A 57,671-nucleotide genomic window follows, 5' to 3' on the forward strand; every position below is an offset into this window, starting at 1 on the left:
CGTCCGGTCCCTCGGGATCACCCTCAACTCGCTCGTGCAGGGCGCCTGGGGTGTGCTGCTGGGCCGCCTGACCGGCCGCACCGACATCGTCTTCGGCCAGACGGTGACGGTGCGTCCGCCGGAACTGCCGAACATCGCCTCCATGGTCGGCTTCTGCATCAACACCGTGCCCACCCACGTCCGTTGGGACGAGGACGGCACCGTAACCGACCTCCTCGGCACGCTCCACGAGCGGCAGGCTGCCCTGCTGCCGCACCAGCACCTCGGACTCGCCGACATCCGGCGCGTCGCGGGCGGCAGCGGCGAACTCTTCGACACCCTGCTGGCCTTCGAGAACCACCCGGCCGCAACCGGCCCCGGAGCGTCCAGGATCACCCAGCTCACCGGCCGCGACGCCACCCACTACCCCCTCACCCTCGCCGTCCTGCCCGGCCGCCGCCTCGCCCTGCGCCTGTCCTACCGGCCCGACCTCTACGACGAGCCGGGCGCCCGACAGCTCGTGGACCGGTTCGCCGCCGTACTGGAGGCCTTCGTGGCGAATCCGGCGCGTCGCGTGCGTGAGGTCGGGATTCTGCTGCCGGGGGAGCGGGAGCGGCTGCTGGGCGGGGCCGTCGGCACGGCCGTATCGTCTTCGGCCACCCTGCCTGAACTGTTCGCGGACCAGGCGGCCCGCACCCCCGACGCCACGGCCGTGGTGCACGAGGGCACCCGTCTCACGTACGCCGAACTGGACGCGCGGGCCAACCGCCTGGCGCACCTGCTGGCGGCGCGCGGCGCGGGCCCGGAGCGGCTGGTGGCCCTCGCGCTGCCGCGTTCGCCGGAGCTGGTGGTGGCCGTGCTGGCGGTCCTGAAGACCGGCGCCGCGTATGTGCCGCTGGACCCTGAGTACCCGACGGACCGGCTGGCGTTCATGCTGGCCGACGCCGATCCGGTGCTGCTGGTCACGGCGGCGGACATGGCGCCGGACCTGCCCGCGTGCGAGGTCCCCGTGGTCACGCCGGACGAGTCGCTGACATATCCCGGCACGGCACCCGAGACGCCGTTCCTGACCGGCGACCACATCGCCTACGTCATCTACACCTCGGGCTCCACGGGACGGCCGAAGGGCGTCGCGGTCCCGCACCGGAACGTCGTGCGGCTCTTCTCGGCCACCCGGCACTGGTTCGACTTCGGCCCGGACGACGTCTGGACGCTGTTCCACTCCTACGCGTTCGACTTCTCGGTGTGGGAGCTGTGGGGCGCGCTGCTGCACGGCGGCACGCTCGTGGTCGTCCCGTACACCGTGAGCCGTGAACCGGAGGAGTTCCTGCGGCTGCTGGCGCGCGAGCGCGTCACCGTGCTGAACCAGACCCCCTCGGCCTTCGGTGAACTCCTGCGCGCGGACGCCGTCCTGCCGGACGTCGGGCGCGAACTGGCCCTGCGGTACGTGGTCTTCGGCGGTGAGGCGCTCGACTTCACGCGGGTCGCCGAGTGGTACACCCGGCACCCGCAGGACGCGCCCGTTCTGGTCAACATGTACGGCATCACCGAGACGACGGTCCATGTCACCGGCCTGCCGCTGACCGAGGCCGCGGTATGCGACCGGCCGCAGTCCAGCGGCATCGGACACGCCATCCCGGACCTGCGCGCATACGTCCTGGACGCGGGCCTGCGGCTGGTGCCGCCGGGCGCGACCGGCGAGTTGTACGTGGCGGGAGCGGGCCTGGCGCGCGGGTATCTGGGGCGGCCGGGCCTGACGGCGGGGCGCTTCGTCGCCGACCCGTTCGCCGCCCTTCCCGGTGAACTCATGTACCGCACGGGCGACTTGGTGCGGCAGGCGGCCGACGGGGAGCTGGAGTACCTGGGCCGGGCGGACGACCAGGTCAAGGTCCGTGGCTTCCGCATCGAACTCGGCGAGGTGGAGGCCGCGCTTGCCGGCCACCCCGACGTGGCGCAGGCGGTCGTCCTCGTACGGGACGGGCGGCTGGTCGGCTACGCCGTCGGACGAGACCTCGACGCGGACGCGCTGCGCCGTCACGCGGGGCGGACGCTGCCGGACCACATGGTCCCCTCCGCCGTGGTCGTCCTCGACCGGCTGCCTTTGACCGCCAACGGCAAGCTGGACCGCGCCGCCCTGCCGGAGCCTTCCGTGGACGGCGGGGGCCGACCCCCGCGTACCCCGCAGGAGGAGATCCTGTGCGGGCTCTTCGCCGACGTCCTCGGCCTGGATCCGCACCGGGTCGGCGCGGACGACGGCTTCTTCGACCTGGGCGGCGACTCCCTGCTCGCCATGCGGCTCACCGACCGCATCAGGAGCGCGCTGGGTACCGCACTGCCCGTACGGGCAGTGTTCGAGGCGGCGACCCCAGCCGGGCTGGCCGTGCGGATCGGCGAAACCGAGGGCGGCTCCCGGCGTCCCGAACTCACGGTGCGGGAACGCGGACACGCTCCGATCCCGCTGTCGTACGCCCAGCAGCGGCTGTGGTTCATGGGCCGCCTCGACGGCAGCAACACCTACACCGTTCCCTGCGCCCTGCGCCTCACCGGCCCCCTCGACCGTCCGGCGCTGGAGGCGGCGCTCGCCGACCTCGCGACCCGCCACGAACCGCTACGGACCCTCCACCCCGACTTCCAGGGCACTCCGTACCAGCGGATCCTGGACCCGGCGGCGGGCCGTCCGAGCCTCACCGTCGTGCCGGTCACCGAGGCGGCACTTCCCGCGCTGCTCACCGCCGCCGCCGGGCACCGCTTCGACCTGTCCGCCGAAACGCCGCTTCGGGCCACCCTGTTCACGCTCGACGACGACACGCACGTCCTGCTGCTGCTCGCCCACCACATCGCCGTCGACGGCTGGTCCATGGCACCGCTGATGCGCGACCTGGAGACGGCGTACACGGCCCGGCTCACCGGATGTGCCCCGACGTGGCGGCCACTGCCCGTCCAGTACGCCGACTTCGCACACTGGCAGCGCGAACTGTTCGGCGCGACGGCAGGTGAAACGGGGAGTCTGCTGGAACGGCAGACAGCTTTCTGGCGCGAGGCGTTGGCGGGCGCTCCGGAAGAGCTGCCGCTGCCCGCCGACCGGCCCAGGCCCGCCGAGCCCACCGGACGCGGCGACCGAGCCGGCCTCACCGTCGACGCGGAACTGCACGCCGCACTCGCCGACCTCGCCTCGGCCTCCCGGGCCACCCTGTTCATGGTGCTCCAGGCCGGGCTCGCCGCGACGCTGACAAGGCTCGGTTCGGGCACCGACATCACCATGGGCACGCCGGTCGCCGGACGTGCCGACGGCAGGCTGGACGACCTGGTCGGCTTCTTCGTCAACAGCCTCACCCTGCGCACCGACACCTCGGGCAACCCCACCTTCCGTGAACTCCTGGACCGCGTACGGGACTTCGACCTCGCCGCCTACGCCCACCAGGACATACCGTTCGACCTCCTCGTGGACGCCCTCAGCCCACGGCGCACCTTCGCCCGCCATCCGCTGTTCCAGGTCATGCTGGCCTTCACCGGTCACGCCGCGGACGTCGCCCTGTCCCTGCCCGGCCTGGGCGTCGTACGCGAGCCCGTCGAGACCGGCGCGGCACGCTTCGACCTCTGCCTCTACCTGAACGAGCGCCGTCACGACGACGGCACCCCGGCGGGCATCGACGGCGTCGCCGAGTACAGCACCGACCTGTTCGACCCGGCCACGGCCCAGTGGCTCACCCGGCAGCTCGTCCATTTCCTGGCCGCCGTCGCAGCCGACCCCGGCCTGCGCATGGAGGACGTGGACCTCCCGGCGGACGACGAACGCCGGCGACGCGGTCGGTGGAACGCGGCCTCCGAAGAAGCCGGCCAGGCATCGCCCGCGCTCGCACAGGAGCCCGGGCCCGCTGCCGGACAGGAACCGGCGACCCCGGCCGAGCGCATCCTCGCCGGGCTCTTCCGCGAGCTGCTCAAGCTGTCCGAAGTCCCCCTCGACCAGGATTTCTTCGCCCTCGGCGGCGACAGCATCACCTCGATCCGGCTGGTGAGCCGGGCAGCCGAGGCCGGAGTCGTGATCAGCGCCCGGGACGTCTTCAAGCACCAGACGGTCAAGGAGCTGGCGGCGGTGGCTCGTGGGCCGGCCGGCGGTTGCGTCGACGGTGTCGGCGCGGCCGGCGTCCACGACGCCGACGGTGTGGGCCCGGTCCCGCTCACTCCCATCATGCGGTGGCTGCTCGAACGCGGCGGCCCGATCGGCCGGTTCAGCCAGTCCGTCCTGCTGACGGTCCCGGAGGGCGCCGGTCTGCCGCGGCTGACCGACGCCCTGCAGGCGGTGCTCGACCACCACGACATGCTGCGCTCCCGGCTCACCCCGAGCCTGGAACTCGACGTCAGCCCGGTCGGCCGCGTCCACGCCGCGGACCTGCTCGACCGCCGGGACGTCTCCGGCAGGTCCGGCACGGACGACCTTTACGCATGCGTGGCCGAGGAGTTCGACCGGGCTGTGGGACGGCTCGACCCGGCGGCCGGGGCGATGGTCCGGGCCGTGTGGTTCGACGCCGGAGCGGACCGGGCCGGGCGGCTGCTGCTGGTCGTCCACCATCTGGCCGTGGACGGCGTGTCCTGGCGCATCCTCGTACCCGATCTGAAAGCCGCCTGGGAGGCCGTCGCCGCAGGACGCAGTCCCCAACTGCCGCCCGTCGCAACGTCGTTCCGCCGCTGGTCCATGGCGCTGGGCCGGCAGGCGCGTACGCCGTCGCGGGTCGCCGAGGCCGAACTGTGGCGCCGTATCGCCGACGCCCCGCGCGCCCCGCTGGGCCTGCGCCCGCTCGACCCCGACCGGGACACCGCCGCCACCACACGCTCGCTGCGGCTGACCCTGCCGCCCGAGACCACGGGACCACTGCTCACCGGCGTCCCGGCCGGCTTCGCCGTCGGTGCCCAGGACGTCCTGCTCACCGGCCTGGCGCTGGCGGTCGCCGACCGGCAGGGCTCCCCGCACGTCGTGCTCGACGTCGAGGGCCACGGCCGGGAGGAGCTGGCGCCCGGGCTCGAACTGTCGGGCACCATCGGCTGGTTCACCTCGCTCTACCCGGTCCACCTGGATCTGGAAGGCGTGGACGTGCGCGACGCCCTGGCGGCTGGGCCCGCCGCCGGCCTCGCCGTCGCCCGGGTCGCCGAGCGCCTGCGTGAACTGCCCGACCAGGGCGCCGGACACGGCCTCCTGCGCCACCTCAACCCGGACACGGCAGCCGAGTTGGCCAAGGCGCCCACACCGGCGATCGGCTTCAACTACCTCGGCCGGTTCAGCGCTCCCGGCACCGCTGCCGGCGAGCCGTGGGCCTTCGCCCCCGAGTCGTCCGCACTCGGCGCCGGCTGCGACCCCGGCCTCGCCGCCGCCCACGCCCTCGACATCAACGCGGTCGTCCACGACACGGCCGCCGGACCGCGGCTGGTGGCCGACTGGGCCTGGCCCGAGGGCGTGCTGACCGAGCCCGAGGTGCGGGCGCTGGCCGAGTCCTGGTTCACCGTGCTCACCGCACTCGTGTCCCGGGCCGGCAGCGGCGCCGGCATGTCGGTCGCGGGCCTGTCCCGGGACGAGCTGGACGAGCTGACCGAGGGCCTCGACTAGCCGGCCGTCCGAGAAGACCCAGCAGCCCCAGCAGAGCCAGAACACAGCGAGACGAGACGACATGACACAGCCCGGGCCGGCCGACGTGCTCCCCCTGACCCCGCTCCAGGAGGGCCTGCTCTTCCACGCTCTGTACGAGCACGAACGGGACGCCCCCGACGTGTACGTCGTGCAGCTGGTCTTCGAACTCGAAGGCCCGGTGGATGCCGAGCGCCTCCGCGCCGCCGCTCAGGCACTGCTGGACCGCCACCCGAACCTGCGGGCGGCCTTCCGGCGGCGCCGCGGCGGCCAGCCGGTGCAGGTCGTCCCGCACCGGGCGACGCTGCCGTGGGCGGCAGCCGATCTGAGCGAGGGAGCCACCGACACCGAGAAGGCGTGGACCGAGCTGCTGGACGAGGACCGGGCCCTCGGGTTCGACCCTGCCACCCCTCCGCTCCTGCGCTGCACCCTGGTCCGCACCGGCGAGCAGCGCCACCGGCTGCTCGTCACCCACCACCACATCCTGCTGGACGGCTGGTCGGTCTCCGTGCTCCTACGGGAACTGCTGGCCCTGTACGCCGCCGACGGCGACCCGGCCGTGCTCGCGCCCGTCCCGCCGTACCGCACCTTCCTGGAGTGGCTGGACCACAGGGACCGTACTGCCGCGGTGGCCGCCTGGCGGGACGCGCTCGCCGACGTGACGGAACCGACCCGACTGGCTCCGGCCAGCACGCCGGGCGCCACCGAACCGGCACAGGCCCGGACCGAACTGTCGCTGGAGACCGGAGCCGCCCTCACGGCCCGTGCCCGGAGCCTCGGCGTGACCGTGAACACTCTCGTCCAGAGCGCCTGGGCGATCCTGCTCGGCCGTCTGACCGGCCGCGACGACATCGTCTTCGGCGCCACCGTCTCCGGCCGCCCGCCCGAACTCCCCGGTGTGGAGTCGATGGTCGGCCTCTTCATCAACACCATCCCGACGCGGGTCCGGCTGCGGCCGGAGGACAGCCTGGGCGCTCTGCTCCGACAGGTCCGGGACGGCTACGTCCGCCTCCTCGACCACCACCATCTCGGCCTGGCCGACATCCAACGGGCCGTGGGTGTCCCGGAGCTCTTCGACAGCCTCGTCATCTTCGAGAACTATCCGGTGGATCCGGAGGCGACGGGCGACGGCCGTGACTGCGGCAGCGGGCTCCGCGTCGTCGGTTCGAGCGGTCGCGACGCCACCCACTACCCCGTGACTCTCGTGGCCCTCCCCGGCCCCCGGCCCCGCTTCCGGCTGGCCTACCACCCGGGACTGTTCGACGCCGTTTGGGCCGACGCCACGCTCGCCCGCCTGGTGCGCATCCTTGAGGCCATCGTGGCCGACCCGGAACTCCCGCAGGGCCGCCTGGGGCTCCTGGCGCCCGGGGAACTCCCGCGGCGGACCGGGCTCACGCCGCCCGCGACCCGCACCCTCACCGACCTCTGGGCGGCCCAGGCCGCGGCCACCCCGAACGCCGACGCCGTACTGGACCGCGGCACCCGGCTCACGTACCGCGAACTGGACGCCCGGGCCGAGCAGTTGGCCGGTCGCCTCACCGCCCACGGAGCAGGCCCCGAGCGGGTCGTCGGCATCGCACTGCCCCGTACGGCGGAGCTGGTCGTCGCCGTCCTCGCCGTACTGAAGACCGGTGCCGCCTATCTTCCGCTCGACCCTGCCTACCCTGCCGACCGCCTGGCGTACATCGTCGCCGACGCCCGCCCGGTCGTCGTCCTCGCCACCGCCCAGACGGCGGGGTCGCTGCCGAAGGACACACCGCTGCTCAACTCCGAAGTCGGGATGACGGACCATCAATACCTCGTCCCCTCAAGGAGCTTGACGCCGGACAACCTCGCCTACATCACCTACACCTCCGGCTCCACCGGCCGCCCCAAGGGTGTTCTCGCCACACACCGCAACGCCGTCGAGTTCGTCGAGTGGACCCATGCAGAGTTCGGTGCCGAGCGGCTGGCCGAGGTGCTCTTCTCGACCTCGCTCAACTTCGACGTGTCCGTGTTCGAGATCTTCTCGCCGCTGCTGTGCGGCGGCCGTATCGAGATCGTCGAGAACCTCCTCGCACTCACCGAGGGCACCCCCCGGGACGCCGGCCTGATCAGCGGCGTACCCACGGTCATCGCCGGCGTGCTCGCCGAGCGGCCGGCCGTCTCACCGCACACGGTCGCCCTCGGCGGCGAACCGATCCCCGAACACCTCCGCGCCGGCATCGAGGCGGCCTTCCCCGGGGCACGGCTCGTCAACTTCTACGGGCCCACCGAGGCGACCATCTATGCCACCGCCTGGCAGTCCGGCGCCGACCCGGACGACAAGGCCGCGCCACCCATCGGCCGCCCCCTTGCCCGCAACCTCGTCCACCTCCTCGACCCGGCGCTGCATCCCGTGCCCGACGGCGCCGTCGGCGAGCTGTACGTGGCGGGCGGCGGCCCCGCCCGCGGCTACCTCGGCAGGCCGGGTCTGACGGCCGAGCGGTTCGTCGCCGACCCCTTCGGCGGACCGGGGGAACGCATGTACCGCACAGGCGACCTGGCGGTGCGCGGCTCCGACGGGCAACTGCGCTTCCTGGGCCGGGCCGACCACCAGGTGAAGCTCCGCGGCTTCCGGATCGAACTGGGCGAGATCGAAGCCGTACTCGCCGCACATCCGGCCGTCGCCGAGGCGGCGGCCACGGTGGGGGAGGGCCGGCGCGGCGGGAAACAACTGGTCGCCTACGTCGTGCCCGCCGAGGCGGCGACGCCGAACGCGAGCGCCGACGACCTCCGCGACCACCTCGCCCGCACCCTCCCCGCCCACATGATCCCCTCGGCGTTCGTCACGCTCGCAGCACTCCCGCACACAGCCAGCGGCAAGCTGGACCGCAAGGCGCTGCCCGCCCCCGACGCGCCGCTCGCCGCGAAGACGGCCCCGCGTACCGAGCAGGAGGAGACCCTGCGCGGAATCTTCGCCGAGGTCCTCGGCCTCGCCCCCGCCCAGGTCGGCGTCCACGACGGCTTCCTCGATCTCGGCGGCCACTCCCTGCTGGCCCCCCGCCTGACCTCGCGCATCCGTGCCGAACTCGGCGTCGAACTGCCCCTGCGCGCCCTCTTCCACACACCGACCGTGGCGGCGCTGGCCAGGCTGCTGGCCGAAGGCCACCACCCTGGAGGGCCGGACCGTTCCGGAGAGGCCGACCGTTCCGGAGAGCTCGACCGTCCCGGAGGGTCCGACCGGACCGGCCAGTCGGGTACGGCCCCGGTCGGCCCCCTGCTCCCGCTGCGCACCCGAGGCGACCGTGAACCCCTGTTCTGCCTTCCTCCGGCCTCCGGTCTGTCCTGGGGCTTCGCCGGGCTGGCCCGTCACATCGACCCCGGCCGCCCGCTGTACGGTCTGCAGTCCCGTGGCCTGATCCCGGGCCAGGACCGGGCCGGCAGCCTGGCCGAGGCGGTCGCCGAGCACATCGCGCTCATCCGCGAGACACAGCCGCACGGCCCGTACCATCTGCTCGGCTACTCCATGGGCGGCCTCGTCGCGTACGACGTCGCCGTAGCCCTGCAGGCGGCCGGAGAGCAGGTCGCACTCCTCGCGCTGCTCGACGCCTTCCCCGGGGCCTGGATCCGACAGGGCCCCGCCCGGTCCGACCGCCCGGCCCTGCTGCGCAGCCTCCTCGCCATCCTCGGCCGCCAGGTGCCCGAAGACGAGACGGAACCGCTGTCCGAGAGCCGGTTCGCCGAGCTGGTGCGCCGCGTACCCGACATGCCCGGCGCCCTCGACGACGCCGAACTGGCGGCCCTGGTCGACGTGACGGCGAACAACCGGCGTCTGCTGGGCGAGTTCGCCCCCGCGTCGTACCGCGGGGATCTGCTGTTCTTCACCGCCGCCCAGGATCCGGACGCGATCCCCGACCGGCACCGCTCCTGGCAGCCGTACGTCGAAGGCCGCATCGACCACCACGACATCCCCTGCACGCACGGAGAGATGACCCGGCCCACGTCACTGGACCGCATCGGCCCGGTGCTGGACAGCCGGCTCCGAAAGTAGTCCGAACGCATCGGACGCAACCGCCCACAACTTTTCACCACAGGAGGAATCGCCATGACCACCAACCCCTTCGACGACGACAGCATCGAGCACCTGGTCCTGGTGAACGACGAGGGCCAGCACTCCCTGTGGCCCGCCTTCGCCGAGATCCCGGCCGGCTGGACCGTCGTCCACGGACGTGCCGGCCGCCAGTCCTGCGTGGACTACGTCGACGAGCACTGGACCGACATGCGTCCCAAGAGCCTGATCAAGGCCATGGGCGAGTAGACACCCGCCCGTTCAGCCCCCCCAACGACCGCCCTTCCCAAGGAGAGACCGGCAACCATGCCCACGGACGACCCGACCGACACGACCCACACGACCAAGCTGGTGTGCCTTCCGTACGCCGGAGCGGGCGCCTCGTTCTACCGCCCCTGGGCTGCCCTGGCCGGGGACGCCCTGGAGATCCTGCCGCTCCAACTGCCCGGCCGGGAAAGGCTGATCGACGAGGAGCCCCACCGGGACGTGCACCGGGCCGTCGACGGACTCGTGCCCCAGCTGCGGGAACGGCTCGGCGACGGCGACCACAGGGTGGCCCTCTTCGGGCACAGCCTCGGTGCCGTGCTCGCCTACGAGCTGGCACACCGTCTGGTCGCCGAGCCCGGCGTCGAGCTGGTCCACCTGTTCGTCAGCGGGTCGCCGCACCCCGGCCAGGGCCGTGAACAGCGGGCCACCGGCCTGTCCGACGACGACTTCCTCGCCCGCGTCGGCGAGTTCGCGGGCTACAGCCATCCCGCGCTCGACGACCCGGAGATGCGCGAGATGCTCCTGCCCACCCTGCGCGCCGACGTCGAGATGCACGAGACCTACGTACCGAGCACCCCCCTGCCTCTGGACGCGCCCCTCACGGTCGTCCGGGGCGAGGACGACGCACTGGTCGGCCACGACGACGCCGCGTCCTGGAACAAGGCGTCCGGCCGTGAGTTCGAGCATGTCGAGATCCCCGGCGGCCACATGTATCTGACCGAGTCCGCATCCGCCCTGGTCCGCGTGATCGTCTCGAAGGTGCTCTAGTCGTCCCCCCCTCGCCCCCCTTCCTCCTTTACGACGTCCAGTTACGACTTTCAGTTACGACTTCCAGGGAGTACCCGATGCGTCTGCACGGCAAGTCGGTCCTCATCACCGGCGCCGCCCGCGGACTCGGCAGAGCAGCCGCGGTCGCCTGCGCGGCCGAGGGCGCCGATCTGACCCTGCTGGACATCTGCGCCGACCTGCCGGGCGTGCCCTACCCGCTGGGCACCGTGGGGCAGTTGGAGCACACCGCCGCACTGTGCCGGGACGCCGGCGCGGCCGTCCTCACCGCGGCGGCCGACATCCGCGACACCCGCGGGATGCGGGAGGCGGTGACGCGCGCCGAGGACCGGTTCGGCCGGATCGACGTCGCCGTCAACAACGCGGGCATCGCCGCGCCCTCGGGCAAACCGGTGCACGAGATCGAAGAGGACGAATGGTCCCTGATGATCGACGTGGACCTCTCCGGGGCCTGGCGGCTGATCCGCGAGGTCGGCGGAGCCATGAGCGCCCGGCGCGCCGGCAGCATCGTCAACGTCGCCTCCACCGCCGGGCTCGTCGGCTACCGGCACTTCGCCGGCTATGTCGCCGCCAAGCACGCCGTCGTCGGCCTCACCAAAGCCGCCGCGCTCGACTTCGCACCGACGAAGGTGCGCGTGAACGCGGTCTGCCCGGGGTCGGTGCGCGACGACGCATGGGCCGAGGGCAGGATGCTCGCCGAGATCGCCAGGGCGCTGGAGGTGCCGGTCCACGAGCACGAGAAGACCTTCGTCGAGGCGCAGCCCATGAACGCGCTGATCGAACCCGAGGACGTCGCCGCCGCGATCGTCTTCCTGGCCTCGGACGAGTCCCGGCAGATCACCGGGTCGGTCCTGACCGTGGACGGCGGGTTCAGCATCCGCTGAGCCCTCCCGGACGACGAGAACAACGAGAACAACAAGGAGTACGGCCGTGTCCGCGTTGCTGTCCGATCCCCTCCTCCACGCGACCCACTGCCACGCGCTGCGCGTCCGGTCGGGCCACTCCCCGGACCCCGCGGGCCGGCCTGGGCTGTGGATCGAGGACGTCTCCGTGCCGGCGAGGGACCCTCTCGCGGAGCGCCGACGCGCCATCGAACTGGCCCGGCCGAGCCGCGATCCGCGCAGAGTCCTTCTGCGTTACGCCGACGGCCTGTCGGACCTGATCGTCGTCGCCCCGCGCGGGCGCTGGGACCGTACGGCCCTCGACCGGCTGGCAGCAGGGGAGTCCGTGGCGCCGAACGACGCCCCGCCCGCCACCGGGACGTCGCCGGCCGCGCCCGCTCCCGCCTGGGGCCTGGGCGACGACGGCCCCGCCGCACCCCATGTCGTCGCCCTGGACCATGCAGGCGACGAGGAGAGCTGGCTCACGGCACTCGCCGTCACCCTGCGCCGCTACGACCCCGACACCCAGCCGGTCATCGGCACCGACCACGGCAGCTTCACCGTCGAACCGGCCGCCACCCTCGGCGAGTCGAAGCCCTCCTCCGCGGCGGGCCCCACGCTCACAGGCCTGCTCTTCGACGCCGCCGCCCTTCCCGGCGAGGGCGAGGGCGAGACCGAGTACCGGCCCTGCCTCGCGCCCCCGTTCCCGCTCACCGTCTCCGTCCTCCGGGACTCGGGCGGCCTGCGGCTGCGCTGCGACCACCTGAGCGGTCACTTCTCCGCGGAGATCGCTGCCCGGTTCGTACGGCACCTCGTGCACGTGCACCAGCAGGTCCTGCACCGCCCGCAGACTCCGCCGGACGACGTCGAACTCCTCGACGAGGCGGAGCGGGCCCGCACGGCGGCGCTCGGCCGCCCGCCCCGTGCCCTGACCACCAAGCCGGTGAGTGTGCCCGGGGCGCTCGCCCGGATCGTGGCCGCGACGCCGGACCGCATCGCCGTGACCGACGGCGGAACAGACCTGACCTACCGCGAACTGGACGAGCGGGCCGCCCGGTCGGCACACGGCCTGCGCGCACGCGGAGTCGGCACCGGCGACCGGGTGGGCGTATGTCTGGAACGCTCCGCCGAACTCGTCGTCACCCTGCTCGCCGTGCTGAAGGCCGGCGCGACCTACGTACCCGTCGACCCCGCCCACCCCGCGGACCGGCTCGCCCACACGGCACGGGACGCGGGTCTGGGCGTGGTGATCACCCGGCTGCCGGAGTTCCCGGCCGTGGCGGACTGCGTGCAGGTGACCCCGGACGAGCTGAAGGACGAGCCGCGAGGCGGGTGGCCGGCGCCGGCGGAGAACACGAGCCCTCCGACCCCGTCACCCGATGGCGCCGCCTACGTCATCTACACCTCCGGCTCCACCGGCCGGCCCAAGGGCGTCGTCGTACCCCACCGCAACGTGATCGCTTTGGTCGACGCGACCCGCGACGAGTACGGGCTCTCGGAAGCGGACGTGTGGACCTGGTTCCACTCCAGTGCCTTCGACTTCTCGGTGTGGGAGATCTGGGGCTGCCTGCTGACCGGCGGGCGGCTGGTCGTGGTGCCGTACTTCGTCTCCCGTGAACCGGACCACTTCCGCGACCTGCTCGTCGCCGAGAAGGTCACCGTGCTCAGCCAGACCCCGTCGGCCTTCGCCCAGCTCCTGGACGTCGACCACACCGACGTGTCCGCCCGGCTCGTCGTCTTCGGCGGTGAACCGCTGGACACACGGATGCTGTTGCCCTGGTTCGACCGGCACCCCGAGCGCTCCTGCCGGGTGGTGAACATGTTCGGCATCACGGAGACCACCGTCCACGTCACCGAGCAGACCCTCACCCGGAAGCTGGCGCTCGCCGCCACCCGCTCCGTCGGGCGCGCCCTGCCCGGCTGGCACCTGTACGTGGTGGACCCGGCCGGACGGCTGCTGCCGCCGGGGGTCGCGGGCGAGATATGCGTCGGCGGTGCCGGCGTGGCGCTCGGCTACCTGGGCCAGGAGGAGCTGACCGGCCGGCGGTTCGTACCGGACCCGTTCACCGGCGGCACGATGTACCGCAGCGGCGACCTCGGACGCCTGCGCCCCGACGGGCGGCTCGACCACCTCGGGCGGATCGACAGCCAGGTGAAGATCCGCGGCTTCCGCGTCGAGCTCGACGAGATCCGGTCCGTTCTGCTGGAGGACCCCGACGTGCGCACCGCGGCCGTCCTGGTACGCCGTGACGGCCCGGCGGGCGCCGCCACGGCCAGGATCGACGCCTACGTGACCCTGTCGGCCGGGGGCAACCCCGCCGGGGTCCGCGAGCGGGCAGCCGGCATCCTGCCCGAGTACATGCTCCCTGCCACCGTCACCGCGCTGGATGCACTTCCGCTGACGGCCAACGGCAAACTCGACGCGGCGAAGCTCCCCGCGCCCGCCGTGCTCCGGCCACCGAGGCGGGACACGGCCCCTGCTGCTCCCGCCGCCGACGACCTCACCGTAAGCCTGACGGAGATCTGGAGCGACGTGCTGGGCGTGCCCGTGGACCCGGACGACGACTTCTTCGAGCTCGGCGGCAACTCCCTGTTCGCCGTCCGTATCGGTGCCGCCCTGCGCGCCCGCGGTCTGCCGTCCCTGCGGCTGCGGGAGCTGTACCGGCACCCGACCGTCCGGGAAACGGTGGCGAGTCTCAGGGCCGGTCAGGATCCGTCCATGTGAGCCCGTCCTCCGATGCCACCAGCCCGCCGGGCCGCACCGGCGTCTCCTCCTCCAACGGACCGCCGAAGATGCCCCGTTCCTGCAGGACCGCGCCCTCCTGGAACACCTGGCGGATGGTGGCGGACTCGAAGAGCGGGTTGCGCAGGCCGTCGGAGTCCGGCAGTCGGCCCACCGCAGTGTCGAGCTCCGAGGAGGCCGTCGTCAGCCGGGCGCCCGCCTCCCCGAGCCCGCCGAAGGTCGCGTCGCCGGAGGCCAGGCCGCCCACCAGTTCCACGAACGCCTCCAGTTCCGTGGCGCCCACGTTGGTGACCTTGCGCGCCTTCCAGAAGTACGAGCGCTCGTCCTGGTGCATGTCGTAGAAGGAGACCAGGAACTCGTAGAACAGTCGGTACTCCTGCCGGTAGCGGGCCTCGAACTCGTCGAACAGGCGCCCCTCGTCCAGGGCCCCGGCCAGACCGCTGTTGATGGAGCGGGCCGCGAGCAGCGCACCGTAGGTGGCGAGGTGCACGCCGGAGGAGAGCACCGGGTCGACGAAGCACGCCGCGTCACCGGCCAGCACCATGCCGGGCCGCCACAGCCGGGACTTCCAGTACGACCAGTCCTTGCGGACGCGGACCTGGTCGTACGGCACCTCGGTGGCCTGCGGAACACCGTCGAGGAGGTCGCGGACCTCGGGGCAGGAGTCGATCAGCCGGCGCCAGGCCGCCGCCGGATCCTGCTGGATCCCGGCGGCGTTCTCCCGGCTCACCACCGCTCCCACACTGGTGAGGTCGTCGCGGAGTGGGATGTACCAGAGCCAGCCCTCGTCGAAGGCGGCGCAGAAGATGTTGCCGTCGTTCGGCTTCGGGAGCCGCTTGCCGCCGGCGAAGTAGCCGAACACCGCGATGTTGCGGAAGAAGTCCGAGTACGTGCGGCTGCCGCCGACCTCGGTGTGGATGCGGCTGCCGTTGCCGGAGGCGTCCACGACATAGCGGGCTCGGGCCTCGCGGAGCTCGCCGCCGGGGCCGCTCCAGCTGACGCCCCGCACCCGCTCCTCGTCGGCGAGCACGCCTTTGACACGGCAGTTCTCCCGTACGTCGACGCCGACGCGGCGGGCGTTGTCCAGCAGGATCGCGTCGAACCGGGACCGCTCGACCTGGTAGGCGAACGAGGTCGGGTCGGCCAGCCGGGGAGAGAGCGCGAAGGAGAACTGCCATGGGTCCCGGTTGCGGCCCCACCGGAAGGTCCCGCCGCGCTTCACCTTGAAGCCCGCCCGCGCGACCTCGTCCTCGACGCCCAGGATGCGGCACACACCGTGCACGGTGGAGGGCAGCAGCGACTCGCCGATCTGGTAGCGGGGGAACGTCTGCTGTTCCAGCACCAGGACGCGGTGGCCGCGCAGCGCGACGGCGGTGGCGGCGGTCGCCCCGGCCGGGCCGCCGCCCACGACGATCACGTCGAACTCCTCAACTGCCCCGCGATCACCGGCGGGTTGTACAACGGTCACTGCTGCCCTCCGAGGGAGTCGAGCCATGCGCGGACGGCCGCCACGGTGGTCGGGGCGTGCTCCTGCATGAACGAGAAGTGGTCGCCCGGGACGTCGACCCGGGTGTGCGGCAGCGGCCAGGACGTCGGCCACTCGTCCGGGCCCGCGCTCGCCGCCATCCCTGGCGTGGGCCGGGCTGCCCCCACCAGCAGGGTCGGGGTGCCGACCGGTTCCGGGTCCCAGCCGAGGAACATGCGGGTGTACGCCCCCAGCGCGGCAACGCCTGCGTCCTCGTCCCCGGCGAACTCGTTGCCGCCCAGACGCGGCGCGATGACCGCGGGCAGGGACAGCAGCCAGTCCTTGTCGCTGTTGCCGTCGCCCACGAGGTAGGTGTCCAGCAGCACCTGCCCGACGGGAGGGGCCCCCATCGCTTCGAGCCGCCGGGTCACCGCGTGCGCCACCGCGCCCCCGGTGCTGACGCCGACGACCGCGAAGGGTCTGCCGCCCACGTGCCGCAGCACCGACTCGGCGTGGGTGAGGGCCAGAGTCTCCCGGTCGGCAGGCACCGCGCTGCCCGCACCGATGCCCGGGTGCGGGAACTCGAGCACGTCCGACTCGCCCTGAAAACAACCGTGGAAGCGGGCGAACTCCCCGCCCGGCGCGGCGAACGCCGGATGGGTGCCGGTGAAGAAGACGAGCACCGGGCCGCCGTCCCGGCCACCGGTGGCGCGCCGCAATGGCGGGAGCGCGTGTCGCCGGCTTTCGGTGGCGTCGAACGTCGGGACCGCCCAGGACGCCGTGACCAGCATCTGCATTGCGGCGACCACCTGACCGGCCTCACAGACGCGCCGGTAGAGCGAGGAAAGGGTCTGCGCCGGCCGGGGATCCGGTGCCCCCTTGGCGTCGGGCGCCGTCTCCGGCAGCTCGTCCTCCAGCTCGTCTGCGAGCAGGCCGAGGATGTGCCGGGCCAGCCCCTGAGTCGTCGGGTGCTCGAACACCACGGCGGCCGAGAGCCGCAGCCGCAGAGCCATGCTCAGCCGGTTGCGGACCTGCACCGCCATCAGGGAGTCGAAGCCCAGCTCGGCGAAGGACTTGCCGGCCGGAAGCGCATCGGCGTCCGGGTGGCCGAGCACCGCCGCGACATCGGCGTTCATCAACTCCGTGAGCCTGCCTTCCCGTTCAGCGGCGGGAAGAACGGCCAGCACCTGACGCCATGCCCCCGGCTCCCACGGCCGCTCCGGGCCGGGTCGCACCTTCTCGACGGCGGGTGTACGAGGGCGCACCAGCCCGTGCAGGAGCGGCGGCAACGGCCCCTGGGCGGAACGGAGGTCGGCCCGGTCCAGCAGGACGGGCGCGAGTACGGGTTCGCCCTCGCGGAGTGCCGCGTCGAACAGGGCCAGGCCCTGCGCCGTGGACATGGGCCGGAGTGCGTCGCCTTGCCGTTGCTGCGGGCCCGCCATGCCCGCTGCGGCCTCCCACGGGCCCCACGCCAAGGACAAGGCGGGCAGCCCGAGGTGGGAGCGGTGGTGGGCCAGGGCGTCCAGGAAGGAGTTCGCCGCCGCGTAGTTGCCCTGGCCGGCGCGGCCCAGCAGGCCGGACACCGAGGAGAACAGGACGAACGCCGACAGCTCCAGGTCCCGCGTCAGCTCGTGCAGATGCCAGGCCGCGTCCGCCTTCGGCCGCAGCACCGCGGCCATCCGCTCGGGGGTCAGCGAGGCCAGTACCCCGTCGTCCAGCACCCCGGCGGCATGCACCACGGCGGTCAGTGCGGGCTCACAGCCGGCGATCACCTCGGCCAGCGCGGCACGGTCGGCCGCGTCGCAGGCCACGATCCGCACCTCGGCACCCAACTCCTCCAGGGCGCCCCGCAGTTGCCCGGCACCCGGCGCCTGCGGCCCCTGACGCCCGGTGAGCAGCAGATGCCGTACGCCATACGCGGTGACGAGATGGCGGGCGAGCGCCGCACCCAGAGCACCGGTACCGCCGGTGATCAGGACGGTGCCGTCCGGGCGGAAGGCGGAGCCCGGCCCTGCCGCGGTCGCTGCGGCCAACCGGGGAACCGTCAACTGCCCGCGTCGGATCGCGAGTTGGGGCTCTCCGGTGGCCACCGCTGCGGGCAGCTGCCGTAGTGACTCGGGCCGTTCTTCCACGTCGACCAGGACGATCCGCCCGGGCAGCTCCGCCTGGGCCGCGCGCACCAGCCCCCACACCGCGGCTCCGGCCAGATCCGGCTCCGGCGAAGTGACGTCCCGGGTGACGACCACCAGGCGCGAGCCCGCCGTCCGCGGGTCGTCCTGCCAGTCCTGCAGCGTGCGGAGCACCCTCCCGGTCAGCAGATGTACGGCGGCCAGGGGGTCGGTTTGCGGCTCCGGACCGACGGCCGTGACGACGACGGTGTCCGGCTCGGGCGGGGCAGAGTCGGCCAGGCCGGGTATCGAGTCGCTCAGGGCCAGTTCGTCGTCGAGGAGGACCCAGCGTGCGGTGACCGCGGCGGCGTCGCCTTCCACTGCGGTCCACTCGGGGCGGAACAGGGCACGCCCCGCCAAGTCCTCGGCTGTGGTGGGAAGTTCGCGCATGGTCAGGGAATCCACCCGGGCCACCGGGCGTCCCGCCGGGTCTTCGAGCAGCACCGCGACCGTGTCCGTCTTGCCCGCGGTGACCCGTACCCGCAACTCCGTGGCGCCCGCCGCGTGCAGACGGAACCCGTTCCATGCGAACGGCACCCGGACCGCGTCCGCCCCCGGTGCGGAGCCCGCCAGCAGCGGAGCGTGCAGGGCCGCGTCGAGCAGGGCCGGATGGATCCCGAAGCGGTCGGCGCGGGCCAACTCCGATTCGGGCAGCCGGACTTCGGCGAACAGTTCGTCGCCGCGCCGCCACAGCGCCCGTACGCACCTGAAGGCCGGCCCGTAGGCGAGACCGGCGTCGGCGAGGCTGTCGTAGGCGGCGGTGAGATCGATCTCGGCTGCGCCCTGCGGCGGCCACACCGTTTCCTGCGGTGAGGGTCCGGCGGGCGCCGGCCCGAGCAGGCCTGTGGCATGCCGGGTCCAGGCGGGGTCATGCGTGTCCGGGCCGTCGGGCCGCGCGTGGATGTCGACCGGGCGCCGGCCCGACTCGTCCGCCGCGCCCACGACGACCCGGATGTGCACCTCGGTCGCCGCGGGCAGGGTGAGCGGGGCCAGGACCAGCAGCTCGTCGAGCGCCCCGCAGCCGATCTCGCCGCCCGCCCGAACGGCCAGCTCAACGAACGCTGTTGCCGGTACGAGGACCGTCCCGGCGACCGTGTGGTCGCGGAGCCACGGCTGGGCCGTGGGGGACAGGACACCGGAGAAGACGGTGCGGTCGGTGTCCGGCACGGCGAACCCGGGGCCGAGCAGCGGATGGCCGTGCGCGGAGACCTCGGGACCCGGGGTGCGTGGTGCGTCCAGCCAGTAGCGCTGCCGCTGGAAGGCGTACGTCGGCAGGTCCACCCGTCGGGCTCCGGTGCCCGCGAACACGGCGGGCCAGTCGACGCGTGCCCCGCGCACATGGAGCCGGGCCAGAGCGGACAGGAGAGCCTCCGGCTCGGGCTCGCCGCCGCGCAGGGAGGCGGCGCACAGCGCGCCGTCGGCCACGCAGTCCTCGGCCGCGGCGGCGAGCCCGGCGCCGGGGCCGATCTCCAGGAACGCCGAGACTCCGTCGTCCGCGAGCCATTGCACGGCGTCGGCGAACCGCACCGGCAGCCGCGCATGCCGTACCCAGTACTCCGGGGCACACAGCTCCCCGGCCTCGACCGGGCGGCCCGTCACGGCCGAGACCACGGGTATCCGCGGCGGACGGAAGGGCAGCCCCTCGGCGACCCGACGGAAGTCGTCGAGCATCGGCTCCACCAGCGGTGAGTGGAAGGCGTGGCCGACCCGCAGGCGTACGGTCCTGCGGCCGCGCGCCTCGAACCCGGCCGCGACGGCGAGCACTGTCTCCCGTACGCCTGAGATCACCACCGAGCGCGGCCCGTTGAGGGAGGCGATCGCCACCAGGTCGCCCGCGTTCTCCAGCGCGGCGAGGACCTCCTCCTCCGTCGCGTGCAGGGCCATCATCGCCCCGCCGGCGGGCAGGGCCTGCATCAACCGGCCGCGGGCCGCGACCAGGTGCGCCGCGTCGGGCAGCTCCAGTACCCCGGCGACATGGGCCGCCGCCAGTTCCCCCACGGAGTGGCCGGTCAGGAAGTCGGCCCGCACGCTCCAGGACTCCAGCAGCCGGAACAGCGCCACCTCGAAGGCGAACAGACCGGCCTGGGTGAAGTCCGTACGGTCGAGCAGGGCGGCCCGCGGCGAACCCCGCTCCGCGGAGAGCACCTGGCCAAGAGGCTGTTCGAGGTGGTCGTCGAGTTCCCGGCAGACGTCGTCGAAGGCGGTGGCGAAGACGGGGAACGCCGCGCGCAACTCCGCGCCCATACGGACACGTTGGGCTCCCTGGCCGGTGAACAGGAAAGCCGTGCGCAGGCCTGGATCCGCGACGGCCCGCATCGGGCCGATGCCGTCGCCGCCCGCTGCGAGTGCGTCGAGAGCCGTCAGCATGCGTGCCCGGTCGTCGGCCGGCACCATCGCCCGGTGGGCGAGCGCCGGCCTGGATACGGCCAGGGAGACACCGACGTCGGCCGCGGAGAGGTCGGGGTGGGCCTTGAGGTGGTCCGCGAGGCGGCGGGCCTGCGCATGGAGGGCTGCCTCGTCGGAGCCGGAGAGCAACCAGGGCGTTGCCGCTGAGGGGGCTGCGGCGATGTGCCGTCGTTCGGCTGCGGCGCCGTTGTGGCTGGTCGCGCAGTTCCCCGCGCCCCTTTGGGGGGCTGCCGCTGCCCCAGGCTCTTCCAGGATCACGTGCGCGTTCGTGCCGCCGATACCGAAAGCCGACACCCCCGCCCGGCGTGGGTCGCTGTCCCTCGCCGGCCACGGGCGGGGCTCGGTCAGCAGTTGAACTCGGCCGGCGGACCAGTCGACGTGTGGTGTGGGGTGTTGTGCGTGCAGGGTCCGCGGTAGTTCCCCGTGGTGCAGGGCCTGCACCATTTTGATGACTCCGGCTACTCCCGCGGCCGCCTGGGTGTGGCCGAGGTTGGACTTGACCGAGCCGAGCCACAGCGGCGGCCGGTCCTCGGGCCGCTTCTGGCCGTAGGTGGCCAGCAGGGCCCGCGCCTCCAGTGGGTCGCCGAGCGTGGTGCCCGTGCCGTGCGCCTCCACCGCGTCCACGTCCTCGGGGCGCAGCCCCGCGTCGGCCAACGCCCGGGATATCAGCCGCTGTTGGGCCTGGCCGCTGGGGGCCGTCAGCCCGTTGGACGCGCCGTCGGAGTTGACCGCGGAGCCGCGCAGCACGGCCAGCACCGGATGGCCGTGGCGCCGCGCGTCGGACAGCCGTTCCAGCAGCACCAGGCCGGCGCCCTCGCCCCAGGCGGTGCCGTCCGCCGTGGCCGAGAACGACTTGCAGCGGCCGTCGGGCGACAGACCGCGCTGCCGGCTGAACGCCGTGAACGGCTTGGGAGTCGCCATCACCGTGACCCCGCCCGCCAGGGCGAGCGAGCACTCCCCGGACCGCAGCGCCTGCGCCGCCCAGTGCAGCGCCACCAGCGAGGAGGAGCACGCGGTGTCGATGGTGATCGAGGGCCCGTGCAGGCCGTACACGTACGAGATCCGGCCGGAGGCCACGCTGCCGGCCGAGCCCAGGGCGAGATGGGCCTCCAGTTCGTGCGTGGTGAAGCGGGCGGAGTAGTCGCCGTGCATCACGCCCACGAACACGCCGGTGTCGCTCTCGCGGATCGCGGCCGGGTCGATGCCCGCCCGCTCCCAGACCTCCCACGACGTCTCCAGCAGCAGCCGCTGCTGCGGATCCATGGCCAGCGCCTCGCGCGGCGAGATCCCGAACAGGCCCGCGTCGAACTCCGCTGCCCGGTGCAGGAATCCGCCGCGGCGCGTGTACGAGGTGCCGGTGCGGTCCGGATCGGGATCGTAGAGGGCGGCCAGGTCCCAGCCCCGGTCGGTGGGGAAGTCCGAGGTCGCGTCCCGGCCCTCCGACACCAGCCGCCACAGGTCCTCGGGGGAGTCGACGTCGCCTGGCAGCCGGCAGCCCATGGCGACGATCACCACCGGATCCTCCCTGCCCGCTTCGGCGGCGGAGGGTGGCAGAGTCGCCGGACCCGGGGCGAAGAGGGTGCTGTGCAGGTGCCGGGCCAGTGCGGCCGGTGTGGGGTGGTCGAAGACCAGCGTCGAGGGGAGCCGCAGCCCGGTCGCCTCGCCGAGCCGGTCGACGAGCGTGACGGCACCCGCGGAGGTCAGGCCGAGGTCGGTGAACGGGCCGTCGGCGTCGAGCCGTTCGTACGGTCCGCCGGCGCAGACCGCGGCCGTCTCGGCGAGCACCGCCTCGCGCAGCGCGCGCTCCCGCCCCTCCGGCGCCAGCGACAGCAGCCGCTGCCGCAGGGAACCCGCTGCGGCGGTGGGGGAGTCGAGGGCCGGAGGGGCGCCGGTCGCGGGCCGGGCCGCCCCCGTGACGACCGTATGGCGGGCGATCTTGCCGGATGCCGTGCGCGGGACGGCCGCGATCTCGCGGATCTCGACGGGCAGTTTGTACTCGGCCAGCCGGCTGCGACACGCGTCGAGGACCTGCCGCGGGTCGAACCCTTCCGGTCCCGGGACGACGTAGGCCACCGGGACCTCGCCGAGGACGTCGTGCTCCACGCCCACCACCACCGCGTCCCGCACGCCCGGGCAGCGCAGCAGGGCCTGTTCGATCTCCGTGGGGTGGATGTTCTCCCCGCCGCGGATGATCAGCTCGCTGACCCGGCCGGTGAGGGTGAGATGACCGTGTGCGACGCGCCGGCCGAGGTCCCCGGTGCGGTACCAGCCGTCCCGCAGTGCGGCCTCGGTCTCCTGCGGCCGGTTGTGGTAGCCGGTCATCAGGCTCGGGCCGCGCACCCAGAGCTCGCCCTCGTCGCCGTCCGCGACATCGTTGCCGGAGCCCGGATCGACGACGCGCACCTCGATGCCCGGGACCGGCGGCCCGCACGAACCCTCCACCCGCGGCCCCTCCGGACGGTTCACCGCGATCATGCCGCAGGTCTCGGTGGAGCCGTACGCGTCGAGGAGCGGAGCCCCCAACAAGTCCTCCACCGCCCGGCGCAGGGCGGGCGCGCTGGGTGCGCCCGCCACGATGCACGTCCGCAGCGCCGGAGGGGCGACGGCACCCCCGGCCGACGCCAGCAGCTGGTGGTAGGTGGCGGGCACCCCGGCCAGGACGGTGTAGGGAGCGCCCAGCGCTTCGTGCGGTGTGTGCAACTCCCGCAACAGGCCGTCGGGCGGGAGGAGTTCGGCGGTGATCCTGGCGCTCGCGCCGACGGCGGTGACCCCCAGGACGGCAAGGGAGTGCCCGAAGCTGTGGAACAGCGGCAGCGGCCACAGCAGCCGGTCCGCGGACGAGAGCCCGAAGAGCGGGGCGTAACAGGCCGACGGCGACCACAGGGCGGCACGCTGCGTGGACAGCACGCCCTTGGGGCGGTGCGTGGTGCCGGAGGTGTAGAGCATCCAGGCGGGTTCGTCGAGCCCGAGATCGTCCCGGGGCGGCCCGGCGGAAGAGGGCTCGGCGGCAATGTCACGGAAGAGGACGGTGCCGTCCGGGGCGTCCTCGGGGACCGGTCCCGGGCCGGTGAGCAGGATGCGCATACGGCGCTGCCCGGGGCCGAGGCGGTGCAGCCGGGCCAGGCGCGCGGGGTCGGTGACGAGGACCGAGGCGCCGCTGTCCTGGAGGAAGTGGGCGAGTTCGGCGTCGGAGGACCGGGGATTGAGCGGCACCCCGACCGCCCCCGACCTGACGACGGCCAGCACGCTCTCCACCGTCTCCACACAGTTGCCCAGGCAGATCGCGACCCGGTCACCCCGCCGAAGGCCGGTCCGGGCGAGGTGTGCGGCAATTCGCCCGGTGCGCCGCTCCAACTCCGCATAGGTGACGGCGCGCACATCGTCGGCGAACGCCACCCGTGACGGTGCCTGCTCCGCGTGCGCCTTCAGCAGCTCCGGCAGTGGCCGGATCAGCCCGTCGTGCGTCATGTTCCCGCCCCCTCCGGCCCGTGCTCGGCACGACGGCCGCCAATCCCCTTGCAGGTCAATGGTGTTGAGCCTACGGGGAGCAGGGGACCTACTGAGGACCGGGCTCCGACGGAAGCCAGTCGTGGCCGCTCAGCGCCTGCGGCGCCTGGTGCTGCATCTGCTCGGCCGCCACGCGGGCCTCCGCCACGACGTCACCGCGCTCACGCAGCAGGCTTTCGTAGACCGGCAGATGATCGTCTCCGGCTGAGTTGGGTGTCACAGTCTGGTCCTTGTCCGTATAGAGCTGGCCGGCCACGGGTCCCGTGACCGACCAGCAAATAAATCAGGGCAGGCAGACCGATTTGAGGAGAACGAGAACCTGTTCAGTGTCCATGGTGAAAAAGTCCTGTGGGCTCAGTCCTGTGGGCTCAGGACGTCGCGGCCGATACGGCCGTGGCGGTCACCGTGTTGTCGCACTCCGCGAAGACGCCGTCGTCCAGGGCGACCTGGTGTGCCCCGGAGCCCGGCAGGCCGATCACCATGGTCGGGTAGGAGGCCGGCTGTGCGCCGGACTTGCAGTAGCCGTCCGCCTCGCCCTGGACCTGGACGAAGGTCAGCTTCAGCGAGGCCTTGCTGCCCGGAGCCAGCCGGACCGGCGCGGCGGAGCCCGTGGGCGTCACCTTCAGCGGGGCGTTGTGCTGCGGGGAACCGTTGGCGGCGCCGGCCACCGTGGGGTGGCCCTGAAGGGTGCACGGCTGGGCGGAGACATTGGTGAACTCGACCACCGCCGCTCCGGTTCCGGTGCCGTCCGGGCGGTCGGCGGCCTGGTGTGCGGTCACCTTCAGGGCGGTGGCCGCGCACGTCTTCACGGCCGTACCCGTGGAGCCGGACCCGGATATGGGGGATGCCTTTGCCGTCGGGGCCTTCGTCGTGGGCGCGCCCGCGGGCGCCGGGGCCGTCGTGCCCGGTGTGGTGGAAGCGGACGGCGCGCTGCTCGGCGCCGTCGACGGTGATTCGGCGCCCGCCTTGGAGCCGCCGGCCTGACACGCGGTCACCGACAGGGCGGCGGAGAGCGCGGCGATCGCCACTGCGGCCTTGCGGATGCCGTTCACGTGCTGCATGAAATCCCCCGGATTCGGATGGTGCGGGGCCGGTCCTCGCCGGCACCCGACCATGGAGACAGACCTGCCTCACCGGGGGTTTCTCCTGTGGATCAGCTGTGACACTCGTGGATCTTCTGTGACAGTGCGGTGACGAGACGGCACCGGCCGGGTGGACCGGCGCCGTCTCCTGAGGGCGGGTCAGACGGCCGCGGGCTCCTCCTCCTTCGCGATGCCCACCGTCGCGTCCTGGTCGCCCTTGCCGCGCAGCGCGACCACGCTGAGGAGGCAGCAGGCCAGGGCCGCGATGCCGCAGACCACGTAGCCGATCGCATAGCCGTTGCCGAGGGCCTCCAGGGCGAGCGGAACCGCGCCGCCCGGCGGGGAGGACGGCGGTACGGAGTTGGAGGCGAGCGGGCCGCCCTGAGCGGCCACCTGCCCGGCCGCCGCCTTGACCTCGGCGGACAGAGGGGAGGCGGCCAGCTTAGAGGTGAACTCGTCCGCCGCGCGGCTCAGCGCGATCGCGCCGATGACCGCCGGGCCGAGCGTGAAGCCGAAGTCGCGCAGCAGGCTCGTGGAGGCGCTGGCCATGCCCGCGTAGTGGACCTCCACCGTGTTGACCGCGGTCGCGGTGATGGAGGAGACGGTGAGCGCGAAGCCGATGCCGACCAGGCCGATGGGCAGGATCAGCGAGGTCAGGGCCCGGTCGTGGACCGAGAGGGTGGCGGCGATGAAGTCCCCGGTCGCCATCAGTGCCAGACCGGCGCCCAGCACCCACCTCGGGCTGACCTTCTCCAGCAGCCGGGAGATCACCGGCATCAGCAGCAGCGTCCAGGCGTTGAGCAGGATGAACGCGAACGAGCCGCGGAGCGGGCTCTGGTGCTGGATCGGACCGAGCCGGATGCTGGTCGCGTACGCGGTGCCCAGGTAGCTGAACATGCCGACCACCGCGACGAACGACGCCACCGCGAACGCCCGGTTCTTGAACAGGTCGAGCCTCAGCAGGGGGGAATCGGCGCGGAGTTCGGCCACGACGAACAGGCCGACGAAGACCGCCGCGACGAGGTACGCGATCACCACCGGCGTAGCGGTCCAGCCGTCCGCCGGGCCCTGGATCACCGCGTACAGCAGCGCGAACATGCCGATGCCGATGGTGATCTGACCGGCCAGGTCGAGCGAACGGCCTTGTGGGGCGCTGGAGTTGTGCGCCAGCAGCTGGCTGAGCACGGTGCTGATCAGGGCCAGGCCCGTCACGACGACGAAGGCCCAGCGCCAGGAGCCGTAGTTGCCGGTGATGCCGCCCAGGACGGGGGCGACGAAGCCGCCGCTGGACAGGGCCGCCGCCCAGATGGTGATGGTGCGGGCGCGGTCCTTGGCCGAGTGCGTGCCCGCGGCGATCATCGCGAGCGACGTCGGGAACAGCGCCGCCGCGCCCAGACCGGCGATGGCCTGGCCCACCCAGAGCATGTGGATGCCGGTGCTGGCGGCGGCCAGCGCCTCGCCGGCCACCAGCAGTCCGCCGCCGCCGACCAGCAGCCGCTTGCGGCCGAAGAGGTCGCCGAGGACGCCGAAGGTCAGCTCCAGTACGGAGACGGGCAGCAGGAACGCGTCCGAGATCCAGGTCAGCTGCGAACCGACGGGGTGCAGGTCCTCCTGGAAGAGCCCGTTCAGCGTGGCCGGCATGGCCAGGGCGATCTGTGCCAGACAGACCGCGAAGCAGCCGGCGACGAGGGTGCCGACTGGCAGACCGCCGGATGACGGTCCGGCGGCGGTGGAACCGGGTTGAGTGCGCGTTTCGGTGGACACGAGGGGCTCCCCTTTGAGCGGTTTTTTCGGGGGATGACGGTGCCGAGAAAGCGCTGCGAATGTAGGGCAGTTTTTCGACGGCGGTCAATGGGTTGCCCAATATTGCCGGGCGGACCTCTCCCCCGCAGGGTGGTGCTCGACGAGTCCTAGGAGGTCGCCACTGTGATCACGTCCAGCGCGCTCCGGGCTTCCTGGTCGGCCAATTCGGCGTAACGATGAGCGAGTTCACGGAAGAGATCCTCCGCACGGGCCGCCGGCCAGTCCCCGGGCAGGTGCTCGGCAGACAGGTGCGGATCCTGGCGGACCTGTTCCAGCCAGTCGGTGTGCAGCAGCAGCTGCCGTACGAGCGCGTCCACCGGATCGCCGGCCTCCGTGCTCCAGCGGGCCAGGAACGCCTCGTACCCCTTGGCGACGGACTCCACGTCGAAGGCCGTGTGCAGGCCCGTCCGGGCGTCGGTCGGGGCGACGGCCGTGGCGCCCTGGAAGACCCGCAGATACGGGTCGAGGCCGAGCCCCGCGACCACCGCGGGCACGTCCACCGTGCCGGGCGCCACCCACAGGCCGTTCTGCAGCGGGCCGAAACCGCTCCACAGCAGCCGCGAGCGCAGATCATGCCGCTCGCTGCGCCACGCCTCCGGGAGGGAGAAGCCGACCAGGGTCCAGGTGCCGTCCCAGGTGCGGTTGACCGCACCGGTGTGCCAGATGCGGTCGTGGCCGTCCCGCAGGACGCGGGTGGCCCGGGGCGTCGGGCCGAAGTACGTCTTACGGCCCCTGCGGTGCCGCTCCAGCAGGCCGCGCTTGACCATACGGGTGAGCGTGGACCGTACGGCGTCCTCGGTGATCTGGGCCTTGCCGAACACGTCGATCAGGCTGCTCGCCGACAGGGCGACGTCCCGGCCGAGGGCGTGAATGCCGAAGAAGCTCAGCATCAGCGACTGCGGCCGGGGTGCGCTGCCCGCCTGGTCCGACGGATCGAAGCTGGTCACGGGGCAAGGGTAGATCTGCTCCCGGGACCGATCATTCCCGGGCCGCCATCGCGACCTGGGTCCCCGCGCGGAGCGCGGCGACGGGATCGGCCGCCTCGTCCAGCTCGATGAGCACGGTGCCGGCGCCCGGGGTGCGGGACATCGCGTCGGCCCAGCCGCGCCAGTCGACGATGCCCGTGCCCGGTGCGGTCATGTACGGCTGCTGTCGGGCGAAGATCGTTTCGTCGATGGTGAGGTGGACGTCGATCGGTCTGACCGCGTCCTTCCAGTGCGCCAGTGCGATGCGCGGTCCGTGGCGACGCGCCACCGCGACGGGGTCGCCCCCGCCGAGCGCGATGTGGCAGGAGTCGGGGCACAGCCACACGTAGCGCGGGTCGGTCAGCGCCATGAACAGGTCGATGTCGCGCTCGTACCAGAGCGTGCTGTGCGACTCCGTGTGGAGAGCGAGCTTCACACCGTGCCGGGAGACGGCCTCGCCGACCGCGTGCGCAATGTCGGCCATCCGCGTCATGTACGCGGCGTCGACGAAGAAGGGCGGGCGCGTCCCGAACGTCGTGCGCATGGGCAGCCCGGTCACGAGGAGCTCCGCCCCAGCTTCGGCGAGGAAGGCCGCGCGGCGCTCGGCGTCGGCGACGATCGCGGGCAGATCGTGGGAGTGCCGCCAGTCGGGGGCTTCGCCGTCGGCGATGAAGGCACTCACCACCGACAGGCCGCGGGCGGCGAGTTCACGGCGGAAGGAGTCCGCGCTGCCGAAGGCCTGCAGCGCCGAGTCGATGCCACCGGGGGCGAAGGTCAGCTCGATGCCGGTGACTCCTGCCTCGGCCAGGGTGTCCATCACCCGTGTCCAGAAGTCCTCGGGGTGGTCGAGGGCCCACTCGCGCAGGGCGTCGGCGGAGTCGAGTCCCCAGAAATCCGGGTGGTAGAAGGTGACGACGTCGGTCGCGAACCGCGGTGTCATTCGGCACCCCCGCGGGCGTTGTAGACGGTCACGTCCGCGGCGTCGACGGCCTCCCGGTAGGCGCGGAACACGGCAAGGGCCTCGTTCCGCAGCACATCCCCCGTGACCTTGATGCCGCGAGCCTCGAACTGCTCGGCCCAGTCCGCCCCGAGCGGGCCCTCGTCGAAGGTGGTGATCTCCTCCAGTTCCGGGCCCTCGCCGGCCACCACGAGTCCGCGTACCCCGGACCACATGGTGGCGCCGTAACACTGCACACACGGACGCCAGTTGACGACCAGCTCGTGTGCCGGCATGCCGTCGCCGCCGAGGTCCCAGCCGCCGGTGGCACGCTGGGCCAGGCCGAGCGCGACGACTTCGGCGTGTGCGCTGGAGACGCCCGAGGCGAGCACGACGTTCACGCCGACCGAGACGATCCGGCCGGTGTCCTGCTCGGCGACGAGCGCCGCGAACGGACCGCCGTTGCGCTCACGCCAGTTGCGGTCGGCGAGACGGTGCACCAGGCGCATCCGGTCCTCGCGGCCGGGGATCACGGCGGGCACGTCGGCCAGCTCGTCGTCGATCCACGCCGGCAGTGCCACGCGGTATTCCCTGGCGATGTCGATCACGATCGGACTTCCTCTCCAAATGCCTTACGGCGTACGGCAGTTGCGGTAGTGCATACGGCGACGGCACGCGCGGCCCGCACCGCGGTCACCGCGCCGGTCAGGGTGACATTGGCGGCCATCGCGGTGGGGATCACGCCGTTGCCGGCCAGGTACAGGTTGTCGTAACCCCACACCTTGCCGTCCGGGTCGCACACGCTGGTGCCGTCGTCGGCGCGGCCGGCCCGGACGGTGCCGGTCAGGTGCAGCGACGAACCGGGCGGGAGCAGCGCGCTCTCGCTCGCCGGGTCGAAGGGACCGAACTCCTCGGCCAGCGAACGGACTTCGGCCAGTCCCCGCTGTATCAGCGCACGGTCGGTGTCGGAGTAGGTGAACTCGATGCCGATCCGCGGCATCCCGGCGAGGTCGGTCTCGGCCGTCGAGAAGACGAGGCGGTTCTCGGGGCGTGACTCGATCGGGGCGTACAGCGAGAGGCCCACGGAGTGCGCGAGGGGGCAGCCGTCCTCGTCGATGTAGGTCCGGTTCATGATCTGGCCGTGGAACGGCTGCGCGGCTCCGTTCTGCGGCAGCCAGAGCGAGTCGGTGCTGAACTCGCCGGGCCGCGGCAGCGGGAGCGCGTCGAGGTGGAGGCCGAACCGGTCGAGGTCGAGCAGCACCCGGGCGGTGATGAACGCGTGCTCGTTGAGGTGGCGGCCCAGCGCCTCGGGCCTGATGCCCGAGGCGAACAGCAACTGAGGCGTGCGCAACGCGTCGGCGCACACCACCACGGCGTCGGCGAGGAGCTCAGAGGTGGCGCCGTCGGCGACACGGCGCAGCCGGACGCCGTCCACCCGGCCGTCGTCGGACACGAGCAGCCCCGTCGCAAGGGTTCCCGTCACCAGCGTGAAGGCGGGGTCCCCGCCCGTCGCGATCGCAGGGAAGACGGTGCCCGGAGCCGTGCGCGGCATCGGGCCCGAGGCCGTCGCGGCGACCGCCATGGGCATCGGCTGCGGGCGCCGCTCCTGCGGTCCGACGCGGTCGTAGCGGCGGCGCAGCACGTCGAGCACCACCCGGCCCACCCCGGTCGGGCCGATCGCGGCGGGTGTGACCGCGAGCACTCGGCGCGCGGTCTCCAGGTCCGCCGCCCAGTGCGCCGGGTCGCCGAAGTCGAAGACCTCGTCCCCGGCGGGCCACGGCGTCGCGGCGGTCCAGTGCACACCCATGCCCCCCGCGTTCCACGCCAGCGCGGCCTGAGGCATCGCCTCGGCGTCCTCTCCGAGGGCGAGCGCGTGGTACATGCCGGGCGGCAGACCGGGGAGGCTGTCGGTGACCTCGCGCACCACCTCGGCGCCCGTGTACATGCCCTGGATTCCGGTGGCGACCTGTTCGTTGTAGCGCGACCACAAGGCCGGGTCGTCGAGATCGTGCAGATGCAGGCCGGGCGCCTCGCCGATCGCGCTGCCGCCGTCGACCATGGTGATCGCCAGCGCCGGATCGGTCTCGCGCAGCAGCCGGGCCACGACGGATCCCATGATGCCGCTGCCCACGATGAGGACGTCGGCATGGGGTGTACGGGTCACAGTGAGACTCCATGGTGGGTCTGATGGCGTGGGGGGAATCACTCGGCGGGTACGAGTGGGCCGAACAGCTCGGTGTCCATGCGGTCGAGCGCCAGCTTGACGGCGCCGACGAGCGCGGCGTCGCGGCCCAGACCGGTGGCGCGCAACTCGACCGCGGGGGTGCGGGCGGCGCGCAGCGCGTCCCGCACCCGGGGCAGCAGTACATCGGCCGCGTCCTCCAGACCGCCGCCGAGCACGATCAGCGACGGCGCGACCGTCCACGACAGGGTGGTGAGGATCGACGCGATGTTCTCCACGAGCTCGTCGACCTCGGCGAGCGCCGTCGCGTCGCCGGCCCGGGCCGCGTCGAAGCGGCCGAGGGCGATGCGCCGTTGGGCCGGTTGTGGTGAGGTGAGCCAGGCCACCGGACGGTCCTCGACCGAGCCGGTCGGTATCGAGGTCGCCTCGACGATCTCGCCCGCGGCACCGTCGAGACCGCGGTGCACGGCGCCCCGGATGAGGATGCCGAGGCCGGTGCGGTTGCCGAGAATCGCCCATACGACGGTGTCGTGACCGCCGGCCACACCTCGCCAACGCTCCCCGAGCGCACCGAGGTTGGTGTCGTTGTCCGCGAACCAGGGCACCCGGATGCGCCGCCCGAGTTCCTCGGGCAGGTGCACTCCCTGCCAGCGCGTCGTGTGCACCAGGCTCCGGACCACTCCCTCGTCGTCGATCGAGCCGCCGCTCGCGACCGCACCGGCGCGCAGCCGCTCCGGCGATCCGCCCGCGTCGTCGAGCGCCGCCAGCACCAGCGACGCCGCGTCGTCGAGCGTGAGCTGCGGATCCTGGTAGGCGCGCAGCGGCCGGTGCGCGCGGCCGACGATACGGCCGCGCACGTCGGCCACCACCGCGGACACGTCCTCGGTGGTGATCTGCACGGCCGCCAACAGGGCGTGCTCGGCCCGCAGTTCATAGCGACGGGCCGGGCGCCCGGCACAGCCGACGGTCGGCACGCGGTCCAACTCGCTGACCCAGCCCGCCTCGACGAGCGAGTCCAGGATGAGCTCGATGGTGCGGCGGGAGAGGGCCGTCTGCTCGGCGAGCACGGTCAGCGTCGTCGGCCCGGCGGACACCGCCAACGCCCGCAGGATGACGGAGGTGTTGACCCGTCGGACGGCGCTTTGGTTCATCCCGGACATCAGCACGCCTCCACCGCCGCGCGTACGACGGGATCGAACACCCCGGTGGTGTCGGCCGCGAACGGGGCACCGGGCCGACCGTACTCGCGCGCCGGGTCCCCGAGCGCGCCGGTCGACCTCGCCCATCCCGGTTCCTCGCCGCGGACGAACCCGACCAGATCGGCGTGCATCGACGCGGCCAGCCCCGCGGGCGGGTGCGGGCCGAGTGCCTCCGTGACACCGGGTGCGTCGAGGACGTCGTAGAAGAACGGGATGTCGATGCAGTGCGTGGCGCCTGAGGTGACCGGGGAGGGCCATTCGAAGGAGTACAGCCAGGTGCCGGCGGGTGCGTGCCGGCGGGCCGCTGCCGCGCGTGGGCAGGCGGCGCGGAAGAGGGTGTCGGTGACGCGGGTGCCCGCGGCGCGTGCGGATGGCGGTGCGGTGGGGCCGTCGAACTCGTCGCCCGTCGCACCGAGCAGCAGGGGTACGTCGTGTCCGTGCACCGCGAGTCCGTCGGCGACGGGCACCGGCAGGACGTCGTCGCCCGCGGTCGGCCCGAGCACGATGGCTTCGGCTCCTCGCAAGTCCCTGACTCCCTGCTGCAGTTGCTCCCTCGTGAGGCGGGCGAATCCATCGCGCGTCGGCGGCACGGCGAGTCTGTTCCCGAGCCGTTCGAGGAAGCCGCGAGTGGTGTCCACCGCCACCTCGAAGAACCCGCCGGACAGACTGACCGCCCGTTGGAAGCGCCCCCTCGCCGCCGGTGACGAGAGCAGCGCCAGGACCGCCGCGCCCCCGGCCGACTGCCCCGCGAGGGTGACCCGGCCCGGATCACCGCCGAACGCGGCGATGTTGTCCCGCACCCAGTCGAGGGCGAGCAGCAGGTCACGCAACCCGAGATTCGCGGGTACGCCGTCCAGTGGGGCGAACCCGTCGACGCCCAGGCGGTATCCCACCGTCACGCAGACCACTGAGTCGCGGGCGAAGGAGCGGCCGTCGTACCAGGGACTCGCCGGGCTCCCCGCGAGGAAGCCGCCGCCGTGGACCCACACCAGGACCGGGCAGCCTTCGCGGTCGGCCGGGGCGACGACGCCGAGGTTCAGCACGTCCTCGCCCGGCACCGACGGCTCGGGGATCGTGGTCGTCTCGAACAGCGGCACGACCTGGGCCGTGGCGCCGTGCCGCGACGCGTCGTACGGCTCCGGGAACCGGCCGCGCGGGACCGGCGCCGCGAACCGCCGTACGCCGACGGGCGGTTCGGCGTACGGAATGCCGAGGAAGCGCCGGACCCGGCCGTCACGACGGCCGACGATCGTGCCCGCGGGAGCCCGCACCGTGTCTGTCGTGGTCACCGCATCCCCGTCCCCGCCACACCCTGCACGAAGTAGCGCTGCAGGAACAGGAAGAGCACCAGCACCGGCAGCATCACGACGATTGCGCCGGCGAGCATCAGGCCGTAGTCGGTGACGTGGGCCGCCGCCTGACTGGTGGCCGCGAGGCCCACCGGGAGCGTGTAGGTCGACATGCTCTGGGCGACGACCAGCGGCCAGATGAAGTTGTTCCACGAGTACAGGAACGACATGATCGTGATCGTCGCGACCGCGGGTCCGGCCAGCGGAAGGAAGATCCGGAAGAAGATCCGGAACTCGCCCGCGCCGTCGATCCGGGCCGCCTCCAGCAGCTCGTCGGGGATCGACAGCGCGTACTGCCGCATGATGAACACCGACAGCGGCAGGGCGACCGAGGGCAGTGCGATACCAGTCAGGGTGTCCGCAAGACCCAGGTCGACGGTGATCACGAACTGGGTGATGAACACCGAGGTGACCGGCACCATCATCGCCGCCATCACGGCCCCGAACGCGAGCCTCTTGCCCGCGAACTCCAGCTTGGCGAGGGCGTATCCGGCAGCCGACGCGGCCACCACATTGCCGACGACCACCAGCACCGCGACGACGATGCTGTTGACCAGGAACCGGCCGAAGCCCTGCGTCCTGAACAGCCGGACGAAGTTGTCGAAGGTGACGTGGTGCGGCAGCCAGGCGCCGGGGTCGGAGCGGATCTCGTCGAGACTGCGCAGCGAGCCGCCGAGCACCCAGACGAAGGGCAGCAGCGTGAGCAGCGCGCACAGCAACAGGGCGCCGTAGAGGAGAGGTCGGGAGACGGAGCGGCGGCGCACGGCGAGCCGCTCGGTGGTCGGTTCGGCGTTCTGCAACGCGGCTACGGCGGTCATGAGCGGGGCCTCAGCAGTCGGAACTGGACGACACTCACCAGGGCGACAAGGACGACCATCACGAAGGACGCGGCCGAGGACACGCCCAACTCGCCCACCCCGAACTGGTGGTAGGTGTACAGCGCCACCGACTCGGTGGAGCCGAGCGGACCGCCGTCGGTGAGCAGGTACGGCTCGTCGAAGACCTGGAGGTAGAAGACGGTCAGCAGCACGGAGACCATCAGGGTGGTCGGCATCAGCATCGGCAGGGTGATGTGCCTCAACTGCCGCCATTTTCCCGCCCCGTCGAGCGAGGCCGCCTCGTACACGTCCTGCGGGATGGCCTGCAGACCGGCGAGGAACAGCACCATCGCCGTGCCGAAGTTGCGCCACACGCCGAGCGCGATGACCACGGGCATGGCCAGGTGCGTGTCGTCCAGCCAGTTCGGTCCGGCGAGACCGATGGCGCCGAGCACGGTGTTGACGGTGCCGTTCTCGTTGAAGGCGTACCGCCAGATCAGGGCGACCGCCACGATGTTCGTGACGACCGGCGCGAAGAAGACGGTACGGAAGGCGCCGCGCAGCCGTCGGATGCCGGAGTTCAGCGCGAGGGCGAGCACGAACCCGGCCCCCATGGTCAGCGGCACCCCGACCACCACGAAGACCGCGGTGTTCAGGATGTCCCGCACGAAGCTGTCGTCCTGGAACAGTCGGAGGTAGTTGTCCAGGCCGGTGAAGTTGACCGCGAACGGATGACGCAGGTCCGTGCCCCGCAGATCGGTGAGGCTGAAGCCCAGTGCGGAGACGGCCGGGATCGCCGTGAAGAGCAGGAACACCACCGTGAACGGCGCGAGGAACAGCCAGGCGACGGCCGTCCGGCGGGCCCTCACTTCGCTCCCGTGCCGAGACTCTCGGCGTACGACTGCACGTTCGCCGCGGCCTTTGCCGCACTCTGCGTGCCCTTGGCCACGCCTTCCATCTCCTTGCCCAGCCGGGTGGCGACCTGCTGCCAGGTGGTCACCTGGGGGAACGCCCGCGTGTTCTTGAGCTGGGTGAGGAAGGCGTCGAGCAGCGGCTGCCCCTTGATGGCCTCGTCGTCCCAGGCGGAGACCACGGCCGGCAGCGAGCTGTACGCCTTGTACTGCGCGACCTGTGTGCTCGGCTTGGCGAGGTACCGGACGAACTTCCAGGCCGCGTCCGCGTTGCCGCCGTTCGCGAGCACGCCCCAACTGCCGCCCGCGGAGAAGGAGACACTGCTCGACGAGCCGGCCGGCAGCGGTGCGGTGGCGACGTGGGACGCCGTCCAGCCGTCCTTCTTGGCAGCGGTGTCGAGCTGGCCGATCACCCACGGCCCCGTGATCATCGTGGCGGTCTTCCCGGACACGAAGTACGGCTGCGCGTCGAGGAAGGTCGGCCCGCTGGTGTCGGCGGTCCTGGAGGTGAAGAACGACGCGTTGTACTTCAGCGCGTCGACCATGGCCGGTGTGTCGAGGGTCCACTTGCCGCCCGAGAGCAGCGAGCCGCCTGCCTGCCAGGCGTACATCGCGACGTCCTGGCCGTTGAACACGTCCCAGCCGATGTCGGCTCCCAGCCCGTGCCCGGCGCCCGCGCGCTGGAGGGCCTTGAAGAACGGCACCATCTCGTCCCACGTCGTCGGCGCCTTCACGCCGGCCTTCTTGGCGAGGTCGGAGCGGTAGACGAGCGCGTACGTGTACGCGTACCAGGGCACCGTGTAGGCGACGCCCCCGGCCACACCGGCGTCCCACAGGCTCTTGAAGAAACTGTCGGGTTCGACGAGACCGTCCGGCACGGCCCGCAGGATCGAGGAGTCGAGGAACTGCGCCTGCGACTCCGGGAAGAACTGGGCGACGTCCGGCCCCTTGCCCGCCGCGATCGCCGACTGGAGCTTGGTGTAGTACTCGGCGTTCGGGATCAGCGTGAACTTCACGCTGAGCTTGGGGTTCGCGGCCTCGAACGGCTTGATCACCTTGTTCAGCACGTCGGCGTCGCCCTGGGCGGCCCAGACGTCGAGGGTTCCGGTGGCCGGGCCGCTGCCGATGGGCGTGGCGGAGGCTTTCGCGGCGGCGGTGTCACTGCCGCGACCGCAGCCGGTGAGGGCGGTGGCGCCGAGAAGCGCCAGGCCGGCGGTCAGTTTCAGGGCACCGCGTCTGGAGGGGTTGGACACTCGGGGGCTCCTGGGAATTTCGCGAGAAAGCAGCGTTATTGGCTGCCAGCGAAGCTACGAACGCGGTGTTGCGGCGGCGTGGCCGAGCCATCACGAATAATTTCGGAACTTGTAGCGAAATCCATTGGTCCTGATATGTCGGGAATCACCCCTTCAGTCGGCCTGGGTCACCTCCACCGAGAGGTCGTTGTCGACCGTGTAGTAGGGCCGCACCACCGTGCCGCCGACCCTGACCGGCGGATAGACGAAGACCTCCTTGCGGTCCGCCACGTCGTCGAGGAGGCGGGCGACCCGGATGAGGGGTGCGCCCGGCTCAGGCAGTACGAAGACGTTCCAGACGCCACTGCCGGTGCCTGTCGCGGTGGCCAACTCCGCGCAGCCGACGGTGAAGGAGAGGCTCCGGCCGTCGCTTGCGACCTGCGGCTCCAGGGTGCGTACAGCTCCGTCGCGTCCGCGCAGACGCAGCTGTACGGCCGCTCCTGTTCCGAGGGATGCGCCGTGCAGGCGCGCGGTCACCGTCATCGACCGGTCCGTGACGTCGATGCCGTCGGCCTCCGCGTGGGCGGGGCGCAACCAGGCCCGGATCGCGAGGTGGCCGTCCTTGGTGACGTAGGGGATGCGGACGGCCAGTGGTGACGGCCAGTCACGGAGGCGGCCGTCGACCAGGGCCCGCAGATCGCGCAGGCCGGGACGCAGCCGCTGCCGTTCGCCCTCCGGCCCGCGCAGCAGGTACACGTCCCAACGGCCCTCCGCGAGGACGGGCTGCGGGCCGAGGACGGCGCGGCTGCGGCCGTCCCCGGCGGGCTCCAGGCAGAGGACGTGCAGGGTCTGCTCGGGCCGGCCCTTCTTCGGGCGCAGCCGCAGCAGCAACTGCTCGCCCTCAACCGGCCGCGCCGCCAGGTCGAACGTGATCCGGCCGTTCACGTCGACAGCACAGCCCACGCGTGGTTCCGTACTCACCGCTGCCCCCTTCGTATCGCGCGCCGCACAGCGTCGGCCGCGGTCAGCGCGGTGTCGCGGGCTGCGAAGCCCTGGCCGGCCAGGACCTGGTGCATCCGGGCGCGTCCTCGTGCGACCTGCCGGCCCGCTCTCCGCGCCGAGACCGCCTCGGCGAGCAGCTCCTCGGCCTGCTCGACCACCGGGCCGGGAGCGAACCGTCGCGCGTTCTGCAGGGCCGCCCGGCCGCTGCGGCGGCGCCGCTCGTCGTCACGCACCAGTTCCAGCAGGGCCGCACCCAGCGCGGCACGGTCTCCGACGGGCACCAGCCGGCCGTCGACCCCGTCCTCGATGATCTCGCCGGGCCCGTACGGGCAGTCGGTGCTCACCACCGGCAGGCCGCAGCGCATGGCCTCGACGATCGTCATGCCGAACGGCTCGAAGTCGGAGGCCGTCGCACCGATCGAGCCCTTGACCCACTCCGCCTCCATGGGGGCCGCCGCACCCATCAGGAACACGTTGTTGTACAGGCCGCGTTCCGCGATGAGCCGTTGCAGCCGGGCGTGCTCCCTGCCCGTGCCGTAGATGCGCAGCTGCCAGTCCGGGTGTTCGGCGGCGACCACGGCGAAGGCCTCGACGAGCAGGTCGTAGCGTTTCACCGGGACCAGCCGGCCGGCCGCGACGACCACCTTCGCGCTGCCGTCCGCGGCCGGCAGCGCGGGATCCGGCACGCTGTTCGGCAGCGCCTGAACCCGTACACCCGGCAGCCGCATCTTGCGCCGGTAGGTGCCGGCGTCCGCCTCGGTCACCGTGGTGAGCACGTCGAGCCGGCGGTAGGCCCGCCGCAGCGCGCCGCGCAGCCGCGGCGAATGGTTGTCCAGGGTGAGGTGTTCCTGCCCGATCCGTGCGACATGCCGCGGAGCTTCCAGCGCGAGATGCACATTGAGCCCAGGCCGGGTGCCGATCACCACGTCGGCATCGGTCCCGGCGAGGCATTCGCCGATCCGCCGGTCGGTCAACTCGCTGTACTGCCCGTACCGGTACTCGGCGCGGGGGAACACCCTCGCCGGCCTCAGATGCAACTCGTGCTCCTTCTCCTGCCTGAGGTCCACCAGGGGCCGCAGCGTCACCCTCGGGTCCAGGGCGAAGCTGGGGTGCTCCCGGTGCCGCAGCACGGAGACGATCTCCACCTCGTGCCGCTCGGCCAGTGCCTGGGCCAGGTTGAAGGTGGTGGTGATCGTGCCTCCGATCCCGTAGGCGTTGTGCAGCAGGAAAGAGATCTTCATGTGGGGTGGACCCGTCCAACTCCCCTACGGTTGCTGTCTGTTACCACTTCGTAGTGCGCACCGGGCCGCGGGCGCCTACCCGATGTCGACCACCCGGGCCCATACGGGCGGCGTGTCCGGCACATGGTCGGGATCCTCCTCGTCCCAGCTCGCGTACTGCCGGGGGAACAGACCCACCACCGTCCGGCACGCCGGCCGCGTGTCCGGCCAGGGCGTCTGACCGTCGGTCAGCACCACGACGACATCGGGGCGCGGCCGGGTGCGCAGCGCCTTCGCGAAGCCCGTGCGCAGATCCGTACCGCCGCCGCCCACCAGCGGTATTCCCTCGGCCCGGCACAGCGGGTGTGCGATCCGGGCCGCCGCGTCGCACGGCACCACGGTGACCAGGTCGCGGCGGCCGCCCACGGCACGGGAGATCGCGGCCACCTCCAGGAGCGCGCTGCCCAGTTCGGCGTCACTGACCGACCCGGACGTGTCGATGACCACCGACACCCGGGGCGGCCTGCGCCGCAGGCTCGGCAGCACGACACCGGGCAGCCCCGCCGAGCGCCGCGCGGGCCGGCCGTAGCTGTAGTCCTCGCCCGCGCCCGAACCGGAGACCGCCGAACGGACCGCCGCGCCCAGCAACTCCCGCCATGGCTGCGGCGGATGGAAGGCCTCCTCGGCCCACCGCCGCCACCCGTCCGGCGCTGTCCCCGGACGGCCCTTGAGCCCCTCGGCCACCCGGAACCGCACCGCGTCCTGTTCCTGCGCGCTCAGGCCGTGCGCGCCGTCCGGCCCCAGCTCCCACTCCCGTTCCAGCCCGTCGGCGCCGCTGCCGCAGTCCAGCCAGGCCATGCTCTGCGTGCGCGCGCCGAGGGTGAACCGGCGCAGATAGTCCTCCATGAGCTGCCCCTCGGACAGCCCCAAGGTCCCCGGATACACCGCTCCCTCGGGCTGGACCAACCCGTCGCCGTACACGTCGTCGTTGATCTCGCAGTCCGCGGCGATGTTCATCCGCAGCCGTTCCCCGGGGCCGGTCAGCCCGCGCTCCCGGGCCACCCGGTCACTGCGCCCGTGGTGGTCGCGCAGCAGGTGCGACACCTCGTGCACCCATACGCCCGCCAGATCCTCGACCGGCATCCGGTCCACGAACGCAGGCGAGACATAGCACCGCCAGTGCCGGTCGACGGCCATCGTCGGTACCTGCCGCGACTCGACGGTGTACAGGGCGAACAGGGCGGTCGCCAGGTAGGGCCGGGCCCGGGCGGCCTGCAGTCGGGCGGCGAAGAGCTTGTCGAGGTCCAGTGCCCCTGATTCGTCCGCGTTCATCGGCCTGCCTTCGCCGTGAGCGCGGCCCGCCCCGCCTGATCCGCCCGCCGGGACACGGACACCGCTCCGGCGAGCTTCTCGATCGACGCCGGTACGTCCCAGTCCTCGCGGCGCAGCGTGGCGAGCGTGGTCGCGGGCACCACCACCAGGTCGGGTGCTCCGGTCTCCAGCGCACGGACCAGAAGCGCCCACGCCGCGTCCCAGCGGGACTTCTCCGGGCGGTTGCGTACCGCCGCCACCACACCGTCGAGCACGGCCTGGCGCAGATCACCCCGCTCGGGCAGTTCGGCACCCGCGGGGTCGGCGAGCAGCACCTCGGGGTCCGGAAGGTCCAACCGGTCGAGACTGGCCAGCAGTTCAAGCCCCGGACCGTCGCCCACCGTGCCCCGCACCAGCAGCGAGAGCACGTCCCGGGAGGAGCCGGCCGCGGTCGCAAAGGCGATCAGGCACAGTGTCATCTCCCAGCTTCGGGGCGAAGGCCAGGCACCGCCCCGGCGCATTTCATTACTGGGCAACTGGTGCACGAGCTTGGGGCGCGCGGTGAGCAGTCCGCACACCGCACGGCGGGCGAAGTCCACCGCCTCCGACAGCCTCGACGGGCAGAGCCGCGGCAGGGTGGCCCGGGGCCAGGTCCCGCCGAGGCCGCGTACGACGACCTCGTGGTCATGGGTCCACTGAAGATGGACGAACCGGTTGGCCAGCGGCGGGCTCAGCTCCCAGCCGTCGGCCGCCGAGGACCGCGGATTGGCGGCGGCCACGATCCGTACGCCCGGCGGCAGTTGAAGGGCGCCGATCCGCCGCTCCAGCACAAGGCGCAGCAGGGCGGCCTGCACCGCGGGCGGCGCGGTGGACAGCTCGTCCAGGAACAGCAGCCCCCGTCCGGCCCGCACCAGGCGAACCGCCCAGTCCGGCGGGGCCATCGGCACACCCTGCTCGGCCGGATCGTCTCCCACGACGGGCAGCCCCGAGAAGTCGGACGGCTCGTGCACGCTGGCGATCACCGTGGTCAGCGGAAGGTCCAGGGCCGCGGCGAGCTGGGTCAGCGCCGCGGTCTTGCCGATCCCCGGCTCACCCCACAGCAGCACGGGCAGATCGGCGGCCACGGCCAGCGTGAGGGCTTCGAGCTGGATGTCGGGGCGGGGTTCGGTGGTCGCGTCCCGCAGCAGGGTCAACAGCTCGGCCGCGACGTCGAGTTGGGAAGTAGCAACGAGCGGAATGTGTGCAGACATGTTTGATCACCTTTGGGTTCGTGAGTGAGCCGAGTGGGCAGTCGCGAGAACGCGGGAACGCGGGAACAGAGACCGCGGGAACAGAGACCGCGGGTCAGTAGAAGGTCGCCAGACGCAGGCGTTCGCGGCGGGCACGGGGACGGCGACGGTCCTCTCCGGGGCGGACACGGGCAGGCGGACCCCCGCGCCCGATCAGGCCCGCCCGGAACAGGCCGTAGGTGATCCGCCGTTGCGCGGTCGCCTCCAGTTCGTCCCGCAGCGGGCCGTCGCGCAGCACCGCGTCGGGGCCGAGCAGGCCTTCTACGACGGCCAGTGCGCCGGCGACGTCGCCGTGGTCCAGGCGTTCGCGGACACCGGTGAGACAGTCCGGACGCCGGTGCGCCTCGTCGATCGCCTGCAGACAGGGCAGCGGCGTACCGGTCAGCGCGACCAGCAGCTCCTCGCGCCGGATCTCGGCCGGGGCGTGGTCCAGCGGCACCAGCACCCCGTCGACCAGACCGATCCGGTGCCGGGCGCCACGGCATTCCACGAGACGCGGATGTCCTGGCTGTTTGGCAACGCCCGCCGGACCGGGCGAGTAGTCCGGTACGAGCGCGCCGGCCACCAGCGGGTGCAGCCGATCGGCCTCGATCGAACCGGTACGCAGCAGTTCCAGATCGGGCGGTACCCAGGTTCCCGCATCAGGGAGCACCGGAAGCGCGGGGCCGCCCGCACGCGTGGACTTGGCGCTGTCCGCGAGCCGCAGCGCCGAAGACTCCCTTTCGAGGTTCACGTCCAGGACCAGCCGATGCCGGCCCCCGAGCCGCACGAGGACGGAACCGGTGGGTCCTTGCCGTCCTTCGGCGCGGAGCAGAATCCCCGCCTCGGCGGCCCACCGGTCGAGGGCGCAGCGATGCCGGTCCGGCACCGTCTTCAGCAACTCCGGTTCCGGTAGGAGGTGTTCGGGCTCGCCCGGCCGATCGGCCCCGGACCGGATCCGCAGCTCGTCGGCCCTGCTCGCATCCCACAGATGCCGGTGCAGATCGAGACGGAAGCGGCGGCTGGGATGCGGGTGCGGATGGCGGCGGGCGGCGGCCTCGGAGTGGGATCCGTCCCACAGCCCGAGGCTGATCCGCTGCCCGGCGTCCGCCCAGGCCGGCGGCGTCCGCGCCACGAGGTGCAGCGGACCCGGTCCGTCGCGCTCCGCGGCGTCGTAGCGGGCCAGGGCGATGGTCAGCCCCGGGCGCAGCAGCCCGTCGGGAGCGATCCTCGGCATGTGCCAGCGCAGCAGTTCGGGTGCCAGCTGCCGTAGATCTGCCCGGACTTGGGCCGCGAGCGCCCGGCCGTGAGTGTGTGCCACGGAGCGCGGACTCAGGTCGATGTCAACGCCTGCGGCGGCGCATGCTCCGGCCCAGTCGCCGACGAGGCGGCGGGCAGTCGCGGTCTCGATCATGGAGGGCGGCACGGCGAACTCGCGCACGCGCAGCCAGAAGGAGAGGTGGGAATCGCCGTTCGCGATGTGAGTGGCCATCAGCACTCACCTTGCGCGGACGGGACCCCCGATCTGACAGCAGAATGAGTAGTCATCGCGGGGATCGTAACGATCCCCCGACCCGATCGGCCACAGGTTTTCGATCAGGACATGCTCTCCTCGCGGGCGAGCAGATCCAGCGCGATGTCGGTGATCATGTCCTCCTGGCCGCCCACCATGCCCCGTCGGCCGGCCTCGACGAGAATGCTGCGGGTGTCCAGGCCGTGCCGGGCGGCGGCGGTCTCCGCGTGGCGCAGGAAACTGGAGTACACACCGGCATAGCCGAGGCTGAGGGTCTCGCGGTCCACCCGTACCTCGCGGTCCTGCAGCGGTCGTACGAGATCGTCGGCGGCGTCCATCAGCGGGAACAGGTCGCAGGCGTGCTGCCAGCCCATGAGGTCGGCGACCGCGACGAACGCCTCCAGCGGGCAGTTGCCTGCCCCCGCCCCCTGCCCGGCGAGGGAGGCGTCGACGCGGACCGCGCCGCTCTCGACGGCGACGACGGAGTTGGCCACGCCCAGGGCGAGGTTGTGGTGGGCGTGGATGCCCAACTCCGTGTCCGGGGACAGGACTTCGCGGTAGGCGCGGAAGCGGTCGCGGACGCCGTCCATGGTCAGTCGGCCGCCGGAGTCGGTGACGTAGACGCAGTGCGCGCCGTACGACTCCATCAGCCGTGCCTGGCGGGCGAGTTCGGCCGGTTCCGCCAGGTGGGACATCATCAGGAACCCGGCGACGTCCATGTCCAACTCGCGGGCGGCGGCGATGTGCTGGGCCGAGATGTCGGCCTCGGTGCAGTGGGTGGCGATGCGGACCGAGCGGATGCCCAGAGCGTGCGCCTGCTTGAGGTCGCGGACCGTGCCGATGCCCGGCAGCAGCAGCGTGGTGGGGATCGCCTGCCGTACGGCGTAGGTGACGGCCTCGATCCACTCCCAGTCGGTGTGGGCGCCGACACCGTAGTTGATGCTGGAGCCGGCCAGGCCGTCGCCGTGGGCGATCTCGATGGCCGCCACACCGGCCGCGTCCAGGGCGGCCGCGATGGTGCGGGCCTGGCCTGTGGTGTAGCGGTGGCGGACGGCGTGCATGCCGTCCCTGAGGGTGACGTCCTGGATGTACAGGCGGGTCATCGGGAGGCCACCTCCGTGGTGCGGTTCGCGGCCATGCGTTCCGCGGTGCGCAGCGCGGCCGAGGTCATGATGTCGAGGTTCCCGGCGTAGGCCGGGAGATAGTGGGCGGCGCCCTCGACCTCGAGGAGCACGGACACCTTCAGCGCCTCGTCCGCGCCCGGCGCGAGGCTGCGCAGGGGGTCGTCGGCGGCCACCCGCTCGTACTGCACCTTCTGCTTGAGCCGGTAGCCGGGCACATACGCCTGGACCCGGCCGACCATCTCCTCCACGGATGCCGTGACGGCCTCCGTGGCGCAGTCGGAGACCAGGCAGTGCACGGTGTCCCGCATGATCAGCGGAGGTTCGGCCGGATTCAGGACGATGATCGCCTTGCCCTTGGAGGCGCCGCCGACCTGCTCGATCGCCGAGGAGGTGGTCTCGGTGAACTCGTCGATGTTGGCGCGGGTGCCGGGGCCCGCGGAGCGGGAGGCGATGGACGCGATGATCTCGCCGTAGTGGACCGGGCCGACCGCGCCCACGGCGGCGACGATCGGGATGGTGGCCTGGCCGCCGCAGGTCACCATGTTGACGTTCGGGGCGTCGAGGTGGGCGTCGCCGTTGACCGGGGGGACGACGTAGGGGCCGAGGGCCGCCGGGGTGAGGTCCACAAGGGTGCGGCCCAGAGGCCGTAGAACCTCGTCGTGGTGACGGTGGGCGCCGGCCGAGGTCGCGTCGAAGACGATCTCGACGTCGGCGAACTCGTCGAGTCCGACCAGTCCTTCGACGCCCTGGTGGGTGGTGGCGACCTTGAGCCGGCGGGCGCGGGCCAGACCGTCGGAGTCCGGGTCGATGCCGGCCAGCGCGGCGATCTCCAGGCTCTCCGACAGCCGCAGCACCTTGATCATGAGGTCGGTGCCGATGTTGCCGGAGCCGATGACGGCGACCTTGGTGCTCACTGCCGGGCTCCTTCCGTGGCGAAACGGACCCGCACCGAGCCCAGGTCCTGGATACGGGCCTCGAACTGGTCGCCCGGCATGGCGGGCACCATCGGCCCGAGAGCCCCGGTCAGCACGAGGTCGCCGGCGCGCAGCGGATCGCCCCGCTCCGCGAGGGCCGAGGCCAGCCAGACCGCCGCGTTGAGGGGGCTGCCCAGGCAGTCGGCGCCGGTGCCCTCCGAGACCGTCCCGCCGCCGCGGGTCATGGTCATCGTCACGGTGCGCAGGTCCACGGCCGTCAGCGGTACGGGAGTGGCGCCCAGGACGTACAGACCGCAGGACGCGTTGTCGGCGACGGTGTCGACGAGGGAGATGTCCCATCCCTGCACCCGGCTGTCGACGATCTCCAGGGCGGGCAGCGCGAAATCGACCGCGCGCAGCACGTCCACGACCGTGCACCGGGGGTGCGGCAGGTCGCGGCCGAGCACGAGCGCGACCTCGGCCTCCACCTTGGGCTGCATGAGCCGCCCGGCGGCCACCTCGCCCCCGTCGGGCACGGCCATGTCCGCGAAGAGTGCGCCGAAGTCCGGCTGGTCCACGCCGAGTTGGGCCTGTACGGCCCCAGAGGTCAGGCCGATCTTGCGGCCGACGATCCGCCGTCCGGCGTCCAGACCGCGCCGTACGTTGAGCTGCTGCACGGCGTAGGCGCCCTCGATGTCGCCGACGTCGAACAGATCACGCACCGGCGGACAGGCGGCCCGGGTGCGGGCGGCCTTCGCGAGCAGGGCGGCGGCCTTGACGACAGCAGGTGGGGCGGGCGGCATGGGGCACCTCCAGGGAGCGGCGGTTCGAACTCCGGTATAGACACCACCGGCGGGAAGGCACAAACTCTGTTCCGTGACACGGAACAACAACACCGGCAGCATGCTGGAGAAGGCGGCCGTCATCCTGGAGTGCTTCAGCCCCAGTGGCGGTCCGTTCCGTCTGTCGGAACTCTCCGAGCGGGCGGGGCTGCCCAAGCCCACCGTGCACCGGCTGGCCGCCGACCTCGTCCGGCTGGGCTGGCTGGAGCGGACGGGCCCGCAGTACCGGCTCGGCGCGAAGCTGTTCGAGCTGGGCTCGCTGGTGCCGCACCGGCTGGATCTACGGGAGACGGCCCTGCCCTTTCTCCAGGACCTGTTCGAGGCCACCCGGGAGACCGTCCATCTCGGCGTGCGCGAGGGCATGGACGTCGTCTACCTCGAACGCATCCACGGCCACGAGGCCCTCCGGCTGCCCTCCCGCATCGGCGGCAGCCTGCCGCTCAGCTGCACGGCGGTGGGCAAGGCCCTGCTGGCCTTCTCCGGCACCGACCTCACCGAGGAGGTGCTGTCCCGCCCCCTGCCGAGCCTCACACCCCACTCGATCACCGACCCGGCCCGTCTGCGCACGGCCCTGGAGAAGATCCAGGTGTCCGGTCTCGCCTACGAGGAGCAGGAGGCCGCCCTCGGGGTGAGCTGTATCGCCGCCCCCGTGTTCGCGGGCGGCACCACGGTGGCCGCCCTCTCGGTGGCCGTACCCCGCACCCGCTTCAGCCCCGCCCAGCTGGCCCCCGCCGTACGGACGGCGGCGCTCGGCCTGTCCCGGGTCCTGCGCGGAGGTGGCTGACACGTGCTGTTGCCACGCCCGCCCGTGATCGCGGAGGATCTTTGCCCCGGCCCGGTACCCACAGGAGCTCTCTCGTGACGTACGACATCACCGCCATCCGCTCCCAATTCCCGGCCCTGACCGCCGGAACGGCACACTTCGACGGCCCGGGCGGCACCCAGACCCCGCAGCCCGTCATCCGGGCCATCGCCGACGCACTGTCCAACCCCCTGTCGAACCGGGGCCAGGTGGCGCCGGGGGAGCGCAACGCCGACACCATCGTCACCGGGGCCCGCCGGGCCATGGCCGATCTGCTGGGGGCGGATCCGTCGGGGATCGTCTTCGGCCGCAGCGCCACCCAGCTCGCCTACGAGTTCTCCCGCACCCTCGCCAAGACCTGGCAGCCCGGGGACGAGGTGATCGTCACCCGCCTCGACCACGACGCCAACATCCGCCCTTGGGTCCAGGCCGCCGCGTCGGCCGGCGCCACCGTACGCTGGGCCGACTTCGACCCCGCCACCGGGGAGTTGACACCCGACGACATCCGCGCCGTCCTCTCCGAACGCACCCGGCTGGTCGCCGTCACCGCCGCCTCCAACCTGATCGGCACCCGTCCCGCGATCACCGAGATCTCCCGGCTGGCGCACGAAGTCGGAGCACTCAGCTACGTCGACGGCGTCCACCACGCCGCCCACACCCTGGTCGACCTGGAGCAGCTCGGCGCTGACTTCTACGCCTGCTCCCCGTACAAGTTCCTCGGCCCCCACCACGGAGTCCTCGCCGCCCGGCCGGAGTTTCTGGAGACCCTGTGGCCGGACAAGCTCCTGCCCTCCACCGACGCGGTTCCCGAACGCTTCGAACTGGGCACGCTGCCCTACGAGTTCCTCGCGGGCACCACCGCGGCGGTCGACTTCCTCGCCGGCCTCGACCCGAGTGCCACAGGAACCCGACGACAGCGCCTGACTGCCGCGTTCGCGGCCCTCGAAGCCCACGAACACACCCTCCGCACCCAGATCGACAAGGGCCTGTCCTCCCTCGAAGGCATCACGGTCCACTCCAGGGCGGCCGACCGCACCCCCACCCTGCTGCTGACCTTCGAGGGCCGTGCCACGACCGACGCCTACCGCTTTCTCGCGGAGCGCGGCGTCCACGCCCCGTCGGGATCCTTCTACGCCATCGAGGCCTCCCGCCGGCTCGGCCTCGGCGACACCGGCGGCCTCCGCATGGGGCTCGCCCCCTACAACAGCGCGGACGACGTCGACCGGCTGCTGACCGGACTGTCCGAGTTCCTCACCCTCTGAGACGAGCGGACCGGGGCGGGGCCAGGACTGCGGGGGAGTCCTGGCCCCGCCGTGGTGTTGGAGCAGGTGTATGTTTGAACAGTCAAACGCATCGAACGCGTTGACTGGTTCCCCGCTCCCGGATCGAGGCCGGTTCCCATGCACGTCGTCATCAGTGGTTCCTCAGGGTTGATCGGCGGCGCACTCGCTGCGTCGCTGCTGGCCGACGGTCACCGTGTGACCCGGCTGGTCCGGCGGGAGCCGCAGGCCCGGGCCGACGGAAGCGTCGAGGCGCGGTGGGACCCGCGGGCGGGTGCGGTCCATGCGGCGGTGCTCGACGGCGCGGACGCGGTGGTCGGGCTGGCCGGCGCCGGGGTCGGTGACCGCCGGTGGACCGCCGCGTACAAGAAGGAGATCCGCGAGAGCCGGGTGCGCGGCACCGGCGCCCTGGCCACGGCGATCGGCGGCTGCGAGAAGCCGCCGGCGGTGTTCGTGTCGGGGTCCGCCGTGGGCTACTACGGCGAGACCGGGCAGGCCGTGGTGGACGAGTCCGGCGGGCCGGGGGAGGACTTCCTGGCCGGCGTGTGCCAGGAGTGGGAAACCGCCGCTGACGGTGCCCGGGCGGCCGGTACGCGGGTCGTCACCACCCGCTTCGGGATCGTCGTGTCGGCCGCGGGAGGGGCGATGGGCCGCCTGCTGCCGCTGGCCCGGGCGGGGCTCGGCGGGCGGCTGGGCAGCGGCCGTCAGTACTGGAGCTACATCTCGCTGCCCGACACGGTCCGCGCTCTACGCCACATCATCGACACCGATTCGGTCGGCGGCCCGGTCAACATGACCACCCCGCACCCCGCGACCAACCGGGACATCACCGCCGCCATCGGCAAGGCCCTGCACCGCCCCACGATCCTGCCCGTCCCCGGCTTCGCGCTGCGCCTGGTGCTGGGGGAGTTCGCCGACGGCATCCTGATGAGCCAGCGCGTGGTGCCGCAGCGGCTCCTGGAGTCCGGCTTCACCTTCGAACACCCGACGTTCGACGCAGCCCTGAGGGCGGCGGCCGGCTGACGCCGGACGTCCCGTCATCCCAGGTAGGCGGGGGCGACCGCGGACGTCATCAGGCGGCGGTCCGTGCCGGTGCCGTCGGCGGGGACGGTCCACAGGTCCGAGCCGTAGTCGCCGGGGAGGGCGTAGACAAGGGTGGAGTTGTCCGCCCACAGGGCCTGGTCGTCGATGTTGCGGTGCTCGGCCGTCGCGGTCTCCTTCATGGTGTGCAGGTTCAGGACGTACAGCCGCCAAGGGGCGTCGGGAGAGGCTCCCTTGACGCGTTTCTTGTAGGCGATGCGGGTGCCGTCGGGGGAGAGGGACGGGCATTCGACGTTGCGGTGCAGGGTGGTGAGGGTGCGTGCCCCGACGTCTCCTCGTACCAGGTAGGTCTTGCCGCCCGTCGCCAGCGTGGCGTAGAAGCGGGTGTCGTCGGCGAAGGTGACGCCCCAGATGTTGGTGTCCGCGGCGCGGTAGGTGCGTCCGTCCTTGATGACGCGGAACGTCTCCAGGTTGTCGTCGATCTTCCAGGTGCGGGTGTCGACGATGGCCGTGCGGGTGGAGAAGTTCGTGCCGGCGTAGGAGTCTCCGCTGACGAAGACCGTCCAGGCCACCAGGTGGCCGGAGGGCGAGACCCGGGCCCGGGTGGGGATGCCCGCGGCCGGGAAGCGGTGCAGCTCGTGCAAGTGCGAGTCGAGCACCACCGCGCGGTAGGTGTCGCGCAGCGTGCCGTGCACGGCCTGCAGACAGATGCCGGTGCCGGCCGCCGCGTGGAAGCGCAGGCACTTGACGCCCGACGCGGTGCGCGGCCCCTGCGGATCGTCGGCGGGCACGGTGGCGATCTCGTCGCGATGCGGGCCCCAGGCCAGATTGCGCACCAGCAGCCGCCGGTCGGCCGTCGGGCGGAGCGAGACGGTGCCGGTGCGCACGGTCGGACCGTTCGCCTGCTGCTGGTCACGCATGCCTGACCGGTGGGCGGCATACAGCACCGCCCCGGTGCCGACGCCGCCGAGCAGCAGGACGGCGACCAGCAGGATCACCAGACGGGTGGTTCGGGTCATGCGGACACCTCGGCGGGGGACGCTTCGTCGGCGGGTCGAAGGACGAACGAGGCCGCCAGGGCGCTGACGGCCAGTGCGGCGGCGGTGACGGCGAGCGCGGTGCGGCCGTCCCACAGACTCCAGGCCGCGCCGAAGGCGAGCGAGCAGGTGAACCGCGCCATCGCCTGCCCGGTGCCCACCAGGGCCTGCCCGGCCCCTTGGTGCTGGGCCGGCACGGCGCCGGCGGTGGCCGCCGCAAGAACCCCGTCCGTGGCCGCGTAGAAAGTGCCGTGCAGCACGAGGACGGCGACCACGGCGGGAATGCCGTGCCAGGGGGAGAGCACCAGGCCGTAGCCGAGCAGCAGGACGCCGTGGCCCGCCAGGAAGAGCCGGCGGCGGCTGACGCGGTCGGCGAGTGCGCCGAGCGGGACGGCGAGCAGCAGGAAGAAGGCGGCGGTGCCCAGCGGCAGCAGCGGGAACAGGTCGGCGCGCAGGTCCCCTTCGCGCTGGAGCAGCAGATACAGGAAGGAGTCGCTGACGGTGGTGAGACCGAGCAGGGCCGCGCACACGGTGAGCCGGCGCAGCTCCGGGCGGCGCAGCAGGCCGAGCGAATCGCGCAGCGCCGGCCGGTCCGGCTCGGGCAGCTGCACGGCACCTGCGGGCTCGATACGGCGGGGCACGAACAGCACCAGCACCAGGACCCCGAGCACGGCGACGCAGCCGCTGACCGCGAAGACCGCGTCGTATCCGTCGACGGTGGCCCGCAGCACGGCGAAGGCGACGAGCGGGCCGAGCAGCGCGCCGGTGGTGTCCATGGCGCGGTGCACCCCGAACGCCCGTCCCCGGTGCTCGGGTCGGGTGGCCAGCGAGATCATCGCGTCCCGGGGTGCGGTGCGCAGCCCCTTGCCGGTGCGGTCGACCGCGAGCACGCCACTGAGTACGGGGAGGGTGTGGGCGAGCAGCAGCAGCGGCTTGCACAGTGCCGACAGGCCGTAGCCGAGGCCCGCCACGACCTTGTGCCGGCGGCCGCCCCGGTCGGCGAGGTGGCCGCCGGCCAGTCTCACCAAGGCCCCCACGCCGTTGTTGATGCCGTCGAGGAGACCGAAGCCGAGCGGCGACAGGCCGAGGCCCGCGACCACGTAGAGCGGCAGGACGGCCGTGACCATCTCCGAGGAGACGTCCGTGATCAGGCTGACCGCACCCAGGGCCAGCACGGTGCCGGGGACAGCGGCCGGCCGCCGCCCCGGACGGGTGTCCGGGGCGACGGCGGCCTTGGTGCTGCGGGAGTCCGCGAGATACACGGGCGTCAGTTCCAGATGCCGGTGATGTCGGACGCCGAGGCGGCGTTGCCCGCGTGGGCGCTCAGACCGGCCAGGTCCTCCACCGTGCGCAGCACGTTGTAGTGGTTGTAGGTGGTCGAGCTGGAGCTGCCCGCGGTGACGTGCTGCCCGTAGAAGAGGGTCGGGATGCGGTTGCCGGACAGCTTGTTGTCCTCGTCGAAGGTGACGGCGAGGATGCTGTTGTGGGTCTGGGCCCAAGTGGCGTACGCGCCCAGGTTGTTCTTGATCCAGGTGTCGCCCGTGGAGACCGAGCAGTCGTGCATGTCGCTGCACAGGTTCGGGGTGACGAAGGAGACCTTCGGCAGGGTCGTGTAGTCGGTCGGGAACTGCGCGAAGGTCATCGCGGTGTTCGTCGGCACGTTGGAGAAGCCGAACCACGGGTTGTGCTTCTGCGCGTAGTTGCCGCTGCTGCAGACGGTCGAACCCTGGCTGGGCAGCGACTCGTTGTAGCTCTTCCAGGTCTTGCCCGCGGCGATCAGCTCTGAGGCCAGGTTCGGCGCGGAGATGGAGCCGACCGGCACACAACTGTCGTCGGTGCGGCCCTGGTTGGAGCCCGAGAAGAGCATGTAGTAGTTCGGCTCACTGGGGTGGGTGAGGCCGTAGGACTGGGTGAGGTTGGCGCCACCCGCCTTGAGGGTGTTGTTGATGTACGGGGCGCTGGAGCTTCCGATCACCTGCGAGTAGGCGTGGTTCTCCATCACCACGACCACCACGTGGTCGGGGGTGGGGAGAGCGGCGGCCTGAGCGGTGGAGGCCGTTGCGGCCCACGCGCCGACGGATGTGGCGGTGAGGGCGACAGCCCCGGCGAGTACGGCGAGGGGGTGCCTGGTGCGCTTGGAAGCCTTGACGGCGGCCATGACTGTCCTCCGGACAGAAGTGACGGGCACGTGCGGGGGGAGGGCGGCGCCACAACCCTAGGAGCCCCGGACCGGCACTGTGTGAAGCACAGACGAACGGCGGCCCCCTCCAGGCGAACATTACCCCAGCCGCAGGTCATGTACAGGTCATGTGTGGCGAACGTCTGCCGGCCGATACGCGACATACGACCCGCGTACCCCGATCCGGCGCAGAGGCTCCGCACACGGCGGGCGAGGTCACACGCCGGACGTGCCGGTCGGTGTACCTGTCATGGCCTGCAGATGGCGGAGAAAGGCGAGCGTGGCCGGGTGCGTGGGAGTGCGCGGCCAGGCCATGCGGACCGTCACGGGCGGTACGTCCGCCAGGGGCAGATAGCGGACCCCGGGGTGCGGATGGCTCTGCTCGGTGGCCTCCGCGGTGACGCCGACCGCCTCCCCCGTGGCGATCACGGTGAGCCATTCGTCGACGTTGGCCACCGAGAACGTGTGGGGGCGCCGCCCCTCGGGCCACAGATCGGCCGTGGTCGCGGCGGTGGCGCACAGCACCACCGACCGGTCGGCCAGATCCGTCAGACCCACCGTCGGCCGAGTGGCCAGCGGATCACCGTCGGGTACGGCGGCTACGCGCCGCTCCCGGTACAGCGCCCTGACCTCCAGCCCGGCGCCGGGAACGGGCTCGGTGCGCAGGAGTGCCGCGTCGATCTCCCCGCGCCGCAGCGCCGCCTCCGGGTCGTCGCGCCGGTACACCTGCACCGGGGTCCCGGGATGCGCCTCGCGCCAGCCGCGCAGCAGCGGCACGGTCAGGTCGCCGAGCGCCGCCCAGGCGAAACCGATCCGCAGCGGCCGTACCCCAGCCGCGGTCTCGGTCAGCGCGTCGTCCAGCTGACGGAGGATCAAGTGAGCACGCTCGTACAGCCGTTGACCGGCGTCCGTGAGGGACAGGGTGCGGGTGGTACGGTCCACCAGCCGCACGCCGACCCTGCTCTCCAGCTGCTCCAGGGTGCGCGAGAGGGCGGGCTGGCTGAGGTGGAGCGCGGCCGCCGCACCGGTGATCGTGCCCTCGTCGCCGATCGCCGCGAGCGCCCGCAGATGCCGTAGTTCCACATTCATAACCCTGGAGCATAAATGCTCCCCGGAAGGTATTTCCCTCCCGCCCGGGTCCGGGCCTAGCGTCGCAGTCATGAAGATTCTGCTCATCGGCGCCACGGGCACGCTCGGCGCGGCCCTCCACAAGACACTCGACACCCGCGGCCACGAGGTCATCACCGTGGGCCGCAACGGCGGCGACCTGCGCTACGACATCACCGACCCGACGCAGGTCACCGAGGTGTACGAGCGCGTCGGCCGGGTGGACGCCGTGGTGAGCGCGGCCGGGCACGTGCCGTACAAGCCGGTGACCGAGCTGACCCCCGAGGACTATCTGGCCGCCTTCCACGGCAAGGTGCTCAGCCAGATCGACCTGGTGCGCCAGGGCATCCCGCGCATCGCCGAGCGCGGCTCCTTCACCCTCATCACCGGCGTGCTCGCCCGCGAGCCGATCCCCACCGGCAGCGCGGCCTCCATGGCCAACGGCGCACTGGAGGCGTTCGTCCGCGCCGCCGCCATCGAGATCGCCCCCCAGCGCATCAACGCGATCAGCCCGACGGTCTTCACCGAGAGCCTCGACTCGTACGGCGACTACTTCCCGGGCATGCCGTCGGTCGATCTCGCGGACGTGACCCAGGCGTACGTCCGCTCCGTGGAGGGCGCGCAGACCGGGCAGATCTACGCCCTGTAGTGCCCGGTGCGGTACCGCGCCCCGTAAGGGGCGCGGGGCTGTATCGATATGCGGCTCCGCCGCGGGGCGCGACCAGCCCCCACCGGCCCGCACCCGCGGCGGAGCCGCATATTGATGCAGCATCACCGCACTTCCAGCGGAGCGCTTAGGGCAGGCGCCCTTGCTCCGCATCGCCGTGCGGACGCGTTCCTCGGCCAGGCCGCGGCCCGCGGCGTGCGGGGTGACGTCCCGCCGCCGGGCCTCGTCCAGGACGCTCACCGTATTGCGGCGCAGTCTCGTCGAGATCGTCTCGAGGATGGCGTCGGTGTCCGGGCGGAACCCGGAGTGGCGGGCGTCCATCGCGAACGCGGCGACGACCCCTCCGGCGTTGGCGACGAAATCCGGGACCACCGTGATGCCGCGCTCGGCGAGGTGGTGCGACCTCGCCGCAGTCACCTCGGGCCAGTGCGTCGGCCACCGTCGCCGCGTCGGGACGTACGGGATCCCGGACTGTCTCCGTCATCCCTGCGTCGCCTCGAAGTGGGCCGCGGCGACCACCAGGTCCTGCCAGGCCATGCCCACGCTCTTGAACAACCGCGGCCGCCCCGGCGGGAGTTGGGCCTTGCCCCGCACGAGGTCGGCGAGACCGATCAGCGTGCCGGGATCGAGCGCCCCTGCCTGCGCGGCCAGCACGATGTCGCCGGCTTCGCGCAGCGCGGCCGAAACGGCCTCCACCACAACCGTGGAACGGCCCACAGTCCTCTCGTCGACCTCCCGGGCGTCCGGCTCGTGCGATCCGACGGCCACCACGGTCGAGTGCGCGGGCAGCAGCGAGCCGTCGAACAACGGTGTGCGCGCCGTGGTGCAGCAGACCACGACGTCCGCGTCCGCCACGTCGTCCGCACTGCCGACCCGCGCTCCGATGTCGTCGGCGAACGTGCGCGTGCGCTCGGCGTCCCGGCCGACGACCACGACGTCCCGGACCGGCCGGACACACCGCAGGGCTTCCAGATGCGACCGCGCCTGCGGCCCCGTCCCGAACAGCACCAGCCTGCTCGCGTCCGGTGCAGCGAGCACGTCGGCGGCCACGGCCGACACCGCCGCGGTACGCACGTTGGTGAGCGCGATCCCGTCCAGCAGTGCCAGCGGGGTGAGGGTCTCGCCGTCCAGCAGCAGGTAGTTGCCCTGGATCCGCGGCAGTCCCCGGTCCGCGTTGCCCGGAGTCACGGACACCACCTTGACCCCGGCGTAGGAGCCCCAGTGGGCGGGCATGAGCAGCAGCTGCCCCTGCGGCACCGGGACGGCCGAACGCGGCGGACCGGCCTCCGGGTCGAGTCCGCCGAGCAGGCTCGCACGCAGCGCGCCGATGGCCGCCGCCATGGGCGGCGCACCCTCCAGAACGGTGATCACAGCTGGAAACCCTCCTTGCTCACCAGTCCTCTCCGACCGGTTCCTCCCCACCCTGTGGTCCGCACAGCCCCGCTCACAAGAGCCAGAAGAACGAAACAACTGACGCTTGAGGGCAAGGAATGCTTACGCTGCCGCGGAGCCGCTCCCCGAGGAGTCCACGTTGCTGAAGCCCGTGCACCTGCTCACGCTCAAGACCGTCGTCCGCAGTGGCTCGTTCGCCGTCGCCGCCCGCGACCTCGGCTGCACCGCCTCCGCCGTCTCCCAGCAGATCTCCGCCCTGGAGAAGGAGAGCGGCCTCGTCCTGTTCGAGCGGGAGGCCCACGGGATCCGCCCGACAGCCGCGGCCCACCGCCTGGTCGACCTCGGCGCCCGGGTGCTGGCCGCCCTGGACGACCTGGACCACGAGGTGCAGGAGCTCGCCGGCGGCGCCACCGGCCGGCTGCGGCTGGGCAGCTTCCCGACGGCGGGCGTCAGACTCGTACCGCCCGCGCTGTCCGCGTTCGTCGCATCCCACCCCCGCGCCGGGATCGAGCTGGAGGAGGGCGAACCCGACGAACTCCTCGACGGACTCGGCAACGGCGACCTGGATGTCGCGGTGGTCTACGAGTACGGACTCAGCCCCCGCCAATGGCCCGAAGGCCTGGTCCGCCACCTGCTGCTGAAGGAGGACCTCGTCCTGCTCCGCGCCAAGGAGAGCGGGCTGAGCGACCGGCTTCCCGGACTGTCCCGGGCCCGCTGGGTCACCAGCCGCGAGGGCACCGCCGGCGCCGAGTCGGTCGTCAGGCTGTGCGCGGCCGCCGGGTTCGAGGCCGCCGTCGCCTTCCGCAGCAACAACTACGACGTCGTACGGGAGTTGGTGTCCGCGGGGCTCGGCGTGGCGGTGGTGCCGGGGCTCGGCCACGCGCCCAGCGACACCGTAGAGGCCACCCGTGTCGCCCAGCGCTCGGCCCACCGCACCGTGCTGGCCCTGCACCGCGGTGAGAACAGCAATCCGCTGCTGGGATCCATGCTGGACGCACTGCGGCAGGCGGTCCCGGCGGACGAGCCGTTCCTGCACCCTTCCTTGGCGGGCTTGGCGGGCTTGGCGGGCTAGGCGTGCCTCTGCGTGCCGCGCCGTCTTCCGGTCACCGCCCGCAGCACGTCCACCAGCGCGGCCACCGTCGGCCGGTGCTCGGCTGCGGAGCGGAACACCACGACGATGTGCCGCTCGACCGTCTCCCGCAGCCGCACCACGTCGAAGTGTGAGGCGCGCAGCCTGAGCATCAGCTCCGTCACGGTGCTGATCCCGATGCCCGCCTCGACCAGCGCCAGGGTGGCCGCGGTGTCCGTCACCTCGTGCTGGACGTCGGGTTCGATGCCGGCCCGCCGGCAGGCGGTACGCACGGCGCGGCCGTAGTAGCTGGAGGGGGAGGGCAGGATCCAGCCCAGGTCCCGGGTGTCGGCGAGGGCGATCTCGCCGCGGCCCTCCAGCCATCCGGTGGGTACGGCGAGGGAGAACCGCTCCCGGTCCAGCTGCATCACCCGCAGCGCCGGATCACGCGGGATGGGCACATCGGGGTAGTCCAGGCCGAGCGCCAGATCCACCGCCCCGGAGGCCACGGCGTCGTACACCTCGTCCACGTCCATGTCACGGCTGTGCACGGCAAGCCCCGGATGGGCCGCGCGCACCCGACCCAGGGCCAGCGGCAGGATCTCGGCGGCGGCCGTGGCGAACAGCCCCACCACCAGCACCCCGGAGACCTCGCCCCGGCTGCGCTCCAGTGCCTCCACCGCCTCCGCCTCCGTGGACAGGATCCGCTCGGCGTGCCGGGCCAGCGTCATCCCGGCGTCGGTCAGCTCCACCCGGCGCCCCACCCGCCGCAGCAGTTCCATGCCCGTGGCCTTCTCCAGCGCGGCGATCTGCTGCGAGACCCCGCCGGGCGTGTACCCCAGTGCCCGGGCCACCGCGGTGATGGTTCCGCGCCTGGTCAGCTCCACCAGGGAACGCAGCTGGGAGCTCGTCCAATCCATATAGAGACACTAATAGATCGGGCGCAGTAACAGTTCATGGACGTCAAAGGTTGGATTGCGTCACGATGACGGGCAGATAGCTGATCAGCGACTCGCCACGTACAGCGCCACCGACGGCGCCACTCATCGCGCCACTTACTGACAGCCTTCGGAAGGGACGGCTCTTGTCCTCCTCATCCACCTTCCGCTCCGTTCCGCCGACCGCAGAAGTCGTGATCATCGGCGGTGGCGTGATGGGTGCCAGTGCCGCGTTCCACCTCGCCGAGGCGGGGGTCGCCGGCATCGTCGTCGTCGAGCGCGGCGAGCTGGCCTGCGGCAGCTCGGGCAAGCCGATCGGCGGTGTGCGCGCCCAGTTCTCCGACCCGCTCAACATCGAGCTGGGCAGCCGAAGCCTGCGCGCCTACGAGAACTTCCCGCACCGCCCCGGAGCCGACATCCGCCTCGACACCGTCGGCTATCTCTTCCTGCTCACCACCGACCGGCAGGCCGCGGACTTCGAGGCCAGCGTGAAGACCCAGAACGCGCTCGACGTCCCCACCCGCATGATCACCCCGGACGAGGCCCGCCGCCTGTGCCCCTACGTCAACACCGACGGACTCGTCGCCGCCGCCTACTCGCCCGCCGACGGCCACGCCCGCCCCGGCCTGGTCGTGAAC

The 57,671-nt window shown here is 72.4% G+C and carries 39 protein-coding genes and 4 pseudogenes (2 of these 43 running past the window's edge); 15 read left to right on the forward strand and 28 right to left on the reverse strand.

Features of this window, described 5'->3' with window-relative positions:
- The 8 genes and pseudogenes from P2Q00_RS23185 to P2Q00_RS23210 all read left to right on the forward strand — a co-directional run.
- Positions 1–3,718 (forward strand): annotated as a pseudogene (locus P2Q00_RS23185) (amino acid adenylation domain-containing protein) (its annotated part extends 728 nt beyond the left edge of the window); the annotation flags it as partial.
- 186 nt (positions 3,719–3,904) lie between these two features.
- Positions 3,905–4,060 (forward strand): annotated as a pseudogene (locus P2Q00_RS51145) (phosphopantetheine-binding protein); the annotation flags it as partial.
- A 159-nt stretch (positions 4,061–4,219) separates the two neighbouring features.
- A pseudogene (locus P2Q00_RS51150) lies at positions 4,220–5,578 on the forward strand (condensation domain-containing protein); the annotation flags it as partial.
- A gap of 61 nt (positions 5,579–5,639) precedes the next feature.
- Positions 5,640–9,608 (forward strand): non-ribosomal peptide synthetase, encoded by a 3,969-nt coding sequence (locus tag P2Q00_RS23190; protein ID WP_275774580.1) that lies wholly within the window; start codon positions 5,640–5,642, stop codon positions 9,606–9,608.
- A gap of 54 nt (positions 9,609–9,662) precedes the next feature.
- Positions 9,663–9,875 (forward strand): MbtH family protein, encoded by a 213-nt coding sequence (locus P2Q00_RS23195; protein WP_275774581.1) that lies wholly within the window; start codon positions 9,663–9,665, stop codon positions 9,873–9,875.
- Positions 9,876–9,932: 57 nt separating this feature from the next.
- Complete coding sequence (locus P2Q00_RS23200; RefSeq protein ID WP_275774582.1) at positions 9,933–10,661, forward strand: thioesterase II family protein; 729 nt, start codon at positions 9,933–9,935, stop codon at positions 10,659–10,661.
- A 77-nt stretch (positions 10,662–10,738) separates the two neighbouring features.
- Positions 10,739–11,563, forward strand: coding sequence for an SDR family oxidoreductase (locus tag P2Q00_RS23205; protein WP_275774583.1), 825 nt, complete (start codon positions 10,739–10,741; stop codon positions 11,561–11,563).
- A gap of 46 nt (positions 11,564–11,609) precedes the next feature.
- Entirely contained in the window at positions 11,610–14,285 is a 2,676-nt protein-coding gene (locus tag P2Q00_RS23210; protein WP_275774584.1) for a non-ribosomal peptide synthetase, read from the forward strand.
- On the opposite strand, the gene P2Q00_RS23215 is transcribed toward P2Q00_RS23210, so the two are convergent.
- Both P2Q00_RS23215 and P2Q00_RS23220 read right to left on the reverse strand, forming a co-directional pair.
- Positions 14,257–15,771: a tryptophan 7-halogenase gene (locus P2Q00_RS23215; protein WP_275774585.1), complete on the reverse strand. Its 1,515-nt coding sequence runs from the start codon at positions 15,769–15,771 to the stop codon at positions 14,257–14,259. The two genes, P2Q00_RS23210 and P2Q00_RS23215, sit on opposite strands and share 29 nt — an antisense overlap.
- Entirely contained in the window at positions 15,768–23,810 is an 8,043-nt protein-coding gene (locus P2Q00_RS23220) for a type I polyketide synthase (RefSeq protein ID WP_275774586.1), read from the reverse strand. Before P2Q00_RS23220 ends, P2Q00_RS23215 begins: the two co-directional genes overlap by 4 nt.
- 121 nt (positions 23,811–23,931) lie before the next feature.
- On the opposite strand from P2Q00_RS23220, the gene P2Q00_RS23225 reads away from it, so the two are divergent.
- Positions 23,932–24,057, forward strand: a complete 126-nt coding sequence (locus tag P2Q00_RS23225; RefSeq protein WP_275774587.1) for a hypothetical protein — start codon at positions 23,932–23,934, stop codon at positions 24,055–24,057.
- Positions 24,058–24,217: 160 nt separating this feature from the next.
- Here the strand turns inward: P2Q00_RS23225 and P2Q00_RS23230 are convergent, their stop codons facing one another.
- From P2Q00_RS23230 to P2Q00_RS23320, 19 genes are all read right to left on the reverse strand, one after another.
- Positions 24,218–24,910, reverse strand: a complete 693-nt coding sequence (locus tag P2Q00_RS23230; protein WP_275774588.1) for a DUF4232 domain-containing protein — start codon at positions 24,908–24,910, stop codon at positions 24,218–24,220.
- A 180-nt stretch (positions 24,911–25,090) separates the two neighbouring features.
- On the reverse strand, positions 25,091–26,695 hold the full coding sequence (locus P2Q00_RS23235; protein ID WP_275774589.1) for an MFS transporter: 1,605 nt from the start codon (positions 26,693–26,695) through the stop codon (positions 25,091–25,093).
- A gap of 146 nt (positions 26,696–26,841) precedes the next feature.
- A complete protein-coding gene (locus P2Q00_RS23240) occupies positions 26,842–27,681 on the reverse strand; it encodes a PaaX family transcriptional regulator (protein ID WP_275774590.1) in 840 nt (279 codons plus the stop codon).
- Positions 27,682–27,712: 31 nt separating this feature from the next.
- Positions 27,713–28,639 (reverse strand): sugar phosphate isomerase/epimerase family protein, encoded by a 927-nt coding sequence (locus tag P2Q00_RS23245; RefSeq protein WP_275774591.1) that lies wholly within the window; start codon positions 28,637–28,639, stop codon positions 27,713–27,715.
- Positions 28,636–29,244: a nucleoside deaminase gene (locus P2Q00_RS23250; protein ID WP_275774592.1), complete on the reverse strand. Its 609-nt coding sequence runs from the start codon at positions 29,242–29,244 to the stop codon at positions 28,636–28,638. Before P2Q00_RS23250 ends, P2Q00_RS23245 begins: the two co-directional genes overlap by 4 nt.
- On the reverse strand, positions 29,241–30,800 hold the full coding sequence (locus P2Q00_RS23255; protein WP_275774593.1) for a GMC oxidoreductase: 1,560 nt from the start codon (positions 30,798–30,800) through the stop codon (positions 29,241–29,243). The genes P2Q00_RS23250 and P2Q00_RS23255 overlap by 4 nt, the downstream gene beginning before the upstream one ends.
- A 38-nt stretch (positions 30,801–30,838) precedes the next feature.
- Positions 30,839–31,969 (reverse strand): ROK family protein, encoded by a 1,131-nt coding sequence (locus P2Q00_RS23260; RefSeq protein ID WP_275774811.1) that lies wholly within the window; start codon positions 31,967–31,969, stop codon positions 30,839–30,841.
- Positions 31,970–31,977: 8 nt separating this feature from the next.
- On the reverse strand, positions 31,978–33,306 hold the full coding sequence (locus tag P2Q00_RS23265) for a carboxylesterase family protein (protein WP_275774594.1): 1,329 nt from the start codon (positions 33,304–33,306) through the stop codon (positions 31,978–31,980).
- Positions 33,303–34,184: a carbohydrate ABC transporter permease gene (locus tag P2Q00_RS23270; RefSeq protein ID WP_275774595.1), complete on the reverse strand. Its 882-nt coding sequence runs from the start codon at positions 34,182–34,184 to the stop codon at positions 33,303–33,305. The genes P2Q00_RS23265 and P2Q00_RS23270 overlap by 4 nt, the downstream gene beginning before the upstream one ends.
- Complete coding sequence (locus tag P2Q00_RS23275) at positions 34,181–35,053, reverse strand: carbohydrate ABC transporter permease (protein WP_275774596.1); 873 nt, start codon at positions 35,051–35,053, stop codon at positions 34,181–34,183. The genes P2Q00_RS23270 and P2Q00_RS23275 overlap by 4 nt, the downstream gene beginning before the upstream one ends.
- Entirely contained in the window at positions 35,050–36,348 is a 1,299-nt protein-coding gene (locus P2Q00_RS23280; RefSeq protein WP_275774597.1) for a sugar ABC transporter substrate-binding protein, read from the reverse strand. The genes P2Q00_RS23275 and P2Q00_RS23280 overlap by 4 nt, the downstream gene beginning before the upstream one ends.
- Before the next feature lie 153 nt (positions 36,349–36,501).
- Entirely contained in the window at positions 36,502–37,308 is an 807-nt protein-coding gene (locus tag P2Q00_RS23285) for a hypothetical protein (RefSeq protein WP_275774598.1), read from the reverse strand.
- Complete coding sequence (locus P2Q00_RS23290) at positions 37,305–38,570, reverse strand: glycosyltransferase family 4 protein (protein ID WP_275774599.1); 1,266 nt, start codon at positions 38,568–38,570, stop codon at positions 37,305–37,307. The genes P2Q00_RS23285 and P2Q00_RS23290 overlap by 4 nt, the downstream gene beginning before the upstream one ends.
- Positions 38,571–38,645: 75 nt before the next feature.
- Positions 38,646–39,881 carry a vWA domain-containing protein gene (locus P2Q00_RS23295; RefSeq protein WP_275774600.1) on the reverse strand — a complete coding sequence of 412 codons (1,236 nt, stop codon included), beginning with the start codon at positions 39,879–39,881 and terminating at the stop codon, positions 38,646–38,648.
- Complete coding sequence (locus P2Q00_RS23300) at positions 39,878–41,110, reverse strand: AAA family ATPase (protein ID WP_275774601.1); 1,233 nt, start codon at positions 41,108–41,110, stop codon at positions 39,878–39,880. Before P2Q00_RS23300 ends, P2Q00_RS23295 begins: the two co-directional genes overlap by 4 nt.
- A 94-nt stretch (positions 41,111–41,204) precedes the next feature.
- Positions 41,205–42,620 carry an amino acid adenylation domain-containing protein gene (locus P2Q00_RS23305; protein ID WP_275774602.1) on the reverse strand — a complete coding sequence of 472 codons (1,416 nt, stop codon included), beginning with the start codon at positions 42,618–42,620 and terminating at the stop codon, positions 41,205–41,207.
- A 104-nt stretch (positions 42,621–42,724) separates the two neighbouring features.
- The gene (gene dmpG, locus P2Q00_RS23310; RefSeq protein ID WP_275774603.1) at positions 42,725–43,744 is read right to left on the reverse strand and encodes a 4-hydroxy-2-oxovalerate aldolase; all 1,020 of its coding nucleotides are present in this window, start codon (positions 43,742–43,744) and stop codon (positions 42,725–42,727) included.
- A complete protein-coding gene (locus tag P2Q00_RS23315; protein ID WP_275774604.1) occupies positions 43,741–44,679 on the reverse strand; it encodes an acetaldehyde dehydrogenase (acetylating) in 939 nt (312 codons plus the stop codon). Before P2Q00_RS23315 ends, dmpG begins: the two co-directional genes overlap by 4 nt.
- Positions 44,676–45,482 carry a 2-keto-4-pentenoate hydratase gene (locus P2Q00_RS23320; protein WP_275774605.1) on the reverse strand — a complete coding sequence of 269 codons (807 nt, stop codon included), beginning with the start codon at positions 45,480–45,482 and terminating at the stop codon, positions 44,676–44,678. The genes P2Q00_RS23315 and P2Q00_RS23320 overlap by 4 nt, the downstream gene beginning before the upstream one ends.
- A 100-nt stretch (positions 45,483–45,582) precedes the next feature.
- On the opposite strand from P2Q00_RS23320, the gene P2Q00_RS23325 reads away from it, so the two are divergent.
- The 3 genes from P2Q00_RS23325 (at position 45,583) to P2Q00_RS23335 (ending at position 48,626) form a co-directional block, all read left to right on the forward strand.
- Entirely contained in the window at positions 45,583–46,305 is a 723-nt protein-coding gene (locus P2Q00_RS23325) for an IclR family transcriptional regulator (RefSeq protein ID WP_275774812.1), read from the forward strand.
- A gap of 74 nt (positions 46,306–46,379) precedes the next feature.
- Positions 46,380–47,585 (forward strand): cysteine desulfurase-like protein, encoded by a 1,206-nt coding sequence (locus P2Q00_RS23330; RefSeq protein WP_275774606.1) that lies wholly within the window; start codon positions 46,380–46,382, stop codon positions 47,583–47,585.
- 138 nt (positions 47,586–47,723) lie between these two features.
- The gene (locus tag P2Q00_RS23335) at positions 47,724–48,626 is read left to right on the forward strand and encodes a TIGR01777 family oxidoreductase (protein WP_275774607.1); all 903 of its coding nucleotides are present in this window, start codon (positions 47,724–47,726) and stop codon (positions 48,624–48,626) included.
- 14 nt (positions 48,627–48,640) lie between these two features.
- On the opposite strand, the gene P2Q00_RS23340 is transcribed toward P2Q00_RS23335, so the two are convergent.
- The 4 genes from P2Q00_RS23340 to P2Q00_RS23355 all read right to left on the reverse strand — a co-directional run bounded on the left by P2Q00_RS23340 (position 48,641) and on the right by P2Q00_RS23355 (position 52,949).
- Positions 48,641–49,663, reverse strand: coding sequence for a TolB family protein (locus P2Q00_RS23340; protein ID WP_275774608.1), 1,023 nt, complete (start codon positions 49,661–49,663; stop codon positions 48,641–48,643).
- Entirely contained in the window at positions 49,660–50,943 is a 1,284-nt protein-coding gene (locus P2Q00_RS23345; protein WP_275774609.1) for an MFS transporter, read from the reverse strand. Before P2Q00_RS23345 ends, P2Q00_RS23340 begins: the two co-directional genes overlap by 4 nt.
- A 5-nt stretch (positions 50,944–50,948) precedes the next feature.
- The gene (locus P2Q00_RS23350; RefSeq protein WP_275774610.1) at positions 50,949–51,839 is read right to left on the reverse strand and encodes an alkaline phosphatase family protein; all 891 of its coding nucleotides are present in this window, start codon (positions 51,837–51,839) and stop codon (positions 50,949–50,951) included.
- Between the two features lie 237 nt (positions 51,840–52,076).
- A complete protein-coding gene (locus P2Q00_RS23355; RefSeq protein ID WP_275774611.1) occupies positions 52,077–52,949 on the reverse strand; it encodes a LysR family transcriptional regulator in 873 nt (290 codons plus the stop codon).
- A 70-nt stretch (positions 52,950–53,019) separates the two neighbouring features.
- Between P2Q00_RS23355 and P2Q00_RS23360 the strand changes: the two genes are divergently transcribed.
- Positions 53,020–53,616 (forward strand): short chain dehydrogenase, encoded by a 597-nt coding sequence (locus P2Q00_RS23360; protein WP_275774612.1) that lies wholly within the window; start codon positions 53,020–53,022, stop codon positions 53,614–53,616.
- A gap of 168 nt (positions 53,617–53,784) precedes the next feature.
- Here the strand turns inward: P2Q00_RS23360 and P2Q00_RS23365 are convergent.
- A pseudogene (locus P2Q00_RS23365) lies at positions 53,785–54,051 on the reverse strand (Glu/Leu/Phe/Val dehydrogenase); the annotation flags it as partial.
- 63 nt (positions 54,052–54,114) lie between these two features.
- On the reverse strand, positions 54,115–55,005 hold the full coding sequence (locus tag P2Q00_RS23370) for an ornithine cyclodeaminase family protein (RefSeq protein ID WP_275774613.1): 891 nt from the start codon (positions 55,003–55,005) through the stop codon (positions 54,115–54,117).
- A 160-nt stretch (positions 55,006–55,165) separates the two neighbouring features.
- On the opposite strand from P2Q00_RS23370, the gene P2Q00_RS23375 reads away from it, so the two are divergent.
- On the forward strand, positions 55,166–56,098 hold the full coding sequence (locus tag P2Q00_RS23375; RefSeq protein ID WP_275774614.1) for a LysR family transcriptional regulator: 933 nt from the start codon (positions 55,166–55,168) through the stop codon (positions 56,096–56,098).
- On the opposite strand, the gene P2Q00_RS23380 is transcribed toward P2Q00_RS23375, so the two are convergent.
- The gene (locus P2Q00_RS23380) at positions 56,095–57,015 is read right to left on the reverse strand and encodes a LysR family transcriptional regulator (RefSeq protein ID WP_275774615.1); all 921 of its coding nucleotides are present in this window, start codon (positions 57,013–57,015) and stop codon (positions 56,095–56,097) included. The two genes, P2Q00_RS23375 and P2Q00_RS23380, sit on opposite strands and share 4 nt — an antisense overlap.
- 164 nt (positions 57,016–57,179) lie before the next feature.
- Here P2Q00_RS23380 and P2Q00_RS23385 point away from each other — a divergent pair, with 164 nt between their 5' ends.
- On the forward strand, positions 57,180–57,671 hold the 5' end (the start) of the coding sequence (locus P2Q00_RS23385) for an NAD(P)/FAD-dependent oxidoreductase (RefSeq protein ID WP_275774616.1). The gene runs 684 nt beyond the window's last position; 492 of the gene's 1,176 nt are visible here — the first part of the coding sequence; its start codon is at positions 57,180–57,182; the stop codon falls past the right edge of the window.

This window comes from Streptomyces coacervatus, assembly GCF_029223485.1.
Lineage (GTDB): Bacteria > Actinomycetota > Actinomycetes > Streptomycetales > Streptomycetaceae > Streptomyces > Streptomyces coacervatus.

What these genes read in the sequence shown, in the direction of transcription:
- P2Q00_RS23320 (WP_275774605.1), bottom strand. Translation starts at nt 45,482, where the DNA reads ATGCCGCCCGCCCCACCTGCTGTCGTCAAGGCCGCCGCCCTGCTCGCG.
- P2Q00_RS23195 (WP_275774581.1), top strand. Translation starts at nt 9,663, where the DNA reads ATGACCACCAACCCCTTCGACGACGACAGCATCGAGCACCTGGTCCTG.
- P2Q00_RS23290 (WP_275774599.1), bottom strand. Translation starts at nt 38,570, where the DNA reads ATGAAGATCTCTTTCCTGCTGCACAACGCCTACGGGATCGGAGGCACG.
- P2Q00_RS23205 (WP_275774583.1), top strand. Translation starts at nt 10,739, where the DNA reads ATGCGTCTGCACGGCAAGTCGGTCCTCATCACCGGCGCCGCCCGCGGA.
- P2Q00_RS23260 (WP_275774811.1), bottom strand. Translation starts at nt 31,969, where the DNA reads ATGAACCAAAGCGCCGTCCGACGGGTCAACACCTCCGTCATCCTGCGG.
- P2Q00_RS23245 (WP_275774591.1), bottom strand. Translation starts at nt 28,639, where the DNA reads ATGACACCGCGGTTCGCGACCGACGTCGTCACCTTCTACCACCCGGAT.
- P2Q00_RS23305 (WP_275774602.1), bottom strand. Translation starts at nt 42,620, where the DNA reads ATGGCCACTCACATCGCGAACGGCGATTCCCACCTCTCCTTCTGGCTG.
- P2Q00_RS23350 (WP_275774610.1), bottom strand. Translation starts at nt 51,839, where the DNA reads ATGGCCGCCGTCAAGGCTTCCAAGCGCACCAGGCACCCCCTCGCCGTA.
- P2Q00_RS23220 (WP_275774586.1), bottom strand. Translation starts at nt 23,810, where the DNA reads ATGACGCACGACGGGCTGATCCGGCCACTGCCGGAGCTGCTGAAGGCG.
- P2Q00_RS23340 (WP_275774608.1), bottom strand. Translation starts at nt 49,663, where the DNA reads ATGACCCGAACCACCCGTCTGGTGATCCTGCTGGTCGCCGTCCTGCTG.
- P2Q00_RS23230 (WP_275774588.1), bottom strand. Translation starts at nt 24,910, where the DNA reads ATGCAGCACGTGAACGGCATCCGCAAGGCCGCAGTGGCGATCGCCGCG.
- P2Q00_RS23270 (WP_275774595.1), bottom strand. Translation starts at nt 34,184, where the DNA reads ATGACCGCCGTAGCCGCGTTGCAGAACGCCGAACCGACCACCGAGCGG.
- P2Q00_RS23355 (WP_275774611.1), bottom strand. Translation starts at nt 52,949, where the DNA reads ATGAATGTGGAACTACGGCATCTGCGGGCGCTCGCGGCGATCGGCGAC.
- P2Q00_RS23190 (WP_275774580.1), top strand. Translation starts at nt 5,640, where the DNA reads ATGACACAGCCCGGGCCGGCCGACGTGCTCCCCCTGACCCCGCTCCAG.
- P2Q00_RS23360 (WP_275774612.1), top strand. Translation starts at nt 53,020, where the DNA reads ATGAAGATTCTGCTCATCGGCGCCACGGGCACGCTCGGCGCGGCCCTC.
- P2Q00_RS23325 (WP_275774812.1), top strand. Translation starts at nt 45,583, where the DNA reads ATGCTGGAGAAGGCGGCCGTCATCCTGGAGTGCTTCAGCCCCAGTGGC.
- P2Q00_RS23200 (WP_275774582.1), top strand. Translation starts at nt 9,933, where the DNA reads ATGCCCACGGACGACCCGACCGACACGACCCACACGACCAAGCTGGTG.
- dmpG (WP_275774603.1), bottom strand. Translation starts at nt 43,744, where the DNA reads ATGACCCGCCTGTACATCCAGGACGTCACCCTCAGGGACGGCATGCAC.
- P2Q00_RS23295 (WP_275774600.1), bottom strand. Translation starts at nt 39,881, where the DNA reads ATGAACGCGGACGAATCAGGGGCACTGGACCTCGACAAGCTCTTCGCC.
- P2Q00_RS23300 (WP_275774601.1), bottom strand. Translation starts at nt 41,110, where the DNA reads ATGTCTGCACACATTCCGCTCGTTGCTACTTCCCAACTCGACGTCGCG.
- P2Q00_RS23380 (WP_275774615.1), bottom strand. Translation starts at nt 57,015, where the DNA reads ATGGATTGGACGAGCTCCCAGCTGCGTTCCCTGGTGGAGCTGACCAGG.
- P2Q00_RS23335 (WP_275774607.1), top strand. Translation starts at nt 47,724, where the DNA reads ATGCACGTCGTCATCAGTGGTTCCTCAGGGTTGATCGGCGGCGCACTC.